Origin of the sequence: Sorangium sp. So ce367, from assembly GCF_051520455.1 — a bacterium.
Taxonomy (GTDB): Bacteria; Myxococcota_A; Polyangia; order Polyangiales; family Polyangiaceae; genus Sorangium; species Sorangium cellulosum_B.
Genome location: NZ_CP150334.1, coordinates 7,326,306 through 7,383,976 on the forward strand (window position 1 = coordinate 7,326,306; position 57,671 = coordinate 7,383,976).

General features: G+C 70.7%; 41 protein-coding genes (2 of these 41 cut by a window edge). 17 read left to right on the forward strand and 24 right to left on the reverse strand.

All coding sequences use genetic code 11. The features are described 5' to 3' along the window. The 3 genes from alaS to WME97_RS27805 all read right to left on the reverse strand — a co-directional run. A protein-coding gene (gene alaS / locus WME97_RS27795) for an alanine--tRNA ligase (protein ID WP_437541676.1) crosses the window boundary here: on the reverse strand, positions 1–1,951 show its 5' portion. Its footprint begins 806 nt before the window's first position; 1,951 of the gene's 2,757 nt are visible here — the first part of the coding sequence; it begins with the start codon at positions 1,949–1,951; the stop codon falls past the left edge of the window. A 179-nt stretch (positions 1,952–2,130) separates the two neighbouring features. Next, positions 2,131–2,970, reverse strand: coding sequence for a HEAT repeat domain-containing protein (locus tag WME97_RS27800; protein WP_437541678.1), 840 nt, complete (start codon positions 2,968–2,970; stop codon positions 2,131–2,133). 264 nt (positions 2,971–3,234) lie between these two features. Beyond that, positions 3,235–5,340, reverse strand: coding sequence for a TIGR04551 family protein (locus WME97_RS27805; RefSeq protein WP_437541680.1), 2,106 nt, complete (start codon positions 5,338–5,340; stop codon positions 3,235–3,237). Between the two features lie 689 nt (positions 5,341–6,029). Here WME97_RS27805 and WME97_RS27810 point away from each other — a divergent pair. Further along, a complete protein-coding gene (locus WME97_RS27810; RefSeq protein ID WP_012237759.1) occupies positions 6,030–6,821 on the forward strand; it encodes an OmpA family protein in 792 nt (263 codons plus the stop codon). A 96-nt stretch (positions 6,822–6,917) separates the two neighbouring features. On the opposite strand, the gene WME97_RS27815 is transcribed toward WME97_RS27810, so the two are convergent. Both WME97_RS27815 and WME97_RS27820 read right to left on the reverse strand, forming a co-directional pair. Beyond that, positions 6,918–10,793 carry a protein kinase domain-containing protein gene (locus WME97_RS27815; RefSeq protein ID WP_437541682.1) on the reverse strand — a complete coding sequence of 1,292 codons (3,876 nt, stop codon included), beginning with the start codon at positions 10,791–10,793 and terminating at the stop codon, positions 6,918–6,920. 254 nt (positions 10,794–11,047) lie between these two features. Continuing rightward, entirely contained in the window at positions 11,048–12,949 is a 1,902-nt protein-coding gene (locus tag WME97_RS27820) for a WD40 repeat domain-containing protein (protein ID WP_437541685.1), read from the reverse strand. A 160-nt stretch (positions 12,950–13,109) separates the two neighbouring features. On the opposite strand from WME97_RS27820, the gene WME97_RS27825 reads away from it, so the two are divergent. Beyond that, the gene (locus WME97_RS27825; protein WP_437541687.1) at positions 13,110–14,660 is read left to right on the forward strand and encodes an ATP-binding protein; all 1,551 of its coding nucleotides are present in this window, start codon (positions 13,110–13,112) and stop codon (positions 14,658–14,660) included. A gap of 210 nt (positions 14,661–14,870) precedes the next feature. On the opposite strand, the gene valS is transcribed toward WME97_RS27825, so the two are convergent. The 5 genes from valS to WME97_RS27850 all read right to left on the reverse strand — a co-directional run bounded on the left by valS (position 14,871) and on the right by WME97_RS27850 (position 22,017). Further along, on the reverse strand, positions 14,871–17,576 hold the full coding sequence (valS, locus tag WME97_RS27830) for a valine--tRNA ligase (RefSeq protein ID WP_437541689.1): 2,706 nt from the start codon (positions 17,574–17,576) through the stop codon (positions 14,871–14,873). Positions 17,577–17,779: 203 nt separating this feature from the next. Continuing rightward, positions 17,780–18,514: a ferredoxin--NADP reductase gene (locus tag WME97_RS27835; protein WP_437541691.1), complete on the reverse strand. Its 735-nt coding sequence runs from the start codon at positions 18,512–18,514 to the stop codon at positions 17,780–17,782. Positions 18,515–18,728: 214 nt separating this feature from the next. Beyond that, complete coding sequence (locus WME97_RS27840; protein ID WP_437541693.1) at positions 18,729–18,938, reverse strand: hypothetical protein; 210 nt, start codon at positions 18,936–18,938, stop codon at positions 18,729–18,731. 902 nt (positions 18,939–19,840) lie between these two features. Beyond that, positions 19,841–20,533, reverse strand: a complete 693-nt coding sequence (locus WME97_RS27845; protein WP_437541695.1) for a hypothetical protein — start codon at positions 20,531–20,533, stop codon at positions 19,841–19,843. A gap of 158 nt (positions 20,534–20,691) precedes the next feature. Next, entirely contained in the window at positions 20,692–22,017 is a 1,326-nt protein-coding gene (locus WME97_RS27850) for a flavohemoglobin expression-modulating QEGLA motif protein (RefSeq protein ID WP_437541698.1), read from the reverse strand. A 357-nt stretch (positions 22,018–22,374) separates the two neighbouring features. On the opposite strand from WME97_RS27850, the gene WME97_RS27855 reads away from it, so the two are divergent. Then, a complete protein-coding gene (locus tag WME97_RS27855) occupies positions 22,375–23,844 on the forward strand; it encodes a serine/threonine protein kinase (RefSeq protein ID WP_437541700.1) in 1,470 nt (489 codons plus the stop codon). Between the two features lie 559 nt (positions 23,845–24,403). Beyond that, entirely contained in the window at positions 24,404–25,444 is a 1,041-nt protein-coding gene (locus WME97_RS27860) for a serine/threonine-protein kinase (RefSeq protein WP_437541702.1), read from the forward strand. A 135-nt stretch (positions 25,445–25,579) separates the two neighbouring features. Here WME97_RS27860 and WME97_RS27865 read toward each other — a convergent pair whose 3' ends face one another. Together WME97_RS27865 and WME97_RS27870 are read right to left on the reverse strand one after the other, a co-directional pair. Further along, entirely contained in the window at positions 25,580–26,563 is a 984-nt protein-coding gene (locus tag WME97_RS27865) for a serine/threonine-protein kinase (RefSeq protein ID WP_437541704.1), read from the reverse strand. 238 nt (positions 26,564–26,801) lie between these two features. After that, positions 26,802–27,686 (reverse strand): hypothetical protein, encoded by an 885-nt coding sequence (locus WME97_RS27870; protein WP_437541707.1) that lies wholly within the window; start codon positions 27,684–27,686, stop codon positions 26,802–26,804. Positions 27,687–28,391: 705 nt separating this feature from the next. On the opposite strand from WME97_RS27870, the gene WME97_RS27875 reads away from it, so the two are divergent. From WME97_RS27875 to WME97_RS27900, 6 genes are all read left to right on the forward strand, one after another. Then, positions 28,392–29,105: a hypothetical protein gene (locus WME97_RS27875; protein ID WP_437541709.1), complete on the forward strand. Its 714-nt coding sequence runs from the start codon at positions 28,392–28,394 to the stop codon at positions 29,103–29,105. Further along, positions 29,102–30,169 carry a hypothetical protein gene (locus tag WME97_RS27880; RefSeq protein ID WP_437541711.1) on the forward strand — a complete coding sequence of 356 codons (1,068 nt, stop codon included), beginning with the start codon at positions 29,102–29,104 and terminating at the stop codon, positions 30,167–30,169. The genes WME97_RS27875 and WME97_RS27880 overlap by 4 nt, the downstream gene beginning before the upstream one ends. Before the next feature lie 38 nt (positions 30,170–30,207). After that, positions 30,208–31,191 (forward strand): hypothetical protein, encoded by a 984-nt coding sequence (locus tag WME97_RS27885; RefSeq protein WP_437541713.1) that lies wholly within the window; start codon positions 30,208–30,210, stop codon positions 31,189–31,191. Positions 31,192–31,284: 93 nt separating this feature from the next. After that, complete coding sequence (locus WME97_RS27890; protein ID WP_437541715.1) at positions 31,285–32,196, forward strand: hypothetical protein; 912 nt, start codon at positions 31,285–31,287, stop codon at positions 32,194–32,196. Positions 32,197–32,354: 158 nt separating this feature from the next. Beyond that, the gene (locus tag WME97_RS27895; protein ID WP_437541716.1) at positions 32,355–32,603 is read left to right on the forward strand and encodes a hypothetical protein; all 249 of its coding nucleotides are present in this window, start codon (positions 32,355–32,357) and stop codon (positions 32,601–32,603) included. Positions 32,604–32,741: 138 nt separating this feature from the next. Continuing rightward, positions 32,742–33,185, forward strand: coding sequence for a hypothetical protein (locus tag WME97_RS27900; RefSeq protein WP_437541719.1), 444 nt, complete (start codon positions 32,742–32,744; stop codon positions 33,183–33,185). A gap of 26 nt (positions 33,186–33,211) precedes the next feature. Here WME97_RS27900 and WME97_RS27905 read toward each other — a convergent pair whose 3' ends face one another. Both WME97_RS27905 and WME97_RS27910 read right to left on the reverse strand, forming a co-directional pair. Further along, entirely contained in the window at positions 33,212–35,446 is a 2,235-nt protein-coding gene (locus WME97_RS27905) for a penicillin-binding protein 1A (protein ID WP_437541721.1), read from the reverse strand. 531 nt (positions 35,447–35,977) lie between these two features. After that, complete coding sequence (locus WME97_RS27910; RefSeq protein WP_437541723.1) at positions 35,978–37,717, reverse strand: serine/threonine protein kinase; 1,740 nt, start codon at positions 37,715–37,717, stop codon at positions 35,978–35,980. A gap of 334 nt (positions 37,718–38,051) precedes the next feature. Here WME97_RS27910 and WME97_RS27915 point away from each other — a divergent pair, with 334 nt between their 5' ends. From WME97_RS27915 to WME97_RS27925, 3 genes are all read left to right on the forward strand, one after another. Beyond that, entirely contained in the window at positions 38,052–39,002 is a 951-nt protein-coding gene (locus WME97_RS27915; RefSeq protein ID WP_437541725.1) for a sigma-70 family RNA polymerase sigma factor, read from the forward strand. Positions 39,003–39,167: 165 nt separating this feature from the next. Beyond that, positions 39,168–39,584: a VOC family protein gene (locus tag WME97_RS27920; protein ID WP_437541726.1), complete on the forward strand. Its 417-nt coding sequence runs from the start codon at positions 39,168–39,170 to the stop codon at positions 39,582–39,584. 41 nt (positions 39,585–39,625) lie between these two features. Next, positions 39,626–40,129 (forward strand): SRPBCC family protein, encoded by a 504-nt coding sequence (locus tag WME97_RS27925; RefSeq protein ID WP_437541728.1) that lies wholly within the window; start codon positions 39,626–39,628, stop codon positions 40,127–40,129. Between the two features lie 55 nt (positions 40,130–40,184). On the opposite strand, the gene WME97_RS27930 is transcribed toward WME97_RS27925, so the two are convergent. Next, on the reverse strand, positions 40,185–44,120 hold the full coding sequence (locus WME97_RS27930; protein ID WP_437541730.1) for an ATP-binding protein: 3,936 nt from the start codon (positions 44,118–44,120) through the stop codon (positions 40,185–40,187). Between the two features lie 366 nt (positions 44,121–44,486). Here WME97_RS27930 and WME97_RS27935 point away from each other — a divergent pair, with 366 nt between their 5' ends. Further along, positions 44,487–44,753: a DUF6289 family protein gene (locus tag WME97_RS27935; protein ID WP_437293048.1), complete on the forward strand. Its 267-nt coding sequence runs from the start codon at positions 44,487–44,489 to the stop codon at positions 44,751–44,753. A 198-nt stretch (positions 44,754–44,951) separates the two neighbouring features. On the opposite strand, the gene WME97_RS27940 is transcribed toward WME97_RS27935, so the two are convergent. Next, complete coding sequence (locus tag WME97_RS27940) at positions 44,952–45,884, reverse strand: DUF2935 domain-containing protein (RefSeq protein WP_437541732.1); 933 nt, start codon at positions 45,882–45,884, stop codon at positions 44,952–44,954. Between the two features lie 511 nt (positions 45,885–46,395). Between WME97_RS27940 and WME97_RS27945 the strand changes: the two genes are divergently transcribed. Together WME97_RS27945 and WME97_RS27950 are read left to right on the forward strand one after the other, a co-directional pair. Next, positions 46,396–46,788: a YciI family protein gene (locus WME97_RS27945; RefSeq protein WP_437541734.1), complete on the forward strand. Its 393-nt coding sequence runs from the start codon at positions 46,396–46,398 to the stop codon at positions 46,786–46,788. Then, entirely contained in the window at positions 46,788–48,050 is a 1,263-nt protein-coding gene (locus WME97_RS27950; RefSeq protein ID WP_437541736.1) for an RNA polymerase sigma factor, read from the forward strand. The genes WME97_RS27945 and WME97_RS27950 overlap by 1 nt, the downstream gene beginning before the upstream one ends. Before the next feature lie 79 nt (positions 48,051–48,129). On the opposite strand, the gene dauA is transcribed toward WME97_RS27950, so the two are convergent. After that, positions 48,130–49,923, reverse strand: a complete 1,794-nt coding sequence (dauA, locus tag WME97_RS27955; protein WP_437541738.1) for a C4-dicarboxylic acid transporter DauA — start codon at positions 49,921–49,923, stop codon at positions 48,130–48,132. 308 nt (positions 49,924–50,231) lie between these two features. Here dauA and WME97_RS27960 point away from each other — a divergent pair, with 308 nt between their 5' ends. Next, on the forward strand, positions 50,232–51,314 hold the full coding sequence (locus tag WME97_RS27960; RefSeq protein WP_437541741.1) for an AraC family transcriptional regulator: 1,083 nt from the start codon (positions 50,232–50,234) through the stop codon (positions 51,312–51,314). A 63-nt stretch (positions 51,315–51,377) separates the two neighbouring features. Here the strand turns inward: WME97_RS27960 and WME97_RS27965 are convergent, their stop codons facing one another. The 7 genes from WME97_RS27965 to WME97_RS27995 all read right to left on the reverse strand — a co-directional run. Then, positions 51,378–51,965, reverse strand: a complete 588-nt coding sequence (locus WME97_RS27965; protein WP_437541744.1) for a hypothetical protein — start codon at positions 51,963–51,965, stop codon at positions 51,378–51,380. A 45-nt stretch (positions 51,966–52,010) separates the two neighbouring features. Then, positions 52,011–52,460 (reverse strand): hypothetical protein, encoded by a 450-nt coding sequence (locus WME97_RS27970; RefSeq protein WP_437541746.1) that lies wholly within the window; start codon positions 52,458–52,460, stop codon positions 52,011–52,013. Between the two features lie 446 nt (positions 52,461–52,906). Further along, positions 52,907–54,226, reverse strand: a complete 1,320-nt coding sequence (locus WME97_RS27975) for a cytochrome P450 (RefSeq protein WP_437541748.1) — start codon at positions 54,224–54,226, stop codon at positions 52,907–52,909. 126 nt (positions 54,227–54,352) lie between these two features. Further along, on the reverse strand, positions 54,353–55,207 hold the full coding sequence (locus WME97_RS27980) for a hypothetical protein (protein ID WP_437541750.1): 855 nt from the start codon (positions 55,205–55,207) through the stop codon (positions 54,353–54,355). 119 nt (positions 55,208–55,326) lie between these two features. Beyond that, positions 55,327–56,256: a type I pantothenate kinase gene (gene coaA / locus WME97_RS27985; protein WP_437541752.1), complete on the reverse strand. Its 930-nt coding sequence runs from the start codon at positions 56,254–56,256 to the stop codon at positions 55,327–55,329. A gap of 81 nt (positions 56,257–56,337) precedes the next feature. Next, positions 56,338–57,114 (reverse strand): mobilization protein, encoded by a 777-nt coding sequence (locus WME97_RS27990; RefSeq protein ID WP_437541755.1) that lies wholly within the window; start codon positions 57,112–57,114, stop codon positions 56,338–56,340. 223 nt (positions 57,115–57,337) lie between these two features. Next, positions 57,338–57,671, reverse strand: the final stretch of a protein-coding gene (locus WME97_RS27995; protein ID WP_437541756.1) for a hypothetical protein. It continues 1,079 nt past the right edge of the window; only the last 334 of its 1,413 coding nucleotides appear in the window; the start codon falls outside the window, past its right edge; its stop codon occupies positions 57,338–57,340.

The following is a 57,671-nucleotide window of genomic DNA, read 5'->3' on the forward strand; positions in this document are numbered from 1 at the left end:
TCGTCAGGACCTTCTCGTTCACCAGATCCTCGATCCGCGAGATCTCCTCGCGGGTGAGGGGCCGGTTGTGCGTGAAGTCGAAGCGGAGGACGTCCGGGCCGACCCGCGAGCCCTTCTGCTGCGCGTGCTCGCCGAGCACCTTGCGCAGCGCCCAGTGCAGGACGTGCGTGGCCGAGTGGTTGCGCCGCGTCGCCGACCGCGCCGCGTGGTCCACCGCCAGGTGGACGCGCTGCCCCACGGCGAGCGCCCCCTCGCTGACCACGCCCTCGTGCACGACCAGCCCGGCGAGCGGCTTCTGCGTGTCCTTCACCTCGACGCGCGCCCCGTCCGCCGTCGCCTCGCCGACGTCGCCGACCTGACCGCCCGACTCGGCGTAGAACGGCGTCTCGCGCACGACGATCTCGACCGTCGCCCCCGCCTCCGCGCGCTCGACCAGCGCACGGACCTTGCGCGCCCGGTCGCCTTCGCCCTGGACCTCGACCCGGACGATCGCGACGATCTCGCTGTCGCCCTCCTCGTGCTCGTAGCCCGTGAACACCACCGGCTGCGCGAGCTTGGCGCGGGCCTCGCGGTGCGCGGGGTCCACCGCGGCGGTCGGATCGATCGGGCCGTCCGCCTCGCCGGCGCCCTTGATGATCGCGTCGGCCCCCTGGACGTCGACGCCAAAGTTCGACTCGGCGCAGATGACCTGGGTCAGATCGAGCGGGAAGCCATAGGTGGTGTAGAGATCGGCCGCGGCGGCGGCCGGGAGCGTCCGCTCGCCGGACGAGCGCATCTCGTCGAAGCGCTCGTCGAGGATCTTCATCCCGCGCTTCAGCGTGGAGCGGAAGCGGACCTCCTCGTCCTCGGTGACGCGGGCGATGAGCTCTCGCCGGTCGCGGAGCTCCGGGTACGTCTCGCCCATCCGGCGGACCACCTCGAGCGCGACCTCGTGCAGGAACGGCCGCTCGATCCCGAGCCGGTGCCCGTGGCGGATCGCGCGGCGCATCACCCGGCGGAGCACGTACTCGCGCCGCTGCTTCTCGGGCATCACCCCCTCGGCCATCAGGAACGCGGCTGTCCGCGCGTGATCCGCGATGACCCGCATCGACACGTCGTCGTCGGCGCTGCCCCCCGTGTACGGCTTGCCGCTGAGCTCGGCGGCCTTGTCGACGAGCCCGCGGAGCAGGTCCGTGTCGTAGTTCGACGTCACGCCCTGGAGCACGCTCGCGAGCCGCTCCAGGCCCATGCCGGTGTCGATGCTCGGCGCCGGCAGGGGCACGAGCGGGCCGTCCTTCTCGGCGCGCTCGTACTGCATGAACACGTTGTTCCAGATCTCGGTCCAGCCGGTGCCATCGATGCGCGGCTCCTCGCCGAAGCGCGCGACGTCGGGCTCCTTCCCGTGGAAGAAGTGGATCTCCGAGCAGGGGCCGCACGGGCCGACGTCACCCATCGTCCAGAAGTTGTCGGCCAGGCCGAGCCGGAGGATCCGGTCGTCGCCGAAGCCCGTGACCTTGCGCCAGATCGCCGCGGCCTCGTCGTCGGCCGGGAAGCCCCCCTCGCCGTTGTAGATGGTGACAACGAGCCGCGACGGCGAGATATCGTAGACCTTCGTCAGGAGCTCCCAGGCGAAGGCGATCGCGTCTTCCTTGAAGTAGTCGCCAAAGCTGAAATTGCCGAGCATCTCGAAGAACGTCTGGTGGCGCGCGGTGACGCCGACGTTCTCGAGATCGTTGTGCTTGCCGCTGATCCGGATGCACTTCTGGCTCGAGGCGGCGCGCTGGTACGGGCGCCTGTCCTTGCCCGTGAAGACGTCCTTGAACTGCACCATGCCCGCGTTCACGAACATCAGCGTCGGATCGTTCTGGGGCACGAGCGGCGCGCTCGGGACGATCTCGTGACCGCGCTGGGCGAAGAACTCGAGGAATGTGCGGCGGAGCAGGTCGGAGCTGGCAGGCGTTGCGATGGACATAGGAGGACGCGCGGTCTAGCACGACCGGAGAGCGGCTTCCGCCTGCTCGACGCGCGCCCGCCGCGGAAGACGCGCGCGCCGGGCCGGTTTGCGCCGGGCCGGTGTCCGATCCCGCTCGCGCCGGGCCGGTGCGCGAGCCGGCGCGCGCCGGCCCACGCCGGCGAGGCCGGAGCGCCGGGTCAGCGGCCGGAGGCGACGACGCTGCTGCCGGAGGCGGCCTCGAGGGCGAGCGGCGCCCTCTGGAGCGCGCTCTCGATCGCGCCCGCGACAGCGTCGCTCTGCAGCTGGGCGAGCTCCCTCAAGCCCTGGGCGCGCTTCGCCTCGCCGAGCGCCTGGGCCGAGCCGGTCATCGAGCCCTTCAGCGTCTGGCTCGGCATCTCGCGGATCACGTACTCGACCTTGGCGGCAAAGCCGACCCCGTCCGCCCCATGGCGCTTGCTCAGGTGCGTGACCGAGCCGTCCAGCGTGAAGGCCGGCAGCTTGCGGCTCTTGCCTTCCGCAGCCAGGTCCGTGCCGTCGGCCACGATCTCGATGTCGGCGAACTGCGCCACGCGGTTGCGCGTCTGCTGCTTGAGCTGCGGTCCGAGCTTCGCGTCCTTCACGCCGGAGCGGTTCTCGAACTTGCCCAGGCTGACCAGGAAGCGCGCCTTGGACGACGAGCGCGACAGCTTCTCGATGGCGGCTTCGATCGGGCGCTTCAGGTTGGGGGCAGGCTCGAGGTTGAGCGCCGCCCTGAGCGCCGGGACCGCCGCGGGGTTGCCCAGCGCGCCGAGCGCCGCCGCGGCCGACGCGCGCACCGCCGGGTGCGGATCCCTGAGCGCCTTCTCGAGGGCAGGCCGCGCGCCGGGGCTCTTCGACCTGCTGAGCGACAGCGCCGCCGCGACACGGAGCCGATAGTCCTTGCCGACCGCGATGTCGCGGAAAGCGGACGTGTCTGCGTCCTGGGCGACGGACAGGGCGGTCGACCCGAGCACCATCGACGCCGCCAAGAACATCGCAATGAAGAGACGACGAACCATCACGTCCCTCCGGAGAACGGCGGCTCGCGCCACCCGCTCTCCTCGGTGAACCAGGGAAGTATCGCGACGCGCCTGGCGTCCAGACAATCCTATCCTTGGCCAGGACGGTCGCGAGATCAAGGGCTGTTTGGCCCCGGATGGCTCATGCAGGACTCATGACGAGAGCGACGACGTCGCCGTTTCGCGCCGCTTCGCCGCCCCGAGCGCTCATTTCCAGACACACGGCGGCGCGCGAGGCTGGCTGAGCGCCGGGCGGGTTCGGGCTCAGAAGAGGATACCGAGATACCAGCGCACCGTCTGTGCGGTCTCGAGATCGATCTTCTGGACCGCGTCATCACCCCTGAGCTGGCCGAGCCCGCCGAGAGGAAACAGCACGCCGTACTGCACCGCCGTGTAGAAGCCGCCCATCTTGTCGGGGTCGTCGTTGAGCGTCCCGTCCTTGGACTGGAAGTACAGCTGCGCGTTCAGCTCGATGCCGAGATCCCGGGAGTTGCCGGGAGCCTGGAGGAACTCGGAGGCGCGGCTCCAGATGGCCGCGGCGCCGAGGCCGGCGCGCTGGCCGTTCTTGTCGCGGGCGAAGTCCCAGTCGACGCCAGGGCGGAAATAATAGGCGCCCTGGACCCGAGAGAGAATGTTCCTGAAGAGGATCTGGTCGACCCGGTAATCGGGGTGGAAGCGGAATGTCGAGTACGTGCGATCGGTCGAGTTCTGGGGATCCATGGCCCCGAACTCCGTCCCCCGCGGCTCGAGGGCGGGCGCGTCGTCGTCGCCGGTCGCGTACCCGAAGCCGAAGTGGACGCGCAGCCGGCCCTCCATCTCGGTGAGCTCGGCCTGCGTGGCGAGCCCGAACTGCCGGACACCCCAGCCGGTGTCCTTCGGCGAGAGGACGTTCGCATAATCGCTCTCGTCCTGCCCGCGCAGATCGAGGGATCCGTAGATCATCGCCGCCTCGAGCTCGAAGCGGAACTTCTTGTAAAGGAGCTGGAACCACACGTCGGGGATGATCATCTCCGCACCCCGATGCACGTACCCCGCAGCGACGTTGTCGGCGCTCTGGCCGAGCGCCGCGGACGGGGCGGTGGTGGTGGTGTCGCCGGCGGTGACGTCGTTCGCCAGCGTCTGCTGCCGGTAAGCGAAGTAGACACCGCCGTTCATGACCATGTTGCCGCGGGCGAGCTCGAGCTTCTGGAGCTCGGGATTCTTGCGGCGGACGGCGACGAACACGTACTGATCGACGTCATCGGACTGGGCGAGGTCGTACGGCTGGCCCTCGAGGTCCTGGATCGACGCGCTCGTCGCGCCCTCGTTGGCCCAGTCCCACGCGCCGGCGAAGTAGATGTCGTATTTCTTGATGCCCGTGACGAACATCAGCCGGTCGACGGTCGACTGGTAGTCTGAGTCGTACCCGTCACCGCTGTTCGCCACCATCCCGAGGCCCCAGTGGTTCGGCATGCGGCCGAAGCGGAGGAGACCGACGGGGGTCATGTACTCTCCCCAGATCCGCTTGACGGAGATGGAGTCCTTCGTCGAGTTGACGCCGGCGCTGGGCGCCCACTGGGTGCTGGAGAAGGCCCCGAGCGGCGAGTAGCCGCCCCGGCGGGCGACCTGGTAGCCGCCGCCCGCCGCCGGCTGGTTGGCGTAGCCGTCCGGGGTCGAGCCGAGCACCACGTTGTCGAGGAGATCGACCTGAGTGAGGATGCGCAGGTTGTCGCTGATGTGCAGCTCGGGATTGAGGCGGAACCGCATGTTCGCGCCGGCCTGGGTGTCGTTCTTGCACGAGTCGAACGAGCGGGTGCCGCCGCTCGTGGTCTCGCTCGGGTTGCAGAGCGAGACCACGTTCCCCTTGTAGGAGTTGTCGGCCGGCTGCGGCCAGAGCGCCTGATTGCGGGGGTCGATGCGGCCGAGGGCGAAGCTGTTGAAGAGCTCCCAGCGGAGCCGGTAGTAGCCGTGGAACTCGAACGTCGGTCGCGCGTGAGACCACCAGTCCTCGGCGTAGACCTCGCTGGGCCGGGCGCCGATCTCCGCCTGGATCGCCTGTCGCTCGGGCTGCTCGGCCGCCGCAGCGGCTGCGGGCGCCTCCGAGGCCGCCGGCGTGGCCGGCTGCGGCGCGGAGGGAGCGGCCGTGTCGGCCGGCGGCAGGAGCAGCTGGCGCGCCGCCGGGGGTTCGGGCGTCTCGGCGCCGGCCGGCGCGGCGCCGGGCTGCGCAGGCGTCGCGCCGGGCTGGGCCGGCGCGGCGGGCGGCGCTGCGGCGGGCTGGGCCGGTGCGGCGGGCTGCGCTGCGCCGGACTGCGCTGCGCCGGGCTGGGCCGGCGCGGCGGGCTGGGCCGGCCGGCGTGCCGGCTGGGCGGACGCGGAAGACGCGCCCAGCACGAGCGCGAGCGCGAGGCCCGATCGGAGGCGACGGCGAGGGGTGCCAGGGCGGCACGACGTACCCGGAGACCGCGACGAGATGGGCATCTGCTTGGTTTCGTTCGCGCGTTTTCGCCCCGCGCGCAGGAAGAGGTTGAAGATCCGAGCTCTCGGTGGCCCGGAGGCCGGGGGCCGATGTCTCACGCCCGGCCTGTGTGGTCAAGGCACCGCTCGGCCCCAGGCCCTGGAACCCGGTCACGGATGCACACCCGGGACGCATCGGAGCAGGGGCCCCCGGCCACCTCAACCCCGGTCGGCTGGCAGGGACGGCTGGCGGGGCCACCTCAACCTCAGTCAGGGTGGCGGGGCCGGCCCAACCTCGGTCGGGGCCGGCCCAACCTCGGTCGGGTCCGCCAGGTCCGCCTCAACCTCGGTCGGGGTGGGCAACGCGCTGACGAAGCCAAGACGCGCCAGCAACGCCCGCGGCTGCGCCGCCGCCGGCGTCCCCGCTCGCGCCAGCGCCGTCGCCGGCCGCGCCGCCGCCGCTCTCACCTGCGCCGCCGGAGCCCCGATCCCGCCTCACCTGCAGCGCACCGCCGCGCGGACGGGCGGATCTCGCCGTCCTCCCCTCTGGATCTCTCGCCCGAGCTGAGCGACGCTCTCGCCCGCAGCATCCCGCTCCCGTCGACGGAGCCATGGAGAAAGCGCTCATGAACCGGACACTCATTGCACTACCCCTCGCGCTGTCGTCGCTGCTCGCCGCGGGCTGCGGCCACTCCGAGCAGGAGTGGAAATCGCAGCTCGACAAGTACAACCAGCTCCAGAACCGGAGCCAGAAGAGGGAGGCCGAGCTCGAGAAGGAGCTCGCCGACGCGAAGCAGCGCGTCGAGGAGCTCGAGAAGAAGCTCGCGGACCAGGGCGCCGACATCTCGAAGATGAGCTCGACGCTGGAGGACCGCGAGAAGGCGCTGGCCGAGTACAAGGCGCGCGCGAAGCAGCTCGAGGCGATCCAGGCGCGGTTCGACCTGCTCCGGAAGAAGCTCGAGGAGCTCGTCAAGCTCGGCCTGGAGGTCCAGGTCCGCAGGAACCGGATGGTCATCTCGCTGCCCGGAGACGTCCTGTTCGACTCGGGCAAGGACACGCTGAGCAAGGACGGCCAGCAGATCCTGAAGAAGATCTCGGACGTCATCCGGGGCGACAAGTCGCTCGTGGACCGCGACTACCAGGTCGCCGGGCACACCGACAGCCAGCCCTACAAGAGCGGCCCGTTCCAGGACAACTGGGGGCTGTCGCTGATGCGCGCCCGGGCCGTGCTGCTGTTCCTGATCGGCAAGGAGGGCCAGCTGCCGACGAGGCACTGGAGCGCGGCCGGGTTCGCGGACACGGACCCCATCGCGAGCAACAACACGCCGGCCGGCAAGCAGAAGAACCGCCGGTGCGACCTGATCGTCCTGCCGGACGTCGACGAAATGCTCGACCTGACGAAGCTGGCCACGAAGTAAGCGCCGGCAGAGGGGCCCGGGGCGCCGACAGCGGGGCGCCGCTTCGTGCGCCACGGGCTCACCAGCCTCGTTCGATCCGCGAGCCGCGCGAGGGGCTCAGCCGCCGAGCCACTGCCGCGCGAGCTCGAGCGTGCGGGCGTTGTCCGGCACGTCGCGGAGGAAGCGCTCGCGCCAGGCCGGATCGCTGAGCTGCTCGGCGCGCGCGAGCAGCGCCGTCCTGGCCGACGCGATCGCTGCCTCGGCCTCGGCGCGCCTCCCGCTCGCGGCGAGCGCCTCTGCATAGGTCAAGCGGACGAGCGACTCGCCCTCTTCCAGCGTGCCAAACTCTGCCAACCGCGCGCTCGCCTCGGCGGCAGCCCGGATCGCCTCGTCGATGCGCCCGAGCTCGAGCAGCACGCGAGCGAGGATGGAGAAGGCCTGCACGCAGAGCGTCGGCGCGCTCTCGAAGAGCGCGATGGCGGCGCGCGCCTCGCGCTCGGCGGCCTCGTGGTCGCCCATGGCGAGGGCGATCTTCGCCAGGTAGCAGCGAGCGAAGAGCTCCGTGCGCACCATGCCCGCTCCCTGGCTCGACGTGACCGCCTCCTCGGCGAGCGCCCGCCCTTCGGCGAGCTGACCACGGTACCCGAGGACCTGCGCGAGGTTGGCCTGTGCAGCGACCTTCAGCTCGTCCAGGTGCATCCGGTCGGCCGCCACCACGGCTGTCCGCAGCATCGACTGCGCCGTCTCGAAGTCGCCGAGCTCCATGCACACGGCGCCCAGGCTCGCCCGGGCGCTGAGCGCATTGCGATGATCGCCAGCCTGCTCGAAGGCGAGCAACGCGGCTTCCTGGCTGCCGGCACAGGAGCCCAGGTCACCTCTGCACATTTCGTAGGCCGCGCGCGCGTCGTTGAGGTGCGCGACCACATCGAGATCCCGCGCTGCCATGTCCGCGAGGGCGCGCTGCACCACGTCGAGCAACGCGGCGCCTTCGGCGTACCGCCCCCCCAGCGCCAGCGCGCTCGCGCCCGCGGACAGGCAGCGGAGCTTCGCGCTCTGCGCGTCGCCGGAGGCGGCCACGCCCACCGCCTCGGTCGTCCAGCGTTCGACCTCGTCCAGCCGACCCAGCTTGGACGTGGCCCATACAAGGGGGATGATGGCCGAGAACCACGCGGCCGAGCCGCGCTCCACCAGGCCCAGCGCCTCGCTCCCCCGCTCCGCGGAGAGCGCGAGATCGCCGCGCCACACATGAGCATCCGCCTGGACCCAGCGGAGCCTGCCGGCGGCGTCCCCGGCCGCGCCGCAGCCGAGCCCCCGGTCGGCCCGCGCGATCGCCGCGTCGAGATCGCCGCCGCGGAGCGCCTCCTCCGCCGCGCGCAGGTACGCCTCCGCCGCCCGCGCCGGCGCGCCGCCGAGCTCGAAGTGCTCCGCCAGCACCGTCGCGTCCGCACCGCCACCGCGGGCCAGCCAGTCGCCCGCAAGGCCGTGCCCGACGCGGCGGTCGCGCTCGGTCAGCATGCCGTAGGCCGCCTCCCGCACCAGCGCGTGCCGGAACTCGTATTCCACCTCGCCCGCGATCCGCGCCTCGCGCCGCCGCACCAACAGCTCCCGCCGCCCCAGCTCCGCGAGCGGCTGCGCCACCGGCACCCCGCCCACCAGGGCCGCGATGGCACCTTCCCACGACGTCTCGCCGAACACGCTCGCCGCGCGCAGAACCCGCCGCTCCTCCACGCCGAGCGCCTCCAGCCGCGCCTGCACCATCGCCAGCGCCGTCTCCGGCATCCCCTCGCCCCGCCCCTCGGCCACCGCGCGGATCTGCTCCTCCAGCACGAACGCGTTGCCCTCGGCCCGCGCCAGCAGCTCGTCCACCTGCGCCGCGCTCACGCCGTCGCCCAGCACCTCCCGCACCAGCCGCTCGCTCGCGCGCCGGGGCAGCGCCGCGAGCCGCAGCCGGAGCCCGACCCGCTGGCGCCAGAGCTCCGGAAACAGCTCCTCCACCTCGGGGCGCGCCAGCGCCAGCACCAGCAGCGGCAGGTCCCTCGCGTGCTGGAGCGCCGCGTCGATCAGCCGCACCGTCGGCAGGTCGCCCCAGTGCAGATCCTCCAGCACCAGCAGCACCGGCTGCCGCTCGCACTCGGCCCGAACGAAGTCCTCGAACGCCTGGCGGATGCGGTCGCCCATCAGCACCGGGCTCTGGCGCGCCGCCTGCAGCTGCACATCGCCCTCGTCGGGGAACGGCGCCCCCACCAGCTCGCCGAGGAACGCCGCCACGTGCGGCCCCTTGCTCCCGAGCCCGTCGAGCCGTTCTACCCGCGCCAGCACCTTGCTCCGCCGCACCTCCAGCGCCTCGCCGTCGAGCAGCCCCATGGCGCGGCGGAGCGCCTGGGCGAGCAAGCCGAACGCCGAGCCGGCCGCCATCGGATCGGCCCTGCCGATCCAGACCTCGGCGGCCGCGCGCTGCTCCTCGATGACGCGCAGGAACTCCCAGGCTAGGCGCGACTTGCCCATGCCCGCGGCCCCCACGACGACCACCGCGCTCGCGGCGGGCTCGTCCACGCAATGGCGCCACTCGGCCGCGAGCTGCGAGAGCTCTCGCTCGCGCCCCACGCACGGCGTCGGCTTCCCGAGCAGCCTCGGCACCGTGTCCGGCTCCTCTTTCCGGCCGCGCAGCCAGCATCCTTCGGGCCCCCGCGCCGTATCGAAGCGGCTCGCGAGCAGGCTCGCCGTCGCGCTGTCGAGCCGGATACCCCCGGACGGCGGGCCGTCGCGCCCCACGATCAGCTGGGCCACCCGATCGACCAGCTCACCGACAGGCAGCCTCCCCTCGATCTCCGCCAGCCCCGTCGCGACCGACATGGGCGCGCCGCCAACCACCGTCCGCAGCGCGAGCGCGCAATGGGCCGCTCGCACCGCGAGGTCCGTCGGAGACTCGGCCCCCGACAGCGCGACGAGCAGCCACTTCGACTGCAGGAAATCGAGCCTCCCGCCGTGGCGCGCCGCGATGTCCCGCAGCGCCTGGGCCTGCGCGACCCCGTCGGCCTCCGCCAGCGTCGCGTCGGTCTCCTCGCTGCCATGGGCGGCCAGGATGACGCACATGACCCGCCGCTCCGACGTCGTGATCTCCTCGCCGGGCGCGCGCGGCGCCGCGACCGCGCTCCCTCCCGCGGTGAGCCCCTCGCCAGCGAAGGCGGCCAGCTCCGCCGCGACGGCGGCGCCGTCGCGCGGCCGGTGCTCCGCCGACTTCGACAGCATCCGGGCCACGAGGCGCTCGAGCGGCTCGGGGATGCCGTCGCGCAGCTCCCCGAGCCGCGGCGCCTCCTCCAGCACGACCTTCACGAGGAGCGACAGCAGGTTGTCGCCCAGGAACGGCCGGCGCCCCGCGAGGCACTCGAACAGGATGCACCCGAGCGCGAACACATCCGCCCGGGCGTCCACCGGCGCCTCGCCGCTCGCCTGCTCGGGGGCCATGTACCCGGCCGTCCCGAGGATCGCTCCGGGCGCCGTCAGGCTCTGCGTGAGCCAGAGCTCGCGCGCGATGCCGAAGTCGAGCAGCGTCGCTCGCTCGACCGCGCCGCCCACCAGCATCAGGTTGCTCGGCTTCAGGTCGCGGTGGACGATGCCCTGCTGGTGGACCGCGCCCAGCGTCGTCGCCACCTGCGCCGCCAGCGTCACGCTCTCCGCCATCGAGAGCGGTCCTTGAGCGAGCCTCTGCTCCAGCGTCACGCCCTCCAGCCACTCCATCGCCAGGTACGGCTGTCCTGCGCCCGTCGTCCCGTGCGCCACGTACCGCACGACCCCTGGCAGCCGGAGCGTGACGAGCGCCTTCGCCTCCCGCGCGAACCGGCGCAGATCGCCCGCGCTCGCGCCTTGGAGCACCTTCAGCGCGACCGCCTCCCCCGACCGCCGGTCCCGCGCGCGATAGACGTCCCCCATCCCGCCGGATCCGGCGAACCGCTCGATCTCGAACCGATCCTCGACCACGTCCAAATCGCGCATTGCGTCTGCGATGTCGTTCACACGGGCCTCCAGCGACGGCCCTCACCCGCAGGATCACGGTGCCCTGTCGGGAGCTAAATGTAATTTACACCACGATCGCCCCGGCGTGTGGCCGATCTCGGGCGCCTGGATCGCAGAGCGACCCCAACGCGCTCTGGTGCTCGGGCGCCCGGGGACATTCGCGACGACAGCGCGTTCCGGTGCCCGGGCACCGAGCACCTGGCCCGCCGCGCAGGGCAGCGCGCGGCGAGATCTCAACCGCCGAGTCGGATCCGGAATGTCGAGGCAGGCTCGTGTCCGCACGCCGTTCCCGGCCGGCAAGGCTCGACCTCGACGCGGTACTCGCCGGGCTCGTGATCCTCGAGCGGCACACGGAGGCGCTGGACCTGGCCGCCCTTCCATGGCCCCGGCGCGAACACCTCGGGCCGCGCCGCCGGAGGCGCCTTGTCGACAGCGTACACGCCGATGCGCACGGACTCCGTGCCGAGCGGGAGGAGGTGGGCGACGAGGTCCCCCGACGGGAGCGCGCGGACCGAGGCGCGGCCGTCGCCGAGGGCGGCGATGAGGTGCTTGCCGTCGGGCGTGGCGGCGAGGGAGTGGATGGGCGCGTGCTCCTCGATGCGGAGCGGCGCTGCGGCGGCATCGGCGTGAATCGACCAGCGGGCGAGCGCTTCGTCGGCACCGCCGGCCCAGAGGTGCTCGGGCGTGAGGACCACGGAGGAGACCTGGCCCTTCAGCCCTTCGAAGCGGCGGGGCAGGACGTCGCCGGTCTCGGCGTCACGAAGCGCCACGGTGCCGTCGGTGCCAGCTTCGCCGAGCCAGCGGCCGTCGGGGCTGTAGGCCAGCGCGTTCACGCTTTCTCGAGGCTTTACCGCCTCTGGCCAGGATGCGCTCCGGTCTTCCGATGGGACGAGGCTCACCCTGCGCACACCTCCGATCCTGCCGGCGACAACCACCTCGGGGCGCACGGGAGCCACGGCGACGGCATAAAGCTCCTGCTCCCCGGAGAGGAGCGTGGACCGCTCGCCTTTGCCCAGCGGCAAGCGCGTCAGATCCCCCGCGCCGTCGGCCGACAGGACGGACATGCCATCAGGGCTCGGGCGGATCGCCCAGGGAAAATTGCGCAGCTCGCCGATCCGCCGAGGGGAAGCGCTGGAGACGCCGGACATCGCGACGATTGCGTTGTCGAGGCCTCCCGAGGCCCAGCCGCCATCGGTCAGCGCGGCCAGCGCGGTCACCTCGCCCGCGTGTGCGGTCCACCGGTTCAAGAGCGACCATGTGGCCGTCGACCACGCGCTGACGTTGCCGGCGCCGTCGCCGACGAGCACCGTTTGCCCCGCCGCCACGCTGCGCATCCGCCGCTGCGGGCTCCCCAGCTGCCGCACGGCGAGCTGGCGAGCCGCGCCCGTGCAGTCCGCGATCCGGGCCAGCGCGACCGAGCCATCGTCGCCGGCCACCGCGAACCACGTCCCCGTGGGGTCGAACGCAGCGGCGAAGAGGCTTCCCGACCGTTTCAGCTCGCACCGGAGCGACCTGTCGGCGAGCCGGAAGAGGCGAGCGTTGCCCGCATCGTCTCCGGCGAGGAGCAGATCGCGCCGCGGGCCGAGGGCGAGCGCGTACACCCAGCGTTCCAGCGCGCCGAGGCGCTCGAGCGCGCCGCCGGGCTGAAACAGCATGACCTCGCCTTCACCGCCGAGCGCAAGGAGGCGGCCGGGCAACGCCACCGCGCTCGCGGCGTCGTACCGGGCGGTCACGGCCTGTGGCCCCTTCCAGACCACGACACCGTCGTTCCCGCCCGCGAAGGCGCGCCCGTCGTCGAGGTAGCCCGTGGCCCACACGGCGCTGCTCTCGCCACGGCGTGCCAGCGCGTCCTGTTCGAGGGTGGCTGCGCCCGAGCCCAGCTCCCAGGCCCTCACCCCTCCGGAGAGCGTACCGACGAGGAGCTCGCCTCCATCCGGTCGCACGCTGAGCGAATTGACGGCATCGGCCGGGCGCAGGGCTCCGAGCCGCCGCCGCTCGCCGCTCTTGCGGTCCCAGACGAAGACCTCGCCGCCCCAGCCGCCGCTCACCACCCCGCGCCCGTCCGGCAGGAACGCACAGCCACGAACCCATCCCCCGTGCCCCTCCAGCCGCTGGCTGTCCAGGGATGCAGGCACGCCGCCACAGCAGCGATTCCCCCTGGCTCCGTCGCGCCGCTCCACGCTCGCGGGACGACATCATCACGACGCCTTCATCCACGTTCGCGTCCGGCGAGCGAACACCGCTGCCAGCGGCACGCTGGCCATCCCGCGCGCTGCTCTCTAGACTCGCGCCGCGATGCACCGCTGGTTCAACACCGCAGGCCCCTGCAACCCGGCCGACCACTACATGCTCCCGCCCGAGGAGCGCCTGCCCGGGGTGCGCGACCTCATCGACCGCAAAGCCTACTTCGTCCTGCACGCGCCGCGGCAGATCGGAAAGACGACGTCGCTGCTGACGCTCGCCCAGGCCCTCACGCGGGAAGGGCGCTATGTGGCGGTGCTCGTCTCGATGGAGGTCGGCGCCCCCTTTCCGGACGACCCCGGCGCGGCCGAGCTCGCGATGCTGAGCGAGTGGCGAGGTAACGCGAGCTCGCAGCTCCCCGAGGATCTGCAGCCGCCGCCTTTCCCGGACGTGCCCCCTGGCCAGCGCATCGGGGCCGCCCTGCGCGCCTGGGCCCAGGCCGCACCGCGGCCCCTCGTCATCTTCCTCGACGAGATCGACGCCTTGCGAGATACGACGCTGATCTCCGTGCTACGTCAGCTCCGGAGCGGCTATCCGGGTCGCCCACATGGCTTCCCGCACGCGCTCGCCCTCATCGGTCTGCGCGATGTGCGCGATTACAAGGTCGCATCCGGCAACAGCGACCGCCTCGGCACGTCGAGCCCGTTCAATATCAAGGTCGAGTCGCTCACGCTGCGCAACTTCACCCGAGATGAGATCGCCGCCCTCTACGCCCAGCACACGGCCGAGACGGGCCAGAGCTTTCAAGCGAGCGCCGTGGATCGGGCCTTCGAGCTCACCCAGGGTCAGCCGTGGCTCGTCAACGCGCTCGCCCGTCAGCTCGTCGACGTCCTGGTCAAGGATCGCGCGCAGCCGATCACGGCCGCGGACGTCGATCGCGCCAGGGACATCTTGATCGAGCGGCAGGACACGCACCTCGATAGCCTGGTAGAGCGCCTGCGCGAGCCGCGCGTTCGTGCCGTGATCGAGCCCATGCTCGCCGGCAGCACCCTGGGCGACGTCCCTGAAGACGACCGGCGCTTCGCCGTCGACCTGGGACTCGTGCGCCGCACGGCGGAAGGCGGTCTCGCCATCGCCAATCCGATCTACCGCGAGATCATCGTCCGTGAGCTCGCGAGCGGCGTGCGCGACACGCTGCCGCGGATCCCGGCCACCTGGCTCACGCCCGACGGCCGCCTCGACGCCGACCGCCTGCTCGACGCCTTCCTCTCCTTCTGGCGCCAGCACGGTGAGCCGCTGCTCAGGGCGGCGCCCTACCACGAGATCGCCCCGCACCTCGTGGTCATGGCCTTCCTCCACCGCGTCGTGAACGGCGGCGGCACCATCGAGCGCGAGTACGCTATCGGCCGGGGCAGGATGGATCTCTGCGTCCGTTATGCGGGCGAAACGCTCGCGATCGAGCTCAAGGTCTGGCGCGACGGCCGCCCGGATCCCCTTGCCGAGGGGCTTGCCCAGCTGGATGAGTACCTCGCCGGGCTGGGGCTCCAGCGCGGATGGCTCATCCTCTTCGACCAGCGCGCGGGACAGCCCCCCATCGCCGAGCGCACGCGCCGCGAGCTCGCGTTGACCCCTGCCGGACGCGAGGTTGTCGTGATCCGCGCCTGAGCGCGCACGTCTTTCAGTGCCTGTCCCGGGACGCTCTCGACGTGCCTTCCGACCCGACGCCGGCCGCGCGGGACCGGATGACGCGCGCGGCACGCGCCGGTCACCTCGCGGGAGCCCCTCCCCCTTCAGCAAAGCCGTAGGCCCTCGTGGAGGGCGCGCGCCGCGCGGCACGCTCCCTCCACGAGGGTCGGGCTACCCCCTCGATCCGGGCTACTCCGTGGCCGCCGCAGCCTCCCCCGTGCCGGCCGCCGCCGCAGCCGTCACCTCCAGCTCGCAGCGCACCACCTGGACCTCACCGTCCGCCAGCTCCGCCAGCTCCACGAGCTCGTGCGCCCCCCCCGCCCGCACCGCCGCGAGCACGTCCCCCAGCGCCGGCTTCAGACGCGCCAGCGTCGCCGCGTTCGCCCCCAGCGCCAGATCCGTCACAACGCGCCCCACGCTCGCGCCGAGCTCGCTCTTCCGCTTGTTGACCGCCGCCATCGCCGCAGCCGCCAGCTCCAGGAGCCCCGGGTCCGCCGGCGCCGCGACCTCCGCGAAGTCCCCCGCCGCCGGCCACTTCGCCCGGTGGATCGACCGCTGCCCCGTCTCTTCCGCGTACACCCAGGCCCAGACCTCGTCCGTGATGTACGGGAGCACCGGCGCGAACAGCCGCAGCAGCACCGAGAGCCCGAGCCGCAGCGCAGCCACAGCCGAGCCCCGCGCTGCATCACCGGCGCCGCCCTCGCCGCGCGCCCGCGCCTTGGCCAGCTCCAGGTAAGCGTCGGTGAACCAGCGCCAGAAGAAATCCTCCGTCCGCTCGAGCGCCGCCGCGAACTCCTGCGCCTCGAACGAGCGCGTCGCGTCCGCCACCACCGCCGACAGCTTGTGCAAGAACGCCCGATCCAGCTCCTCGGAGATCGGATGGACCTCCGCCGACTGGCTGAGCACGTACTTGCCCGCATTCCAGATCTTCGTGACGAGGCGCTTGCCGATCTTCAGCACCTTCTCGTCAAAGGCCGTGTCCGTGCCGAGCCGCGCGCTCGCCGACCAGTAGCGGACCGCGTCCGACGAGTAGTTGTCCAAGAGGTGCATCGGCGTGACGACATTGCCCTTGCTCTTCGACATCTTCTTGCGATCGGGGTCGAGGATCCACCCGGAGATCGCGATATGACGCCACGGCACCGACGCCTCGTGCAGCATCGCCTTCGCGATCGTGTAGAACGCCCACGTCCGGATGATGTCGTGCGCCTGCGGGCGCAGATCGGCCGGGAACAGCCGCGCGTGGCGCCCCTCGTCGAGCCCCCAGTGCGAGCTGATCTGCGGCGTGAGCGAGCTCGTGAACCACGTGTCGAACACGTCGGACTCCGCCGTGAAGCCGCCCGGCTTGTCCCGCTGAGACGCGTCGTACCCGGGCGGCACGTCGACCGTCGGATCGACCGGGAGCACCTCGCGCGTCGCGAGCAGCGGCCTACCGTGATCCGGGTTGCCCTCGGCGTCGAGCGGATACCAGACCGGGAACTGCACGCCGAAATACCGCTGGCGGCTGATGCACCAGTCGCCCTGGAGCCCCTCGGTCCAGTTGCGGTACCTGAGGCGCATGAAATCCGGGTGCCACTCGATCTTGTCGCCGAACTCGAGGAGCTTTTCCTTCTTGTCGGCGAGCCGGACGAACCACTGCCGCGTGGGCACGAACTCGAGCGGCTGATCGCCCTTCTCGAAGAACTTCACCGCCCGCTCGATCGGCTTCGGCTCGCCCCGCAGCGCCGGGCCCGTGCCGGGCGCCGCCGCGTGCTCCTCGCGGCGGAGGAGCTCGACGACGGCCGTGCGCGCCTGCTTCACCCCCTTGCCCTGGAGCGGGGCATACGCGGCGTTCGCGGCGGCCGGGTCGCGGCTCTGAAAGTCGCCCTCCCCGAACGTCACCGGGAGGAGTCGGCCGTTCTTGCCGAGCATCTGCCGGAGAGGGAGCTTCTGCTCCCGCCACCAGATCACGTCCGTCGCGTCGCCGAAGGTGCAGACCATCAGGATGCCCGTGCCCTTCTCGCGATCCACGAGCGTGCTCGGGAAGATGGGCACCGGCGCGCGGAAGATCGGCGTGAGCGCCGTCTTGCCGAAGAGGTGCTGATACCGCGGATCCTCGGGGTGCGCCGTCACGCCGACGCAGGCCGCCAAGAGCTCCGGGCGCGTCGTGGCGATCACGAGCTGCTCGCCCGTGCCCTCCACGGCGAACGCGATGTCGTGGAACGCGCCGGACTGCGGGCGATCCTCGACCTCCGCCTGGGCGACCGCGGTCTGGAAATCGACGTCCCACATCGTGGGCGCGAAGACCGAGTAGAGGTGGCCCTTCTCGTGCAGATCCAGGAACGACAGCTGCGCCGTCCTGCGGCAGTGATCATCGATGGTGGCATACTCGTACTGCCAGTCGACCGAGAGGCCCACCCGGCGGAAGAGCGCCTTGAAGACCTGCTCGTCCTCGCGCGTGACCTTGTGGCAGAGCTCGATGAAGTTCGGCCGCGACACGATGCGCGGCTGCTCCTTCTTGAGCGCCTCCGGCGCCGCCTGCGGCAGCGAGAGGCCGCGCTCGTACGGCGTGCGCACGTCCGTGCGGACGTGGAAATAGTTCTGCACGCGCCGCTCGGTGGGCAGGCCGTTGTCGTCCCAGCCCATGGGATAGAAGATGTTGAAGCCGAGCATCCGGCGCTGCCGGACGATGACGTCCGTGTGCGTGTAGCTGAAGACGTGGCCGATGTGCAGCGAGCCCGAGGCGGTCGGCGGAGGCGTGTCGACCACGAAGGTCTCCTCGCGGGGGCGCGAGGGGTCATAACGGTACGTCCCGTCGGCCTCCCACGCGTCGGCCAGGCGCTGCTCGGCGACGGGCGAGTCGAAATGCTTCGGGAGCGTCGCTGGATCGATGGTGCGGAACGTCTTCTTGGTCGTCACGTGATCACCTGCAGAACTGACCCCGCAGGTACCGCCCGCGGGGGCGCGCATCCTACGTCGTACCCAGGGTAACGCTCAAGGCGCGCCGCGTCACCGGAGGGCGATCGGCGCTCGCGTCCGCCCGAGATCGGCGGCTCCGTCCTGGAGAGGCCGGCGGCTCCATCGCGGCGCTCCACATGGACGTGGCCGCCGGGTACGGCGGCTCAGTCGTAGCGCTCGACGTGGACGTGCTTGCGGGGGACGCCGAGCTCGCCGCGGGCGAGCTCGCGCACGGACGAGACCATCCGATCGAGGCCGCAGATGAAGACATGCGGGGCCGGATCTCCGCTCGCCCCGGCCAGCTCCCTGTAGAGCTCGGGCACGTGCGCCTGCACGTAGCCGCGGCGGCCCGACCAGGACGGGCCGCCGCGCGAGAGCGTGATCTCGTAGCGGATCCGGTCCGAGCCGCGCGCGAGCGCCTCGAGCTCGTCGCGGTAGATGATGTCCTCCTCGAAGCGCGCGCCGAACAGGATCCACAGGTGCGCGGCCGCCCCGGCGCGCAGCGACGCGTGCAGCATGCTCCGGAGCGGCGTGACGCCGGTGCCGGTGGCGACGAACAGCGAGGGCGCAGGGCTCCCGGGATCGCGCGTGAAGAGCCCGTGCGGGCCGACGGCGCGGAGCGTCGCGCCGGGCTCCAGCCGGTGCAGGTACTCCGAGCCGGCCCCGCCCTCCACCCGGGTGACCGCCAGATCGAAGCGAGGGGAGCCGTCGGGGGCAGAGGCGATCGAGTAGGCGCGCTTCACCTCACCCCCCGGGAGCGGGAGGATGAGGTTGACCCATTGCCCGGCCTCGAACAGGAACGCCCTGCCGTCAGCGCGCTCGAACGAGAGCTCTCGCACGAAGGGGCTGAGAGGCCGGACGGCGACGAGGCGGGCTTCGAACGGTTCGGCTTGGATCATGATCGGGCCTCTGCGCGGCCTCAGGCTGCCGGGCCGCGCGGGTGGCGAGGTCTTACCGCAGCCCTCGCCCTGGCCCAATCACGATCGGAGCCGTCATGGCGCAGCCGGACGGCGTGGAGTCGCGGAAGTCTAGGCCTTCCGGCTCCACGCCGCCGGCGCGCACGGCCGGGCCGCCGCCCGTTCGCGGCGCTCCGGCGCCGGAGCGGCAGCGGATCTACCGCTGCACGCCCATGCGGCGGCGCTGCGGGATGTTCAGCGCCGGCCGGGAGCGATCCTGGTTCGGGAGCTTGCTCGGCGGGCGGGGCTCCCGGTGCGCGGGCTTCGGCGCGGGGACATGCCCCGTCTGCGGCGGGCGCCGCTCGGGCGTCTTGGCCGAGCCGAGCTCCAGCGCGCGCTCGGGGAGATGGACGGGTCGCTCGGTCATGGAATCCTCCATTCGATCACTCATCACCACGACAGAAAGAGCACCAAGGCTGAACGAACCCTTCGAAGAACCAGCTCTCATACACCCTCCATTCATCGTACGACCCCGGATTGCAGGCACACCGATGCCGCGACGGACGCTGGCCCCGGACGCCGCCCAAAGGCCGCTCGACTGGCGCTCTCGCGCGATGGACGCACCTCCACGCATCGCCGGGGCAGGGCGGTCCGCATCACCACACGCCCCCTGGCAAGGCGCCTCAGCGCCTCGCCGTCAGGAGAGATGGCGAGTCGGCCCGCCGCGCCACGAACCATCCGGCTCGGTGCTTCGCGCGAGCGGCCAGCGAGCGAGGGCCTGCGACCGCGAGGTCAACGACCTCCAGCGCATCGGACTCGTTCGCAGCTTGGCCACGCTCCGTCCCCACGAGCACACGACCACGCTCGCGCGGGGTTCCGCGGGCGGCTGTCGTGGCTGCTCACGCGCGGCAACAGAAGGGCGCCGTGCCTACCTGGGCAACAGGCGCTTCCCCTTCGGGGCCGCGTGACGGAGCGGTGGTATCAGACGAAAGTGTCCATGATTGACGCGGGCGACGCGTCGAAGGCAACGCTAGCACCGGAGCCAGAGATCGCCCAGCACTTTCTGGTGGTGGGGTGCTCCGGCCGAAATGGGGTCTTTTGAACCGCCAAAGGACGCCAAAAACACGCCAAAAGACGCCAAATTTTTGTGTTTTCTTGGCGTCTTTGTGGCGTCTTGGCGGTCATTCAGGGTTGGGGGATTCCCCCACCACCCACGTTCTGTGTCTGTGGAGGAGCGCTATCCTCGCGGAGCGTTCCTCTCATTGAACTTCAGCTTCTCCCCCCGGTCCACGAGCGGCAGGAGCTCGCACGGGCGCGCCGAGCCACCGCTCAGAACGCGATGCGCAGCCCCACGCCAAGGGGGACCGCTCCAGGCGACGCGGCGACGGCGCCCGGGCCGACGAGGAGGCGCGCAGCGGCGAGCCCGCGCATATCGAGCCCTCTCCGCAGCACCCGCTTCTTGCCGATCACGTAGAGCGGCAGGCCGACGCCAACCGCGGCCGCGCCCCCGACCGCCGTCGCCACGGCCACCGTGTACGTGTCACGGTGCTTCGCGGCGGCCTCGTCGTGGTTCGCGGTGATCAGCACGGCGCCGGTGACGAGGGCGGCTGCTCCGAGGCTCGCGAGGACGATCCCCGAGACCATCATGACTGTGCTGTTCCGCTCGGTCGTCCGCTCCATGAAGTTGCGGAGCTCTCTCTTCGTCGCCTCGATCTCCAGCTCGATCTGGCGCCCGTGGGCGTCTCGCATGTCTTCGTCTTCAACAAAATCGTGGATGGTGTCCGCCTCGTACTTGAGCGCCTTGATCCTCGCTTCGTACGCAGCGACCGTCGCCTCCCACATGGCCTGCGGCGGGAGCTCCTCCGCGGCCGGCGCGGCAGGGGGCGCGGCAGGGGGCGCGGAGGGCGCGAGCTGCGGGGGCGGCGTGCGCTCCGCGCCCTCCGCCGGCGCCTGCGCGGCCGCGCTCGACGCGAGCACCGCGCCGGCAAGCGCGAGCGCCCACGCGACGAGGCGGCGGCGCACCGCGGCCGCGGAAGTGGAAGACGCGCGCGCCGGGGGCGCGGGGGGATGCGCGAAACGGGAATGGACTCGTCCCATCGACGAGCGGCATACCTCAACCGTGGCGCAGAGACATCCGCCACGTCCCGCTCGCCCGGCCTGCGCCCGCGATCGCGGCGCGCTCACCCCTCCCGCGGCCGGCCGCGGCGCTTGCTCCCCTCCCCGGCCCCGACCGGCCGCGCCTCGGCGGCCACGCGGAGCAGCTCCTGGAAGTGCCGCTCCACCGGGCCGAGGTCGATGCCATCCATGAACGAGGTGAACGCGAAGTAGGGCAGCAGCGTCTGCCAGGCGCGCAGCCAGCCCGGCAGGTAGCGCGGCCGCTCCAGCACGCCGGCCGCGCGCAGCTCCGCCAGCACGGCGATGTCGTCGAGCGCGATCCGGCCGCAGACGAGCAGCTCCACCTCGTCGCGCAGGCCGCCGCGCAGGACCGCGGCCAGGAAGGCGTAGACCTCGAGGAGGCCGGCCAGGTAACAGGCGTCCTTCGTGAAGGGCGCGCCGCCCTCGACGAGCCCGCCGCGGCAGACGCGCTGGGCGTCGAAATAGGCGTCGCGGCGCCCGGCGCCGCGCTCGCGCAGGTACCGGTAGAGATCGAGGAAGCTCGCGCCCTGCTCGGCCATGTCCACGAGCCGCACCCGCTCGGCGAGCCGGGTGAGGCGGCCGATGGAGAGCGAGCGGCTGTACAGCTCGGCGAAGATGGCGAGCCCCTCCTGCGTGCGCGTGGTGCGCGGGCCGCCCGACCGCAGGAACGCGCACCGCGGCTGCGCCGCGCCGTTGTGCGCGGTGAGCGCGTGCGTCTCCACCTCGTGGTGCCACAGCCCCTCGGCCTCCCAGGACGCGAACGTGGCCTCCGGGCGGATGCGGACGCGGCTCATGCCGGCCACCACCTTGGCCGTGATCCGCGGGTCGAGCACGATCTCGATGTCGAGCGGCGGCGTCCGCGCGGCGACGCGGGCGGCGAGCAGCTCCCGGAGCGCGCCGGCGTCGAGCGGCTCCTCGTCGGGATCGCTGGCCTCGTCCCAGCCGTGGACGCGCAGGCGCGCGGTGAGGTGCTCGGCGAGGTCGATGTTGCGGACCTCGCCGCCGAAGAACCGCGAGCGCGCGCCGCCGTAGAGCGCCCGCGACCGCTCGGCGAACTCGCGGGTCCCCGCCGCCTCGAGCAGCTCCGCGGCCTGGATCTGCGCGCGGACGTTGTCCCGCAGCCAGTCGAGCACGGGCGCGTCGCCGTCGATCGATCCGAGGAGCTCACGCAGCTCGGCGATGCGCCGCGCGAGCCCGTCACGATCGACGCGCTGCTCGACCTCGGGGAGGCGATCCTCGCCGCCGGCGAAGAAGCGCTCCTCGACCTCGCGAGGCCAGGCGATGTCGTCGAGCAGCCGGAGCGCCTTGCCCTCGGAGAGGCGGACGCCGACCCGATCGAGCTGCTCCAGCACGGCGCGGTCGATGCTCATGCCCGCATGTTCGCGCGAACCGCGGAGCGCGGAAAGCCGCCGGCGCGGCGCTTGCGGCTCGGGCGCGGACCCGGGGCTGGATCGCAAGCGCGCCTGGCTCCGCGCGCCAGCGCTCCCTGGCGGGACGATATCGCGGGGGCGAACCGCCGCGATCCCGCCCGCGGGCTCCGCTGAGATCGCCCGTGCGCAGCGGTTGAGTGCCGAAGCGCCCCGGAGGCCTCCGGCAACGTGTTGTCGGCAACCAGCAGGCCTGCGCCGAGGAGGCAAGCGCGAGGGCGTGCACCTGCGCTCCCCGTGGCCACGCCGAGCATGTTGTTCAGCTCCTCGCATCCGGGGTACATTGGAGCCTGAACCTCGATGAATGATGACCCCCAGCTAGCACACTGTACAGCACGAATCGGGACGGTCCTCCGGGGCAAATGGCGCGTCGATTCGCTCATCGGCGTCGGCGGGATGGCTGCGGTTTACGAGGCGACACACAGGATCGGCCGGCGCTGCGCGATCAAGATCCTCCATCCGGAAATCGCGATCTCGAAGGAGCTTCGAGCCAGGTTCGAGCAAGAGGCGCTCGCAGTGAACCAGCTCGGTCACCCCGCAGCCGTCAATGTCCTCGACATCGATACGAGCGAAGATGGCTCGCCGTTCCTGGTGATGGAGCTGCTCGATGGTGAATCGCTCGGCAGGCGCGCCCACGGCTCCGGCGGCATCGAGGAGCGCGAGCTGCTCCGCATCGTCTCGACCGTGCTCGAAGTGCTCGACGTCGCGCACGGGCTCGGCATCGTCCATCGAGACATCAAGCCTGACAATCTGTTCTTGACCTCTTCAGGCGGCGTCAAGGTCCTCGACTTCGGGATCGCTCAAATGAAACAGGGCGGCTCCAATATTCATACACGCACCGGCGCGGTGCTCGGGACTACACCTTACATGTCGCCCGAACAGATCACCGGTGGCCAGATCGACGGACGGGCCGACGTCTTCGCCGTTGGCGCGACGATGTTTCGAATCCTGGCAAAACGCCATGTACACGAGGGCTCCACGGAAAGCGATCTCCTCATCAAAATGGCGACGCAGCCTGCGCCGGCCCTGCGCACCGTTGCCCCCTCTGTCAGCCCAGAGGTCGGCGCCATCGTCGATCGCGCGCTCGCCTTCGATCCATCGCGCCGCTATCCAACGGCCCGCGCCATGCGCGAAGACATCGAGCGAGCTCTGGGCACCCATGCTGCCCCTCACGCGCCAGCCCCAGTGTCGATCCGAGCCGACGTGTCGTCTCCGATCAGCGTCGATGCCCCGACGATGGCTGCTCCTGCCCCCGGCCAAGCGATGCAGGCACCGATGGTCGTACCCGTGCCGCCTCAATCCGCTGCGACCAGCCCACGAGCGAGCTCGAATTCGCCACTCTTGATGATCGCAGTGATCGGCTCGTTTGCTGTCGCCGTTTGCCTCGCCGCTGTCTTCTTCGTTGTTCGTTCGCAAGCCCCCGCCGAAGACACTCGTGAGAGCGCGGACGATGAGACATCGCAAGAGGACAAGGCGAGCGCCAGCTCTCCCATGATGGCCACGTCTTCCACTACCAGCACGCCATCCACGCCATCCACGCCATCCTCGACCGCTGCCCCCCCATCGACGCGCCCGCCCGCCCCCAATGGCAAGTATCGCCTCCTCATCAAAGACGGCAAATATCCATTTTGCGTCACGTCGAAACTGAAACATGCCTATCCAGTACGCACGAACGACGAAGGCGTCAAAGTGTGCAGCGGCACCCCCGATGGGCCCATTCCGATTGAAGGACTCAAAGCCTACCACCCCTCCGAGCTTCAATGGAAATAGCTCTGTGAGGTGCGGCGGCCCTGTCTTGTACCGTGCCGGCGTGCCGAAGAGCACGCCGCCGCCCAGCTCTTCGATCGCTGGCCCCCGATGTCTTCATCGCGCCTTCGGGGCGGGGCTGGATCGCGCCTTCGGGGCGGGGCTGGAGGTTCCGGCGACGCGGGCGGCGACCAGCGAGCTACGGTTCGATGCACTGTGGACATCCTTGTAGGCCGATGTCGGCACACGGAACCAGATCCACGAACATCGCGGAACTGCACAGCTTTTCCGTACGGAGGGTGGATTGAGCAGGATGTCCACTCGGACGGCGGTGCGGTTCCTCCGCTCTCAACGCCTTTGTGCGTGTACAGTCCTCGGCATGCCGGGGACAATCCCACCCAAGGGGCGCTCGAGCACCGACGACGTCACGGTGCCGATGCTCGGGAAACAACGCGACGCATCCGTCGTTGAGCTCACAAGCTCGGCGCTGGTGGAAGAAATCGAGACTGCGGCGCGGCCGTGGTCGGACGACGCACCCACGGTTGTGCGCTCAGACAACAGAGCGCCAGGGCTGATCGGGAGCTTGATCTCGGAGCGGTACCGCGTCCACGAGCTCATCGGGGAGGGCGGCATGGGAGCCGTGTACCGCGGCGAGCAGGTGCACCTCCGCAAGCAGGTCGCGATCAAAGTCCTCCAGCCGGGCGCCCGGAACCTCCCCCAGATCGTGGCGCGGTTCGAGCGCGAGGCGATCGCGGGGGCGCATATCCAGCATCCGAACGTGGTCTCGGCAAGCGACTTCGGTCAGCTCGCGGATCGGTCGCATTTTCTCGTCCTCGAGTATGTCGAGGGCACCCCGCTCCAGGACGTGATCGCCTCGGCGCCGCTCCCCGCGCGGCGCGCGCTCCACATCGCGCGGCAGATCGCGTCTGCTCTGGAGGCGGTGCACGCGAAGGGGATCGTGCACCGCGATGTGAAGCCGCAGAACATCCTTCTCGACGCCCGTGATCAGGTGAAGCTCATCGATTTCGGCCTCGCCAAGGTGAACGTGGAGCTCCTGTCCACGGAGAGCCGCGAGGCCGCGCGCAAAGGCCAGGACCTCACCGCCGCCGACCAGGTCCTCGGCACGCTCAGTTATCTCGCGCCGGAGGCCGTGCGCGGCATGGATGCCGTCGATGCTCGCGCAGATCTTTATGCGCTTGGAATCATCTTGTACGAAATGCTGTCCGGGAAAAGCCCGTTCGACGCGAGCGACGGCCAATCTTCCTTCCGGCGGCGGCTCCTCGAGGATGCGCCCCCGCTCCGCCAGCGTGCTCCGGGATCAGAGTTCCGTCCCGAGGTGGAGGCGCTCGTGATGCGGCTCGTCCAGCGAGACCCAATCCAGCGCTATCCGACGGCTACCAACGTGATCGCGGCCATCGACGGGGCCATTGCGGCGATGGAGAACGCGCCGAGGCAGCTCGAGCCGACCGTTGCGATGCAGCCCGGTGCTCCGGGGCACCAGACGAGCGCGCCATCGCTCGCGTCCAGGTGGAACTCGCCGGCGATGCGGCCGTGGCTCATTGCGTCCATCGTCGTATCGCTCTTGCTCAGCGTCGCGCTCTTGATCGCCATCCTGCTCAGCTGACAGAGACTCAAAATGGCCACATCGACGGAGCAGGCTCGTCGCTCGACGGCAGATCCACGAGCTCCGTCGGCTCGGTCCCCCCGCCGCTGACGCGCGCCACGGCCGCGCAGGGCGCCCTTCGCGAGGTGGGCTCCCTCAGCGACGAGGAAGCGGGGCCCCCGCCGGGATCCGCCCTTCCTCAACGGCCACGACGTAGGGCGGCAGGCGGCCCGCCCGCACCGCGCGGACGTCGGCGCGCATCGTCGCCGCGTCCGGGTAACGCTCGACCTTGTCGAACGCGAGGGCACGATCCACGACGTCGCACACCTCCGAGGGCACGTCCGGCGCGCACTGCGCGAGCGACGGCGCCCGCGCCGTCGCCGCGGCGATGAGCAGGCGCGCCTCGGCCACGTGGCCGTGGATCCCGCGACCGGAGAGCAGCCGAAACATCGTGGCGCCCAGGCCGAAGACGTCGGTCCGGCCGTCGATCTCGCGGACCATCCCCCTCGCCTGCTCTGGCGCCATGTACTCGCACGTGCCGAGCGCCACGCCCGTCTTCGTGGCCGTCTTCTCCGGCAGCTCCCCCATCCCGAAAGGAAGCGGATCGAGCACGCGGGCGATCCCGAAATCGAGCACCTTCACCCGCCCATCGCTCCCGATATGCAGGTTCTCGGGCTTGATGTCCCGGTGAACGACGCCGTGCGCGTGCGCCACGACCAGCACATCGAGGACCCGCTCGGCGAGCGCCAGCACATAGCCCACCGCGAGCGTCCCCACGCGGGCCATGTGGTCGAAGACCGTCTCGCCCTCGAGCACCTCCATCGCAAGGTAAGCGGCGCCGTCGTCGGCGATGCCCGACTCCAGCACGAGCGGCAGCCCCTCGCAGAGCGGGCCGACGGCCGCCAGGGCGCTGCCGATCGGGCCCTCGCGCAGGAAGCGCTTCCGGAGCTCCTCGATCTGGCTCAGCGACGGGTGCAGGACCTTCAGCGCCGCGACCTGGCCGTCAGCGCGCCGGCCAAGGAAGACGCTCGCCATCCCGCCGCCACCGAGCACGCGCTCCACCGTCCAGGTCCCGATCTGGGTGCCGATACGCCGCGCCGCGAGCTCCTCGTCGTCCATCGAGCGGGCGGATGGTACCATCCCGTTCACCAGGAGCGATCGCGAAAGGCTACCAGCGCGACAAACGGGTTGAAACCCCAGAAAAGAGCGGGAATTTGAACCGCCAAGCGCGCCAAGGACGCCAAGAGTGTGTCTTGTTCTTGGCGTCCTTGGCGCCTTGGCGGCTCATTTCTCGCTCGATCAACGTGCTCGGTGTCCTGGTACTAGCCTCGAGTTGGACACAGCTGCCTGACATCGGGCAGCTGTGTCCAAGTTGAGACTAGAGCGAGCAGGCCCCGTCCGTGCACGACATCCCCGAGCAGCACTCGCCGGAGTCCGCGCAACGCCCGCCGATTGACTTGCAGGGCGAAGACAGGCAGGCCGCGATCTCACCACCGCTGCACAGCCCCGAGCAGCACTCGGCGTTGCTGAAACACCCGAACCCGACCTCCACGCACTGCGGAGCGCCTCCGGCTCCGCCGCCCGTGCCGTCACCGGCTCCGCCATCGCCGCCGGCACCGCCGCCAGATCCATCGCCGCCGCCACCGCCATCGCTGCCGCCACCGCCATCGCCGCCGCCGCTGCTCGGGTTGCACCTGAGCTCGCCGCCGCTGCTCGGATCGGGCGCGCAGACGCCGCCGCAGCAGTCGTCGGGCGTCCGGCACGCCTCGCCGTCGTCGCGGCACGCGCAGTCCGCGCACTTGCCGGACGAGCACATGCCGCTGCAGCAATCCGCGTCCGCCTGGCAGTCCTCGCTGTGGACCTTGCAGGCGAACCCGTTCTCGCACCGGCCCGTGCCGACGTTGCAGCTCCGCGAACAGCAGTCGTCGTCGGAGTCACAGGCGGCCTCCGCGAGCGCGCAGCACGGGTCCTGGCAGCGGAGCACGCCGAACGAGCCCGCAAAGCAGAGCAGCTTGCCCTGCGGCACGCCGGGGCAGCACTCCCCGAACGACGAATCGCATATCTCACCGGCCGGACGGCAGTTCGGCGGCTGCCCGCACTTCTTCACGCCGTTCGGCTCCGTCTGGCAGTTCTCGGTGCAGCACTGCGCGTCGTCCGTGCAGAGCTCGCCGATCGGCTTGCAGCCGCCGATGGACTGGCAGAACGAGGCCCCGGGCGCGATCTCGATGCACGCCTTCGAACAGCACTGCGATCGCTGCATCACACGCCGCGCCGGCAGGCGCACACGTGACGCCGCCTCCTGGACCGCTATCGCCGCCCGCGGCCCCGTCGAGACCGCCCGTACCGTCGCTGCCTCCTGCGCCCGGTAGTCCCGCGCCCCCGCCCCCCGTGCCTGGCCCCGCTCCAGCGTTCGACCCGCCGCTTCCCGTTCCCGCGTCGCCGCCGCATCCGGCGTGTAAAGCGAGGCCGAGCACACCTGCGAGTACTGACGGCGCGAGCCAATGAGCAAGACGCATCACACTCCCCTTTCGTGCTGAGACCAGCGATAAGCCGTCGCACGAGCGCGCATCTGCGGCTCACGAAAGAGACCTGCGACACCGCAGGCGGGCGGCCGAGCTGCCGATTGTTGAGCCGTCGGCTAGCGGCGATGCGACTGCTCCTTCAGACAATCCCTGGTTGGGGGGCGATGTGTGCTCATGTGCCTGCGATCTGCGTTGCCGCCAGCGTGCCTGACGTTGTGCTTTGCGCCCGTATAAGTGGCCACGATGGCGTCAGCACGACGGGGGTAGCGGCTACCGTGAGGACGAACAACGGTGTCACTCTTGCGCAAGCGGTGTTGTGCCGTTGATGACCTCGCGAAGGCGTGCGAGCGCGCTTGAGCTCGTTCGCCATGGGCGCACCTGCGCTGCAACACCGGTGCTAGGCACATTGACCGCGACTCACGCAGTCGTGTAACTGTTCCTTGTCGATGCAGATCACCCTCGCCAGAGCCAGGCTGCAGGTCGCGCTGTTCGCCTTGTTGGCGGCCGTCGCGAGCGCCGGGCTCGCCGTCGAGGTGCTCAAGCCGATCCTCAATTTGAAGAGCCGCAGCGGCGTCGTCCCGCTGCTCTCGCTGAGCTACGAGCAGAACGTGCCCACGTGGTACACATCGTGTCTGCTGTTCACGTGCGCTCTCACCCTCGCGGCGATCGCCACCGGTGCCCGCCGCGAGGGCCGGTTCGTGAAGCACTGGTGGGGGCTCGCCGCCGCGTTCCTCTACATCTCGTTCGACGAGGTCGTGCAGATCCATGAAGCGGCGAGCTCCTGGTTCGATCTGGGCGGGGTCCTCTACTTCAGCTGGGTGATCCCGGCGGCCGTCGTGGTGGCGGCGTTCGCGGTCGCGTACCTCAGGTTCCTCGCGCATCTCCCGCGCGGCACGAGGAACCGGTTCTTGCTCTCGGGCGGCATCTATGTCACCGGCGCGCTCGTCCTCGAGCTGCCGCTCGGGTACTGGACCGAACAGGCCGGGAGCAACAACGTCGTCTATGGGCTCATCGATTTCGTCGAGGAGTCGATGGAGATGCTCGGCGTGAATCTCTTCCTGCTCTCGCTCGTCGACTATCTCGGCGTGCAGGGGTGGACGATCGGCTTCTCGCTGGCAGCTCCGGAGCCGCGGCCCGCGGCGGACGAGCGTGCGGCATGAGCGCCCGAGCCGAGCCCGCGTCTCCTGCGCTCCTCGCCTTACCGGGCAGCGAAGCGTACATCGTCAGCCGCTGGTATGACTGGGCGTTCTTCCTGCTCCCGCCGCTCGTCGCGCTCGCCGTCGGCGCCCTGATCGCCGGAACGCCGCTCACCGACTCGAGGTTCAGGCTCCACGGGGAGAAGGTCACGTGGGCGGGGCTCTTCATCGGCACGCTCATCCATGGCCACCTCGCCGCGGTGCTCCTCCGGAGCCACGGCAACGCGGACATCTTCCGGCGGTACCGGCTCCGCTTCCTCGTGGCGCCGGTCGCCCTGTTCGCCGCGATGATGCTGTCCATGTGGGCCGTCGTGTGCGTGACCGTCCTCGTGGTGTTCTGGGACGTCTACCACTCGGCGCTCCAGACGTTCGGCCTCGGGCGCATCTACGATGCGCGCGCGGGGAACGCGCCGGCGCTCGGCCGCCGGCTGGATCTCGGGCTCAACCTGCTCCTCTACGTCGGCCCCATTCTGGGCGGCGCGACTATGCTCCTCCACTTCGAGAGCTTCGACGCGTTCAAGGACGTGGGCGCCGCCCTCTTCACGGCTGTCCCGGCGCTGATGGAGTCGCACCACCGTGTCATCAGCTGGACCGTCATCGCCGCAGGGACGTTGTTCCTGGTCTATTACGCGCTCGCCTACCGCTCCCTGTACAGGCGGGGTTATCAGGTGTCGTTCCCCAAGGTGTGGCTGTTCGTGAGCACGGGGCTCTGCTCCATCTACACGTGGGGGTTCAACCCGTGGGGACAGGCCTTCTTCATCATGAACCTGTTCCACGCCGTGCAGTACCTCGCGCTCGTCTGGTGGTCGGAGGGCGGCCGCCTCCGCCGCCGGCTGCGCCTCGACGCGCTCCGGGCTGGCAAGCCGATCGCGGTGGCCGTCTTCCTCGGGGGCGTCCTCGTCTACGGGGCCTGGGCCGAGCTCGCGCCGGCGGACGACCGCGCGCTGTGGTCGATCACGCAGACCGTCGCCTTGCTGCACTTCTGGTACGACGGTTTCATCTGGTCCGTGACGCGCAAGCAGGTGTGAGGCGATCAAGCCTTCAAGGTGTCGCCAGAGAGGGTTGTATGCGAATCCAACGTTGTCTCCGCTCCGTGCTCTTCTCGCTCGCGGTCGCCTCCATGGCGCTCGCCTCGCCTGCCTGCAGCAAGTCGCCGCAGATCACGGCGGAGAGCATCGAGGACAACTGGGCGCTGACGGAGCAGCACGAGCCCGGCTCCGTCGTCATGACGGTAGCCCCGGATGGGAAGGTGACGGCGCTCGTCAAGAACCGCGATGGCAAGCCCATCGAGGAGGGCGTGTCGGGCAACCTCACGGTCAAGGTGCCTGGCAAGGAGGGAGCCCCCGCGACGGCAGAGCTCGTGCCGGAGCCCAAGGCGGGGGGAGTCCTGGTCGCCAAGATCCCGCCGCTCGAGGACGAGCTCACGGAGGTCGGCTACGAGCTCAAGGTCAAGGGTGAGCCGTTCAAGGGGGCGCTGCACGTGCCGCGCGGCGGAACCCGGGAGCTCCAGGAGAGCGCGAAGGAGAGCCAGGCGATCAAGGTCGAGGGGAAGAAGGGCCCCAACGGGGGCGTGCTCCAGCCCGTCGGGGACGACATCGTGGAGATCGTCGCGGACAAGGCGACGGGCGACGTGCGCGTGTATGTGCTGGATCTCGACCTCAAGCCGGTCCCGATCGGCCAGCGCGAGATCAAGCTCGCGATCCAGACGCCGTCGGGCCCGGACGTGCTCGTGCTCGCGCCCGGCCCCGATCGGCTCTACTTCACGGGCAAGCTGAAGGTGAAGGTCAACCCGACCAAGATCACGGTGGTGCTCAAGGACGGCGGGCACACGCACGTGGTCCTCTGCAACTACCACCCAGGCGCGGTGATCGTGGTCGGCGCGAGCGCGCCCGTGATCGGCATCCTGGTGGCCACCACGTGGGCCGTGAAGGTCAACGTCAAGCCGACCGTGGTGGTGCACGACGACGATGACGACGACGGCCGCCGGGTCATCGTCGTCCACAAGGGAAAGGGAAAGGGCAAGTGGAAGGGCAAGGGCAGATGGCGCTGAACGTGATGAAAGCGCGCCGCGCCGCGGCCCGCTTCGCGATCCACGTTCGCGCGATCACGCAGTGAAGGTCTTCACCCGGAGGGACATCTCGCCATGACTGGACAAAACGACGCATGTGAGGAGAACGCTGGCTTCGGCGGCACGATCCCGTCGCGCGCCCTCGCTGCACGACGAGCCCTGTTCGCGCTCGCGTGCATCGGCTCCGTCAGCTGCGGCGGTGATGACGCGACGGGAACGCCGGATGATGTCGACGTCACGGCCGGCACGACCGCGATCGTGGCGATCGTCAACCCGGTGGTGAACACGCCCCACACCACGGGAGTTCCCGACGAGCTCGGGGACGCGCGCGATGGGCTCACGGTGACCGCCACGCCGGGCGACAGCGACGTCACAGCGGATGGCGTCGCGGTCGTCGGCGTGCCGCCCGGCGGGATCGAGCTCGATGTCTCCGGAGCCAGCCTCGCGCATACGGTCCAGGCGGAGGGCGATGTCGTGGATGCGCCTGTCGCGTTCTCCGGCTCGGCTGCGGCCTTCTTCGACAACACGCCCATCCGCTACGCTGTCAGCGAGGCATCGGGCGCCATCTTCCTCGATCCGTCGGTGCCCCTGGCAGACATCGAGGGCCACCTGGCCGAGGACGATCGGGTCGTCGTGCTGCGCCCGGGTACGTACGTCGGCAGCATCACGATCACCGGGAAGGGCACGCTCCTGTACGGCGAGGATTTCCTCGATCGCGCGGTGGTCATCGACGGCAGCATCACGGCGGCAGGCGAGGAGGTACGGCTGCGAGGCCTGACGATCACGGGCGATCTCACCTCGAGAGGCAACAATTTCGGGATCAGCTTCTCGCTCGTCCGGGGCAATGTCAGCATCACGGGCAACGCGGGGGCGTTCGTACGAAACGTATTCTGCGCTGAGACGGTGGTGCCCTCGAGCAACGCGACGCTGCTCGACAACTACGGTGTCGCGCCGCTGGAAGCTCTGCCGCCCGTCGTGTGCGACTGACCGCGGCTGCGGGAGCTCTGAGATCGAGAGCCTCTCATCAGCCGGAGCTGATCGAGAGCACCAGCACCTCTACGCCGGCCTGGTCGGGTACGCGGCCACTGCCCATCCTCGAAGCCGCTAGCCGCGCAGTTGGCGCAACCGTCAAGTGAAGGCACGTCATGTCAAGCACACGCATCAAGATCATTGGTTGGGTCGCCGCGGCGCTCGTACCGTTCGTCCTCGCCTACATCGGCGCGCATCTTGGCTATATCGCCATTACCACCCTCACGTTCGCGATCTTCTGGGCGACCCTCTCGCTTGGACGGATGTCGGCGCGAGCGCCCCAGCAAGACTGCTCCGCGTACGTTATCAACGTTGGAGAGAACGGCGCGAGCACACCCGAGCCAGCCCTCGAGCAGCGCGAATGATCGCGCGACGCGGCCCGCGGCCGCGAGTAGACCAAGACTCCAGAGGACCACACGACGCGACGAGCTCGCCGCTCCACCGAAGCTCGGCGGACGCCGTCGGTTCCGCCCCTGCACTCATCCACGTCGATCGGAGGATCCATGCGCCAGCACATTCGTAGCCACCACGTCGTCGCTCTGTCGCTCCTCGCCCTGCTCTGGGGCGGAATTGCCGCATGCGGCGATGACCCGGCCGACGACTGCACGGTCGGCGATCCCCACGAGGGCCCGACGTGCGAGTGCAACGGCGCCGAGTGCATTTGCCCCTCGTCCGGCGACTGCGCGATCTTCTGCACCGCCGATTGCGGTCTCCAGTGCGCCGGCTCCGGAAGCTGCGACTTCGACTGTGGCCCTGACTGCGACATCGCCTGCACCGGCTCGGGTAACTGTACGCTCACGGTCGGCCATGGCTCGACGGTGGACTGCACCGGGTCGGGCGACTGTGATGTGGTCTGCAAGGGCGACTGCGACGTGCGGTGCCCCGGCTCGGGAGACTGCGTGGTCCACTGCGAGCCCGGCGCGGTGTGCACGACAGACGGGGTGTAGCAGGCAGCCCCCGAGCTGACCGAGGCTCAAAATGGCCACATGATGCGAGGTACCTCGCCGCTCGACGGAAGCTCGGCGTATGCCGTCGGCTCCGTGCCTGCAAGGAACACCTCCTCGATCGCCGCGGCGGCGCCCGGCAGCGCGAGTTGACCGGTCGTCGCGTCGATCAGGACGCGCACGAGCCCGTCCGGAGGCACGGCGAAGTCGGTGCGCGGTCTCGCCTTGTGCGCTTCCTGCATGAACGCGATGAAGGCCGGCAGGGAGGTCGCGCCGCCCGTCTCGCCGGCGCCGAGCGGAGAGGCGTCATCGAAGCCCGTCCAGACGGCGCACGCGATGTCGGTCGAGTAGCCCACGAACCACGCGTCCTTCGCGGCATTCGAGGTGCCCGTCTTGCCCGCGACCGGCGTGCTCATGGATCGCGCGCGCTTGGCTGTCCCCGAGTCGACGACGGAACGCAGGAGGCTCGTCATGATGTACGCCTCGGCTTCGCCCATCACCCGGCGCGCTGGCGCCGCGCCGGGGAGCGGCAGCGGCTGGCCGCCCGGGCCGATGATGCTGCGAATGAGCGCTGGATCACGGTACGTGCCGCCCGCGGCGAACACGTTGAACGCACCGACCATCTCGAACGGCGTCACCTCGTATGCGCCGAGCGCCAACGACAGGTCCGCGCCGAGCTTCGACGTGACTCCGAGCGATTGCGCCCACTCGGCGACCTTGGCCGGCCCGAGCCGATCGAGGACCCATACCGCGGCGACATTGACGCTCTGGGCGAGCGCTTCGCGCAGCCGGCGCGGCGCCTGTCCGTCGCTCTCGTCGTAGTTGTCAGGCCTGTATTTCCCTCCGAGCGCGGACGGATGGGTCTCGAGGATGGACGCCGCGGTGAATGCCCGCGTCTGGATCCCGTAGCTGTACACGATCGGCTTGAACGTCGACGCAGGCTGGCGGCGCGCCGACCTCGCCCGGTTGAGGGCGCCGCGCGCCGCGTCGTAGCCGCCGACGATCGCGAGCACTTCGGCCGTCCGGACGTCGAGGGCGACGAGCGCGCCCTGGGGCCCGAGCGCGAGCTCCAGCCGTCCGCTGCGCGGGTCGCCGCCGGCAAAGGTGACGCGCACGACCTTGCCGATCTCGGCGAACTGGCTCGCGGGCAGGTTGCGTGGATTGTAGCGCGCCGCTCTCTCCAGCTTCACGACGCCTTGCGCCGTGCCCACGCGCACGGTGAGCGTGCCTGCCGCGTCGTCGGCCTTCGTGACCACGCCGTGGTAGACGCGCTCGCTGCCCTGCGTGGGCGTTCCTTCGAAGGGGGCAGGATCTCCCTTGCCACGCTTCAGCGGAGCGATGAGCCCGCGGCGCGCGGCGTACGCATCGAGGTTGCTGCGCACCGCCGCTCTCGCGGCCCTCTGCAGCGCCGGATCGATCGTGGTCGTCACCGTGTACCCGCCGCGGTTGGCCTGCGGGCCGACCGCGGCGACCAGCGCGCGCTCGACCTCGGCGACGACCTCGGGCGCCAGCTCGGAAGCGTGTTCCGGCGGGGGGGCCAGGGCGATCTTCTGGCGAGCGGCGGCGTCCACGTCGGCGCGTGGTACGAACTTTTTGTCGCCCAGCTGCTGGAGCACGTAGCTGCGCCGCTCCTCGGCGCGGGCGAGGTCCACGCGCGGTGAGTAGACGCTGGGCCCCTTGACCAGACCTGCGAGCAGGGCCGCTTCGGCGAGCTGCACGTCTCGAACGCTCTTCCCGAAGTAGTACCGCGCGGCTTCCTCGACGCCGTAGCGCCCGTGCCCGAAATAGATGTCGTTGAGATAAAGCTCGAGGATCTCGTCCTTCGTGAGCTCCTGTTCGATGCGGCGCGCGAGGATGAGCTCACGGATCTTGCGCGCGAAGGTGCGCTCCGGCGTGAGGAGCACGTTCTTGATCACCTGCTGGGTGATCGTGCTGCCTCCCTGGCGGGCCTGCGCGGACCGCAGGTTCACAAGGAGCGCCCGCAGGATGCCGAGGTAGTTCAGCCCCTCGTGCTTGTAGAAGTTCGCGTCCTCCGCGGCCAACACGGCGAGCTTCATGCTCGTCGGCACCGCCGAGATCGGGACGACGGTGCGTCGCTCGACGAAGAGCTCCGCGAGCGGTGTCCCGTCCCGCGCGAGGATGCGCGTGACCTCCGGCGGATGATAGCTCCTCAGCTCCGAGGTCCGCGGCAGGTCGTGGCCATAGTACCAGAGGAGCCCCGCAAACATCAGCAGACCGAGGCCCAGCAGCGTCGAAGCGGCCATCACGATGCCCCACGCCCATCGCCGCAAGCGCCGCTTCCACTGGACCTTTCGCGGGCGCGGATGCCCCTGCTCCCGCGCCCGGCGGACCGCCACGGCGCGCTCGAGCGCGCTCGACAGAGCACCTAGCGCCGATGCGATCCGACCAGCGGCCCTCGCGAGCCGTCGCGCCGGCAGCGCGCGTTGTGCGGTCGGCTGGGCGGGGGCATCGGCCGGCGACGACCGTGCGGGGTCGCCCCCGGGCGGCGGCGACCACGGCAGCGTCTGTCGCTCCGGGGCGGCCTGGCCAGCCCTCGCTTCGGGGATCGCCGGGGCGGCCTGCGGCGAGCGCACCCAGAGCTGTGTCGCGGGCTCCCCCACCCCCGCATCGTCACGGCGGGGATCCTCGCCGCGCGGCGAGGGGGACGCGAGGTCGTCACGACGGCCGAACCGGTCCATATCCATCCAACTCCTCCGCGGTGCGGGCTGAGTGCGCGTGCCGCGGCGCCCTCCTCGCAGACGCCATGAGAGCAGCGCATGAGCGCGATGCGACGATCAGTCGGGGCATGGGGCTCCGCACGCCATGACGTTGCCAGGACAGGCTTCTATCTGCCCGAGACACGTGCCGATGACGCAATCGGAGCCAGGCGTGCAGTACACCAGACAGGGAGCGCTCGTCATGCAATTGACCGAGCAATCGCCTTCGCACCAGATCTTGTGCATCCCCGATCCCATGCAGTTCACCAGCGCGTCTCGCCGCGCCCCGATGTCGCAGACGCTCCCGTCCTGACAAGCAATCTGGCACGGTTCATCGCAGACGTGATCGCAGTCGTTTGTCAGCATACAGCTGGCCCGCTGCGACGCGCCGCGCCCTTCCTCGGGGCCGCGGCTCGGTGGGTCAGGGAGGCGAGCTCTCGTGTCGCCCTTCCTCTCGGGGCCGGGCTCCGGAGCCTTCGCCAGGACGCGATCCGCCGCCGGGCCGCCGGGAACCTTGGCAAGCGGTGAGGCCGCCGGTCGCTGCGCGCCGGTCGCCCCCGGCGATCTCGCGTCGGGCTCGACGTTCACCGCACGGAGATACACGGCGGCGAGCACGCCTGCGGCGAGCAGCGGGAACGCCAGCACGGCCCATCGCAGCCTCCTTCCACGTACCGTGGTCGCCGTCCACTGCGTCGCCTGGGTGAACGCCGATGCCGCCGGTGCGGGGGCACGAGCCGGAGCGACGGCCGATCCGCCGCCCGGGGCGCCCTGCGCGCTCGACGCATTCGGGACGCCGGCGATGGAGACATCGCGGATGACGCTCCCCATGCCACCCGCCGGCGGCGGGGCGGGATGCAGGCCACCGGCGCCCGAGGCGCGCACCGAGACGGCCGAGGAAGGGGCGAGCCCCTGGGGTATCCACACCGTCGAGGCGGTGCTGAGCGGATCCGCCGCGGGGGCGGGAAGCCCGGCCGCGCCGAACCGCAGAGCAAAAGCGGGCGGCTGACCGGCCAGGATGGCGCGCACGTCCTGCTGCATGACCGTCGCGCTCGGGTAGCGCTCGCCTCGATCGAACGCGAGCGCGCGATCGACCACGGCACACACCCACTGCGGGGTCTCCGGAGCGACGCTCGCGAGCGGCGGCGCGGGCAGCGTGGCCATCCTGACGACCAGATCGGTGTCAGAGCTCGCGTCATGGATGCGCCGCTTCGTGATCAGACGGAACATCGTCGCTCCGACCGCGAACAGGTCGGCACGCGCATCGATCTCGTCGCCTCTGACCTGCTCCGGCGGCATGTAGGCGACCGTGCCGAGCGTCGTTCCCGTGCGCGTCCGAACGTAGTCGGCCGCGGCCTGCCTGACGCGGGCGACGCCGAAATCGAGCACTTTCAGGCGCCCGTCGCGGAGGCGGAACAGGTTGTCTGGCTTGATGTCGCGGTGGATGATGCCGTGCGCATGGGCAGCTGCCAGCACGTCCAGCAGCCCGTCCACCATGGCCAGCAGCTCCGCCATGTCCATCCTGCCCTGGCGCCTGGCGTACCCGGCGAGCGACTCACCATCGAGCAGCTCCATGACGAGGAACGGGCAGCCGTCCGCTGTCGTGTCGATATCGCGTATTTCCACCGCGCCGGGGTGGACGAATCGATTGACGGCTTGCGCTTCCTGATCGAACCGCGCACGCAGCTCGGGCATGCGCGCGATCTCGGGGTGGAGGATCTTGATGGCATCTCGCCGCCCGATCTTGTGCACGCCGACGTAGACAGCGGCCATGCCGCCCGAGCCCAACAGCCGCTCGATCGTCCACTTCCCGCACAACACGGTGCCGACTCTGCGCTGCAGTTCCTGGTCGTCCATATCCGGTATAAGGTTTGCTAATTTGCCGAACGGAGTCCTCGCGGCGCCCCAGCACCGCCCTGACGGTCGCCCATCCTAGCCGACTTGGCCGTGGCGTCGTGACCGCGCGACGTCGTCGTGACCGCGCGACACGCGGCATGCCGTCCCGGGTGTGTCGACGACCGAGCGCGGCAGCAGGCCGACCAGGCCGACAAAAAGTGCCCGCGTCGAGACCAGCGCCCTGCCCTCGGCGCGCGTGTCGCGCGGCCAGGGAGCGTGACCGTGGATCTGCCGGGAGGCCGATGGTACCGTCGCCGCGATGTCGGGGAGCGTGGACCAGCTCGAGGAACACCGCGCGGCGCTCACCGGGCACTGCTACAGGATGCTCGGTTCCGTGGTCGACGCCGACGACGCCGTCCAGGAGACGATGGTGCGCGCCTGGCGGAGCCTCGACAAGTTCGACGGGCGGTCGTCGCTGCGCACCTGGCTGTACCGCATCGCGACGAACGTCTGCCTCGACGCGCGGGCCGATCGCGCGCGCCGGGCGCGCCCGCTCGAGGAAGGCCCTGTCGGCACCGTGGACGACGAGCTCCAGACGCGCCCGCGCACGCACTGGCTGGAGCCCGTCCCCGACGCGCACGCCCTCCCGGCGGACATCGACGCCGCGGAGCGGGTGGTGCTCCGCCAGAGCATCCGCCTCGCCTTCGTCGCGGCGCTCCAGCACCTGCCGCCGAAGCAGCGCGCCGCGCTGCTGCTCACCGAGGTGCTCGGGTGGTCCGCCGCGGAGGTCGCCGACAGCCTCAGCACCTCGGTCGCCTCGATCAACAGCGCCCTCCAGCGCGCGCGGGCGACGCTCGCGAGCCGCGATCTCGGCGACGTGCGCGCCACGCTGCCGGAGCCGCAGTCCGCCTTGCTCGACCGCTACGTCACCGCCTTCGAGCAGTACGACGTGGACCGGCTCGCGGCGCTGCTGCACGAGGACGCTACCCTGTCGATGCCGCCGTTCACCCTCTGGCTCCGCGGCCCCGACGCCATCCGCGCGTGGCTGCTGGGCCGGGGCGCGGGCTGCCGCGGGTCACGGCTCGTGCCGACGGCCGCCTGCGGCTCGCCGGCGTTCGCCCAGTACCGCCCGGCGCCGGAGGGCGGCCACCGGGCCTGGGCGCTCATCGTGCTGGATCTCGCGGGGGACCGCATCGCCAGCATGACGTCCTTCCTCGACACCGAGACGCTCTTCCCGCGGTTCGGACTGCCGCTCGAGCTCCCCGCGTAGCCCCCGCGCCCGGCCGGCTCGGGGCGGCGATCTTTTTTTCCGGTCGACCGATGAGTCCCGGCGCAGGCGGGGGTCTATGGGGGTGAACTCCGGCACGACGGCCCTCATGGCCGCGATCGTGGCCGGCATCACCCGGCGTCCATGCTCGAACAGGAGAAGAGGACCATGACAACGAACAGCGCCCGCAAGATCTTCGTCAACCTGGCCGTCAGCGACCTGAAGCGGTCGATGGAGTTCTTCGCGAAGCTCGGCTTCGAGTTCAACCCGCAGTTCACGGACAACAACGCCGCCTGCATGATCGTCAGCCAGGAAGCCTTCGTGATGCTCCTCACGGAGCCGTTCTTCAAGGGCTTCACGAAGAGGGAGATCTGCAACACGAGCACGCACACGGAGGGGATGTTCGCGCTCTCGTGCAGCAGCCGGGCCGAGGTCGACGAGATCGTGAAGAAGGCGATCGCGGCGGGCGGGTCGCACGCCATGGATCCGCAGGATCACGGCTTCATGTACGGCTGGAGCTTCTACGACATCGATGGTCACCACTGGGAGGTCGTCTGGATGGCCCCCGAGGCGATCCAGTCGTAGCCGGCGCCTCGACGAAGGAACGAAGGAGAAGGAGGAGAGCCATGGTCGAGAGCCAAACAGCGAACAGCGATAGCTTCCAGGTCACGACGCCGTCGGCGGACGAGGTCCGCATGACGCGCCTGTTCGACGCGCCGAGGCACCTCGTGTTCGAGGCGATGACGAGGCCCGAGCACATCAAGCGGTGGTGGGGCTGTCTGGGCGAGGGCTACTCGGTGCCCGTCTGCGAGATGGACCTCCGGCCGGGCGGCAAGTGGCGCTTCGTGAACCGCCACCCGGGCGGCGAGGCCGCCTTCCACGGCGAGAACCAGGAGATCACGGCGCCGAGCCGGCTCGTGTTCACGGAGATCTTCGAGCAGTTCCCGGACACCGTCTCGGTGGTGACGGCGACCTACACCGAAGAGGGCACGAAGACGCGGCTCACGGCCACGGTGCGTTATCCGTCGACGGAAGTGCGCGACATGGTCCTCGCGTCCGGGATGCCCAGGGGCGCGGGCATCAGCTACGACCGCCTCGAAGCGCTGGTCGCGCAGCTGCAGCAGCGATGAGCCGACCGGCCGGCGGTGAGCGGGCGCGGCGCTGCCAGCCCGCGCGCGCGCTCGCTCACGCGCGCCGCTCGGCGAGCACCTGCCGCAGCGTCGCGCCGCCCACGGGCTTCGTGAGGTGCAGGTCGAAGCCGGCCTGCCTCGACCTGGCCTGGTCCTCGGGTCCGCCGTAGCCCGAGATCGCCACAAGGTAGAGCGCGCCGCCCCCGGGCGCGGCCCGCGCCCGGCGGGCGACCTCGTGGCCATCGATGCCCGGCAAGCCGATGTCGATGAAGGCCACCTCGGGGCGCAGCTCCAGGAGCTTCGTCACCCCCTCCAGGCCGTCCACCGCCACCGTCACCTCGTGCCCCAGCGCCTCGATGAACTCGCTCATCACCCGGCGCACGTCCTCCACGTCCTCCACGACGAGCACCCGGTGCCGCTCGGCGGTCTCCCCCGGCTGCGGAGCGGCGGGCGGCTCGGCGCCGGGCGCGAGCGGCGGCGCCGCGCCCGGCGCGAGCGGCGGCTCGGCGCCGGGCGCGAGCGGCGGCGCCGCGCCCCGGCCGAGCGGAAGGCGCACGACGAACTCGCTGCCCTGGCCCGGTCCGGCGCTCTCCGCAACGACGCTGCCGCCGTGCATCTCCACCAGCCGCCGCACCAGCGTGAGCCCGAGGCCCAGCCCGCCCGTGCCGCGGTCGATGGTCTGCTCGACCTGCGTGAAGAGCTCGAACACCCTCTCGAGCATCACCGCCGGGATGCCGCGGCCCGTGTCGCGCACCCGCAGCACGGCCTCGGGCGCGGCGCCCGCCGCCTCGCGGGTCAGCCGCACCGAGATGGCGCCCTCCGGCGGCGTGTACTTCGCGGCGTTCGTCAGGAGGTTCGTGACCACCTGCTCCAGCCGCGTGGCGTCGGCCCGCATGCCGAAGTCCCCCGGACCGACCTCGACCGAGAGCGCGTGGCGCCGCGCCTCCACGGCCGCGCGCACCGCGGCGGCGGCGTTCCGCACCGCCGCCGCGAGATCGACGTCCTCCAGGCGCAGCTCCACCGTGCCGCGCGTGATGCGCGACACGTCGAGCAGATCGTCCACCAGGCGCACCAGGTTGCCCACCTGCCGCCGGGCGATCTCGCGGTAGCGCTCCGATCTGGGCGCCTCGCCCGTCAGATCGCCGAGCAGCGTGAGCGACAGGCTGATGGCGGCCAGGGGGTTGCGGAGCTCGTGCGCGAGCATCGCGAGGAACTCGTCCTTGCGCTGATCGGCGAGCCTCAGCGCCTCGACGAGCGCCTCGACGCGCCGGCGGGCGCTCACCTGGTCGGTCACCTCGAAGGCGAACACGAAGATGCCCTCGATCGCCCCGTCGCGGTCGCGCATCGGCTGGAAGACGAAGTTGAAGAAGCGCTCCTCCGTCGTGCCAGTGCCCTGGCGGTCGAGCCGCACGGCGAGCTCCTTTCCCACGAAGGGCTCGCCGGTGCGGAACACGGTGTCCAGGAGATCCGGGATGGATTGCCCCTCGAGCTCGGGCAGGGCGTCCAGGATGGGCATGCCCACGCGCGCTCGTCCGCCGACGAGCTGCTGGTAGAGCGGATTGACCACCTCGAAGACGTGCTCCGGCCCGCGGAGGATCGCGATGGGCCCCGGGGCCTGCATGAAGAGGTCGTTCAGGTACTGGCGCTGCCCCTCGGCTTCCCGCCGCCGGCGCGCGAGCTCGACGTGGATGCGGACCCGCGCGAGGAGCTCCCGCGCGGAGAACGGCTTCACGAGGAAGTCGTCGGCGCCGGCCCCGAGGCTGTCGACGCGCACCTCCTCGCCCGCGCGCGCGGAGAGCATCATCACGGCGACGCCGCGGGTGCGCTCGTCGGCGCGCAGCGCCTTGAGCAGGCCGAAGCCGTCGAGCCGCGGCATCATCACGTCGGTGAGCACGAGGTCCGGGACGTGGGCGCGGGCGCTCTCCAGCGCGGCCTGACCGTCGGCCACGGCCTCCACCGTCCACCGCTCGGCGAGGAGCAGCCGCTGCACATAGTCGCGCATGTCCGCGTTGTCGTCCGCGACGAGGATGTGCCCCGGCCGCTTCGGGGCCGGGCGCTCCTCCGCCGGCACGGCGTCCGGCGCCGGCGCGTCGCGTTCCCACTGCGCGGCCTCGTCGAGGAAGGGCGCAGCGCCGCGCCCCTCTGCGGCCGGCGCGGGGGCGAGGTCGATGCGATCCGCGGGCAGGTGCGCCTTCCCGAGCGGGATCGCGACCGAGAAGCGGCTGCCCGTGCCGAGGCGGCTCTCCACGGCCACGCTGCCGCCGTGGAGCTTCGCGAGCTCTCGCACGAGCGCGAGGCCGATGCCGCTGCCCTCGTAGCTGCGGCCCCTGGCCCCCTCGACGCGGTAGAACCGATCGAACACGCGCGGCAGCTCCTCCTCCGGAATGCCGGTGCCCGTGTCCTCGACCGACAGGACGATCCGCCCCCCGGTCTCCTCCAGCGTCACCCGGACGCCCCCCGAGAAGGTGAACTTGAAGGCGTTCGAGATGAGGTTGAGCACGATCTTCTCCCAGAGCTCGCGGTCGACGTAGGCCGGCTCGGAGAGGGGCGCGCACTCCACCGTGAGGGCGAGGCCGGCCCGATCCATGAGCGAGCGGAACGAGCTCGCGAGCTCCGCGGTGAAGGAGCCGAGCTCGGTGGGCTGGTAGCTGGCCTGGATGCGGCCCGCCTCGATGCGCGAGAAGTCGAGCAGCGTGTTGACGAGCCGGAGGAGCCGGAGGCTGTTGCGGTAGATGATCGCGAGGCGGTCGCGCTGCGGCGCGGGCAAGGGGTGCTCGGCGTCCGAGAGGCCGTCCTCGACGGGGCCCAGGATCAGGGTGAGCGGCGTGCGGAACTCGTGGCTGATGTTGCTGAAGAACACCGTCTTGGCGCGGTCGAGCTCGGCGAGCGCGTCCAGCCTGCGCCGCTCCTCCTCGCTGGCCCGGGCGTTCTGCAGGGCAGCCGCGCCGTGGCCGGCCAGGAGCCGCAGGAAGCGGCGGTAGTCGTCGTCCAGCACCAGCCGGGGGCTGGCGCCCGCGACGAGGAAGCCGCCCGGGCGGCCTCCTGCGCCGGCGCGGGGGAGCGGCAGCACCACCGCCTGGCGAGCGGCGTCCGGCCACGGGCCTCCCGGAAGGGGGCCGACGCGCGCGGGCAGCTCCGACAGATCCACCTCCACGTCCCCGCGCAGCGCGCGGTGCAGCGGCCACACCGCGCCGGCCGCCGCGCCGAGCTCCACCGCCGCCGGCGCCGCCGCGTGGCTCGGGTCGAGCCCGACGGTCCCTGCGAGTCGGGCGGGCGCGCCGTCGCCATCCACGAGATAGAGCAAGGCAAAGGGCACGTCGCGCCCGGCCTCTGCCAGGGTCTCCATCATCACCCGACAGACGTCCTGAACGCTCCTTGCGTCAGCCGCCCTCGCCGCCAGCGCCCCGAGGACCTGCAGCCGTCGCTGTCCAAGGATGTACCCTGTGCTCTCGGAGCAGGCGACGAGGATACCCGCGATAACGCCCCTCTCGTCCCGGATGGGGGTCTGACCGTAGCTGAAGTAGCACTCCTCCATGAAGCCGTGCCGATCGAGGACGAGCAGGCCATCGCGGACGTAGGTGGCCCCTCCCACGAAGGCCTTGTCGATCATCGGCTCGAGGATCTCCCAGATCTCCTTCCAGCACTCGCGGCCCGCCTGGCCCATGGCGGCCGGGTGCTTCGTGGATCCGAGCATCGGGCGGTAGGCGTCGTTGTAAAACTGAATGAGCTCCCGACCCCACCAGAGGAACATGGGGTGTTCGGACGAGAGCAGGATGGACAGCGCCGTCCGCAGCGACTGGGGCCATGCCTCGAGCGGGCCCAGCGTCGTCTGCGACCAGTCGATCGAGCGTATCAGCGCCCCCATCTCGCCGCCGCCCGAGAGGGCGCCGCACGCCGGATCCGGTCCAGCCCCGGCGCTCGCTTCCTCGCCGCGACCCGCGCCGGTTCGCTCCTCGACGCTGTCGCGCTGGCCGGTGCGCTGTCTCGTCATGGGGGACACCTGCTTTTCTACCACGGCCGAGTCCAGCCATCCTCGGCGCTGCACCTTGGGTACGATCGCCTGCTCGTCTCAACGCCGTTCTCGATGCGTACCGCGTCGATATGCCGGCCTAGCCCCATCGGGGCGACTGAATTTCCTTGACACCACAATCACTCCACGGGCCTCGGGGCGGGATGCCTCTTTTGCCTTCGTGAACCGCGCTCACGAGCTCGCCGCCTCCCACCGCCGAATGAAACTTTGCAGAACTCCGCAAAGGCCGCTCCGGCTGGACCGCTTGCTCGAGCCGAGCAAGCGGTCTAAGCTGCCTCGCATAACTTCGGAGGCCAAAACTGGCCTCCCATTGCAAGAGGAGCGTCCATGCGTCGTCTCAGCCCTGCTGCCCGCGTTCGTTATTTCTTCGCTGCCCTGACGGCAGGCACCGCGATGTTGGGTACCACTGCCCTCCTGGTCCCCTCGAGCGAGGCGGCGCCCGGGGGGAATTGCACCTATTACAGCGACGAGAGCTACACCACCGTCGTCGGTCAGTACGGCCGCGACTGCTGCAACAACCGGATCGCGTGGGGCACCACGACGCAGCACTACGAGTGCGGCGGGTGCTTCACCTGCACCCCGCCTCCTCGCTGAGAGAAGCGCGCCGGTGACGGACGGCCGGCTCGATGGCGATCGCCGGCCACGCTCGTTCAGCTTGCGAGAGGAATTGAACAGGGAGACGGGGAGACGGGGAGGCGACCAGGGGTATCCCGGCCAGCGGCCGCTGTACAGGCATCGCGGGGCGAGCAGGAGGAGGGGGCAGGCCCGCCCCGCCGCGCGGCGCCCAGGGCGTCACTGGGCGCGCCTGACCTCGTCGGAGAACCTCACCGCCTCGCGGAGCACGTGATCGGCGAGCGCCGGATCGATGATGCTCTTGATCTGCCCCGTCTCGATGCCCTGCTCGGCGGCCGACTTGAAGTCGATGACCTCGTCGGCCATCGTCGCGAGCTGCCCGCTGTCGACGCGGAACGCGTGCGCCTGGTACAGCTGCCCGGCGCGCGCGGTCGCCTGGTCGATGAGCGCGCGCTCCTGCGGGTCGAGCAGGTGCGCGATGAACTCGAGGTGATCCGCCATGATCGTCGTCCAGAACGCCGAGACCTCGTCGCTCTGGAGCGAGATGTCGCCGTACGCGAGCCGATCGAGCCGGGCGACGAAGCGCTCGGCCTCCCGCGCGATGTGGTCGAAGAAGAGCGGCCAGACGAGGCTCCGGAGCGCGCCGCTCTCCTGCGCGCGCTGCATGCGGCGCTTGTACTCGATGAAGCGCTGGACGCTCGACCGCGTCGAGGCGAGGAGCGAGGAGATCCCGTAATCGCCATACCCCCGGTCGCGCGCCGCGAGGAAGTGCCTGGCGAAGAGGTTCTGGTACTGCCGCGCCTCGTCCCGGGGCCCGCGGAGGTGATCGCCGGGCATGAGCAGCGTGATGAACAACGCATGTTCCATCAGCTGGTCCGTCCAGAAGAGGACCTCCGAGACGGCGTGCGCTGCATAGCCGGCGCCCGGCCCGGGCAGGAAGACCGGCTTCCTCGAGCGCTGGTCCACGGAGATGCCGGGCGTATAGGCGGCCCCTGCCGGGAGGGCGAGGGGCCCGATCGACTCGCAGACCGCGTAGCTCTTGTCGGGCAGCGCGAGGCTCGGTGTGGCGAGCAGCGAGACACCCGCGGTGGCCATCGCGCCGCCGGCGAATTGCCGGCGTCCAAGTTTCCCTTGCGGAACACGCTTCTCCATCGACGCTCCTCCAGGTTCATGCATCCGTGAGAATCGGAGCGCGAGGGTGCATGTCCCGCGCCTGAGCCAAGGAGTCGACTCGCAGGGCGGTCCGCCTGCGCGCGCCTCACCGATCACGACGGCCGGCGACGCGCGGAATCACCACGCCCGAGCGCTTCGTCAGCAGAGAGGTCGCGTGGGGGCGCGCCGGACGTCATCCGCGGAATCCGCCCGTGATGGGCCGCCCTGCGATCGGCGGCCTGCGAAGACGACACACATTCCCCCTTCTCTACCGACCACCTGCGACCACGGAGCACATCACACCGCGGAGGACACACGCTCGCGACGACAGACCTGCACACCTCCCACGGGCGCCGCAGACGCACCTGCACCTGCACGCGACCGTCCGTCGTGTCGGGGTTCGGATTTCTTCGCTATCGTCGCCCGGGATGTCGAGGACCCGCCCTCGGCTCCGACAACCCCACGAACGCGCGCCCGAACCCGGGGCGAGAGCGAAGAGAAGGAGCCGATCATGAAGTACATCCTGATGATGAACACCCCGAGCGGGGGGCCGTACCAGGTCGCCAACTGGCAGCAGAAGGACTTCCAGGCGCACATCGCGTTCATGAAGAGCTTCCACAGGAAGCTCAGCGCGTCGGGCGAGCTCGTGGCGGCCGAGGGCCTGGCGGGCCCCGACCAGGCCAAGCTCGTGCGCGCCGGCAAGGACGGCCAGCCGATCACCGACGGGGTGTTCCCGGAGACCAAGGAGTTCCTCGCCGGGTACTGGATCGTGGACGTCGAGAGCCCCGAGCGCGCGTACGAGATCGCCGCGCAGGCGTCCGCCGCGCCCGGCCCCGGCGGCGCGCCGCTCAACATGGGGATCGAGGTGCGCGAGGTGATGAGCGCGCCGCCCAGCGATCTCTAGTGACCTCTCCGTCCCAGGGCGCCACGGCCGAGCGCCTGCTGCGCGATCTCGCGCCGCAGGTGCTCGGCGCCGTCATGCGGCGATTCCGAGATTTCGGCGCCGCCGAGGACGCGGTCCAGGAGGCGCTGATCGCGGCGGCCACGCAGTGGCCCCGCGAGGGCGTGCCCGACGAGCCGCGCGCCTGGCTGATCCACGTGGCGTCGCGGCGCATCGCCGATCACGTCCGGAGCGAGGCGGCGCGCCGCCGCCGCGAGGCGATCGTGGTCAGCCTCGTGCCGCCCGAGCTGCAGATCGCCCTCGCCGCCGACAGCGACGAGGCGGCGCTCGAGGACGACACGCTCACCTTGCTGTTCATGTGCTGCCACCCCGCGCTCTCCACGCCGTCCGCGATCGCGCTGACCCTGCGCGCCGTGGGCGGCCTGACGACGGCCGAGATCGCAAGGGCGTTCCTGGTCCCGGAGGCGACCATGGCGCAGCGGATCAGCCGGGCGAAGCAGAGCATCAAGGCGTCCGGCGTGCCCTTCGAGCGGCCGACGCCCGAGGCGCGCGCGGAGCGCCTCGGCGCCGTCCTGCACGTGCTCTACCTGATCTTCAACGAGGGCTACACCTCGAGCTCCGGCCCCGCGCTGCACCGCGACGATCTGTCGGGCGAGGCGATCCGCCTGACGCGCGCCGTGCACGCGCTCCTCCCGGACGACGGCGAGGTCGCGGGCCTCCTCGCGCTCATGCTCCTGACCGACGCGCGGCGCGCGGCGCGGACCGGGCCTCTGGGCGAGCTGATCCCGCTCGCGGAGCAGGATCGGGGCCTGTGGGATCAGCGCGCCATCGCCGAGGGCGTCGCGCTCGTCACGGCGGCGCTGTCCAGGGGCTCGATCGGCGCCTACCAGCTGCAAGCCGCGATCGCGGCGGTGCACGACGAGGCAGCGCGGGCCGAGGACACGGACTGGCCGCAGATCCTGGCGCTGTACGGCGTGCTGATGCGGATGTCCGACAACCCGATGGTGGCGCTGAGCCACGCGATCGCGACCGCCATGGTGCACGGCCCTCGCGCGGGGCTCGATCTGCTGGACGCGCTCGACGCCGACGCGCGCCTCTCGGGTCACCACCGCCTCGACGCCGCCCGCGCGCACCTGCTGGAGCGGGCCGGCGATCACGAGGCGGCGATCGCGCACTACAGGCGCGCGGCCAGCCGCACGACGAGCATCCCGGAGCAGAGCTACCTGGCGACCCAGGCGGCCCGGCTGAGCGACACGCTGAAGTAGCGAGCCGCGCGGCGCGCAGAGGCCGCAGAGGTGTCCGGCGAGAGAGGAGCGATGCCGCGGACCTGCCGGCAGCGAGCGCTCAGCCGTTCACCAGCTCGCCGGCGAGGCGGAGCGCCGCCGCCCGATCCTCCGCGAGGTACACGCGCTGCGACCGCTCCTGGAGGCGCGCCTTGTCGAAGATCTCGCGCGGCCTGGGCAACGGACCGGCCAGGATCACCGCCTTCTGGCGCCGCGCGAGCCCGTCGAGCGCGTTCTCGAGGGCGACGAACCCCGTGCTGTCGATGAACGGCACCTTGCCGAGGTCGAGGATCATCACCTCGTAGCTGTCCCCGCGGATGGCGTGCAGCGCCGCCATCGCCTTCTGGGCGGCGCCGAAGAACAGCGGGCCGTTGATCTCGTAGAGGGCGACCCGCCTCGGGAGCTCGACTTCGCTGGAACCGCCGGCGGCGTCCAGCACCGTCCGGCTCCCCGTCAGCTCGGCCATCCGGCGCATGAAGAGGATGGCGGCGAGGATCACGCCGGCCGACACCGCGATCACCATGTCCAGGATGACGGTGAGCCCATAACAGGTCAGGAGTACGAACACATCGCTCCTCGGCGCGAGCCTCACGATACGGATGAAATGGTGGAGCTCGGACATGTTCCACGCGACGAGCAGCAGCAGCGCCGCCAGCGACGCCATGGGGACGTAGGCCACGAGCGGGGCGAAGACGAGGATCGACAGGAGGACGACCACGGCGTGGGTCACGGACGCGATCGGAGAGCGCGCGCCAGCCCGGATGTTCGTGGCCGTCCGCGCGAGCGCTCCTGTCGCCGCGATGCCGCCGAAGATCGGCGCAACGATGTTCCCGATACCGAGGCCGATGAGCTCCGAGTCCGGATCGTGCTTGGTCCCTGTCATGCCGTCGGCGATGACCGCCGACAGCAGCGATTCGATGGCGCCGAGCATGGCGATCGCGAAGGCGGCGGGGAGCAGCTCCCTCACGAGCTCGAGCGAGAGCCCATCGCCCCACGGCAGCGAGGGCGTCGGGAGGATCGACGGGATGCCGGCGATCTCCACGCCGCCGACGGTGACGCGAAAGCGGCTGCCGATCGTCGCCACGGAGAACGCGGGGTAGACCGCATCGACGACGACCGCGGCGAGCGACACGACGGTGATGGCGATGAGGGGCGCCGGCACCTTCTTGATGACGCGGGGGACGAGCAAGAGCAGGGCGAGCGTCGCGGCGGCGACCGCCAGCTCGAAGAGGTCGGCCGTCCCGCGCGCGGCCCACAAGGCCGCCACCTTGGCGGTGTAGTGCTCCGGGAGCGGCCCGGCCTGGAGGCCCAGGACGTCCTTCACCTGGAGCGTCGCGATCACGGTGGCGATCCCGGCGGTGAAGCCCGTGGTCACCGGGTACGGGATGTATTCGATGAGCCGGCCGAGCCGCACGAGCCCCATGATCACGAGCAGCACGCCGGCCAGGAGCCCCGCCGTCATCAGCCCGGACAGCCCGTGCTCCGCCACGATGGGCGCGAGGATCACCACGAAGGCCGCCGTCGGGCCGGTGACCTGGAACTTGCAGCCGCCCAGCAGCGCCACCAGCGCGCCGGCCACGATCGCCGTGTAGAGCCCGTGCTGAGGAGGAGCCCCCACCGCGATGGCGAGGGCCATGGAGAGAGGGAGCGCCACGACGCCGACCACAGTGCCCGCCAGGAGGTCGGCCTGGAGATCCCCGAGGCCGTACCCGTTGCCAAGGCAGCGCCGGAGCGCCGACGCCACCGGGATCCGACGCCGCGCCGGAGCAGGCTGCGAGGTGGGCGGCCCGGGCGCTTCGCCGCCCTGGCCCGGCCGATCAATCGCTGCAGCGACGCGCTCGGACCTCAACGTCATCGTCACACCTCCATCGAAGCTCGTGGATGTCGAGCAACATCGGATGTGTTGAGCAACATCGGTGCCACGCGACGATGTCCTCTGTTGGTCGCTCGATGCGCGCCGTTTGATGGCGGACCGCGGGCTCGAACCGTGTTGACGACAGATTGTCGCCATGAACTCATTGCGTCATGGCCATAACGACAACTTGACGCGGTCGTCGAGCCCGTCGCCGTCGTGCCGTATCACGGGCGCTCGGCGAGCGCTGTGCTCACCCAGCTCACCCCGCTCGTCTCGCGGTCCACGGCGGATGATAGGCTCGCTCGGGCATGCCGTCTTCCCCGTCGCGGCCCACGGTGTCCATGGCCATCGTCGGCCGGCTGATCTCGTATGCCGCCTCTCGCGGCCTCCGCCACGGCGATCTTCTCGAGGTCGCCGGCGTCTCCGCCGAGTCGCTGACCGACGCGGACAGCCGCATACCGGTGACGTCGCTCGACGCCCTGTGGGCGCACATGGTACGCGCGCTCGACGATCCCGGGGCGCCCATCCGCCTCGCCGCGCGGACGCGCATGGAGGAGATGCACGTCATGGGCTTCGCGGTCATGACGAGCGCGAGCGCCCGTGAGTCGCTCGACCGTGTCGACCGCTACATGGTGCTCCTGCAGGATACACCGCGCTGGGTGACCGATACCACGACGGACCGGGACGCTCCGTTCGCGGAGATGCACCGCTCGCCCCGCTTCACGCTGGGCGCGCGCGTCGCGACCGAGCACAGCCTGGCGGTGTACATCCGTTGCTTCCGCCAGTGCGCCGGCGTCGAGTTCTCGCCGCTCCGGGTCAGCTTCCGCCACCCCGCGCCGCGCGATCTCGCCGCGCACCGGGACTTCTTCCGCTGCCCTGTCGAGTTCGACGCGCCCCGCGACGGCTTTGCCTTCCCACCGTCGTTGCTGGACCTCGTGCCTCGCGACGCGAACCCGGCCCTGAGCGCGTTCTTCCACCAGCACGCGGAGGAGCTGCGCCGCCGTCGCGTCGCCGACGCGTCGCCCAAGTCCGATCGGGTGCGTGACGTCATCGCGCACCTCCTCGCCTCGGGCGAGCCGTCGGCGACCGCCATCGCGCGGCGGCTCGGGACGAGCGAGCGCACGCTGCGGCGGCACCTCGAGGACGAGGGGACGACGCTGCGGCAGATCGTCGGCGACGTGCGCCGTCAGACCGCCGAGGAGCTGCTCCGTGAGAGCGACACGTCGATGTCGGAGATCGCCTTTCTGCTGGGGTTCTCGGAGGTGACGGCCTTCGCGCGGGCCTTCAAGCGCTGGTCCGGGAGGACGCCCGGCCGGTTCCGTGAGGAGGCGCGCGGCGCCCCGGGGCGCCGCGCCGCAGCGGGCGTGGACCGCGCAGCGGACGACGGCTGACCGCCGGGGCGATGGCCCGCCTGGCCCGAGGCCTCGGGCCGCGGCCGTCCAGCGCGCCCGGCCTCAGTACGATATCTCGGCGGCGGCGACCTTCGCTCTCGCCGCTTCCCACGACATCGGGAGATCACCCGCGCCGACGGTCCACTGGGTCACGACGCCGTGGACGCTGACCGCGCTCGCCGCGCTCATCGCCGAGAGGTGGGCGTCCGACATCACGAACTTCCCCATCGCCTCTTCGTCCTTCCACACCGTGATCGTCCTCGCATAGCCGCACTTCGCCGAGGTTCCGAGCGTGAAGCCGATCAGCCCTTCCTGCGTAGGCAGCTGGGCGAGGATGGGCCCCATCAGCTCGCCGAACCTCTGCTGCGCCGCCGCGTCGGGCTTCATCCAGAGCAGGGTCGACGAGGCAACATAGGAGTCCTGCGCGGCGCCCGTGAGCGCGCCGTCCGCGAACCCGGGTCCACCGAACGGCGAGCTCTGCAGATCGTCATCTGTGCACGTGAACTCGGAGGCGGCGGTCTGCGTGCCCGAGCCGCCGCCCGTGTTGCTCGGTGTCCCGTCGTCCGCGCCGCACGCCGGGACGAAGGCGGCGACCGCGACGAGGAGCGGGACAAGCGCGACGCGAGAGAGGGAAAAGTCAATTCGAACCATGATGAACCTCATGACAGGAAAGAAGGTGATGTTGTCGGGTGCGAATCAGCGTTCGTCCGCGCGCACGGGCGAGACCACGCCGAAGACGAGAACGGGGAAGGTCCGCTGCAGGCGGCGAGACGCGAACTCCGTGCGCCGGCCGAAGCTCCTGACCGAGACGCGCGCGCCCACCGGCTGTCCGCTGCCCAGGGTCACGGCCCACATCGGGCTGCCGCCGTCCGGCCGCACGGCGAGGTAGGTGTAACTCCCTGCCGCGAGCCGCTCCTCGACGACGCCGACCACGGGCGCCAGGTCGCCGAGGGATCTCGATAGGCCGCCGAGCGGACTGCCGGGCGGCGCGTCTCCGGCGACGTTCCGGTCAGCGTGCGTCCCAGGATGCGCAGCGGCGTGGACTGCGAGCGAGCCGCCGGCGGCCACGAGCCCGACCAGCAGGGCAGCGGCCACGAGGGCGCGGGTCTGGAGGAAGCGCGAGGTGCGATGCGCGGCGAGCAGCATGCCGGGAAGCTACGCGCCGCGGCCGGCGCCGGCCTTTGCCCGTACGGCCAAGTTGTTGGCCCGCTCGGCCACGCCGCCGGCCGCCGATCCGACCCAGGTTGGCCGACCCTAGCCGACCCGACCCAGGTTGGCCGACCCGACCCAGGTTGGCCGACCCGACCCAGGTTGCCCAGCCCGACCCAGGTTGGCCGGCCCGACCCAGGTTGCCCAGCCCGACCCAGGTTGCCCAGCCCGACCCAGGTTGCCCAGCCCGACCCAGGTTGGCCGGCCCGACCCAGGTTGGCAGCCGACCCGACCCAGGTTGGGGCCGAGCCGCCGACCCCAGGTTGGGGCCGAGCCGCAGGTTGGCCGACCCGACCCAGGTTGGGGCCGAGCCGCCGACCCAGGTTGGGGCCGAGCCGGCCCGACCCAGGTTGGGGCCGACCCCCCCGGTCCACTCCGGGGACCTACGCCAGCCGCTCCTCGACGATCATCCTCACACCGTGCGCCGGCCCGACGTTGGCCGCGCGCACCTTCCCTGTGTCGGGTCGCAGCGACGCGAGCCGCAGCCGGAAGCGCCGCAGGATCGTGCCAAGCACCAGCCGCATCTCATACCCGGCCAGCGCCGCGCCAAGACAGCGCCTCGCCCCCCCGCCGAACGGCATGAACTCGAAGGGCGTGAACTTGCGCTCGAGAAAACGCTCTGGACGGAAGCGCAGTGGCTCCGGGTAGAGGTCCTCGCGGAAGTGCGCGACGCCGATGGCCACGCTCACCCCCACGCCAGCTGGCAATGTGTAACCCATCAGCTCCAGCGGACGCAGCAGCCTTCGCGGGCTCGGCGCCGGCGCAAGCGGAAAACGCCGCAGCGTCTCGTGGCATACGGCCTCGAGGTACGGCTGCTTGTCGAGCTTCTCTGCCTCCGGGCCGGGCCCGAGCGCCCACAGCTCGGCGCGAAGCCGCTCGAGGGCGGCGGCGTTCTCGGGCCGGTGCAACGCATAGAGGGCCCACGCGATCGAGATCGCCGTTGTCTCGTGCCCGGCGATCACCAGCAAGATCAGCTGATCCATGACCTCCTCGTCGGTCATGGGCTGGCCGTCTTCGTCGCGCGCCTCGACCAGCAGGCTCAGGATGTCCTCGCGTGGCCCGGCCGCGCGCGCCGCCGCGATGAGCGTGCGGAGCTGCTCGTGCAGGAGGCGCTGCCGCCGCAGGAACGCCGCGAAGGGACCGACCCCACCGAGCTCGCGCCGCAACGACGGGAGGAGCACGATGAGCGGAGAGAACCCGTTGATGAGCTCCAGCAGCAGGCCTGCGAGCGCTGCCTTGCGCGCCGGCTCGCTCACGCCGAAGACGGCCTGCAGAATCACGTCGAGCGAGATCTGCTGCGCGACCTCGTACGCCATGACCTGCTGGTCCGGCTTCCAGCCCGCTGTGTGCCGCTCGGCCAGCTGGCATATCGCCTCGCCGTAGGCGCGCATGCGCGCGCCATGGAACGGCGGCATCATGAGCTTGCGCAGCCGGCGGTGCTCGGCGCCGTCGATCAGGAGAAGCGAGGTGCGGCCGAGGAACACCGCCATGTCCTTCGACAAAGGGGCGAACGAGTCCGTCTCCGCCGTGTAGATGGCCTTGATGCCCGCGGGATCCCCGGTGCACACCATCGGGGGTTTGCCAGGAAACGAGAAGGGATCGCCGTACTTCCGCGCGAGTGGCACCATGCAGCCGATGGGGTCCCGGAGATAGCCGATCAGGCTCCATAACTGGCTGCGCGGCCCCGGCGGTAAGGTGAGCATGGGCGGAGGATACCAGTCTCCCTGTCTCCCGCCTCTCTGTTCAATTTTCTGCTGAAACGACAAAGCAATGAGGGGATTTCTCAGCTCGGCGGGCCCACGTCGAGCCAGCCAGACCGGTTCCGCCGCTCAATCCAGGGGGAATTGTTCCGCGATCCAGGCCTCCCAGCCCGGCGGTACTCGGGTGGCTTCAAGGTAGCGACGCAGCTGGTGGGCGTCGTCGAAGGCGGACATTCCCCACAAGCGAAACGCGTCGACATAACCCATGTCGTCCTCGAACGAATCGGCGAAGTCGGCGAGCTCCAGGCCGAGCTGCCAGGGCGCCTTGACGTCCCCGGCGCAGAGCAGTCGCGCCAGCGAAAGGAGCCCGTCGCGAGGCGCGATCGGACCTGCGTCACCGCTCACGAGCGCGGTCGCGCACGCTCGCCAACCCTCCGGTACGGCGGGAGGCGTCCACCCGTCGCGTCTCCGGAGCTCGGCGACCTGGCGCGACCAGAACCAGAGCTCGCGGGTGTTGTAGCGGGCCGCCTTCTCGGGCGTCTCGTACGATTCCCACGGCCAACGCACGCCATTCTGCTGGCTGAGCCAGATGGTGAAGGAGACGTCGACCGCGATGAGCCCCTGCTCCAGGAGCGCCGATCGACGCGAGGCCGCCGCGATCGGGTCCTCCTCGTCGCCGTCCTCCTCGTCGCCGTCCTCGCCATCTGCCCGTTCATCCGTCGGGTGCAACACCTTGTGAACGGCCTCTGCCCAGGTGATCGGCGCGGGAGGGTGGCGTCGCAGGTAGGCGACGCGTGTTTCGCGGTCCGGCGCGAGCTGTTCGAGAAAGACGCCCCACATCCCCAGCCAGTCTTCACCGGAGCCCATTCGCCAGCCGATCGTGTAGCGCTCGTAGTCGGGGAAGCGCTCCCATGGAGGAGCGATGTCGCCGTGCTGATCGACGTGCTCACGGAGACGGGAGCGACAGCTCTCTTTCCAGTCCATGACAGCAGCATACAACAGTTCACGGCCGTCGTCGTCGACAGCGGTGTCAGGACACCACCGACGGAAAGCGCGTGGACCTGGACACGACAGACGCTCTGCGCCGGCCGTGAACCTCTACATCAGAGCCGGCGGAGCCACACGGCGCGCACGGCGTGGTCGGGTCCCTTCTCCAGCACGACGTCGGCGCGTGCCCGCGTCGGCAGGATGTTCTCGGTCAGGTTGGGGCCGTTGATCGTGCGCCAGACCTGCAACGCGAAGGCGCGCGCCTCGTCGTCCCCCATCGCCGCATAACGGTGGAAATACGAGGAGGGGTCACGAAAGGCCGTGGCCCGCAGCGCGAAGAAGCGCTCGATGTACCATCGCTCGATGTCGGCCTCGTCCGCGTGGACATAGATCCCGATGTCGAAGAAGTCGCTGACGGCGATCGCCGCGGCACGGTCGGGGCCCTGCAGCACGTTCAGGCCCTCGAGGATCACGACGTCGGGCTGCCTCACGGTCTGCACCTTCCCGTCGATCACGTCGTAGGTGGCGTGCGAGTAGACCGGCACGTCGATCGCTTCGACGCCCGCCTCGAGGTCGGCGAGGAACTTCACCAGCCGCACGAGATCGTAGCTCTCGGGAAACCCCTTGCGGTGCAGGCCGCCGCGCGAGGCGAGCACCGCGTTGGGGTACAGGAAGCCGTCGGTGGTCACCAGGTCCACCCGCGGGTGGTCAGGCCATCGCGCCAGCAGCGCTTGCAGCACCCGCGCGGTCGTGCTCTTGCCCACCGCGACCGACCCGGCGATGCCGATCACGAAAGGCCGCCGCGCGATGGGGCGGCCAAGGAAGGTGTCCTTCACGCGGCGGAGCTCCTGCGCCGCGCCTACGTGCAGGTTGAGCAGCCGCGAGAGCGGCAAATAAATCGTCGCGACCTCGTCGAGCGAGAGCCGATCATTGAGGCCCCGCAAGACCACGAGGTCGGCCTCGGTGAGGGTGAGCGGCGTGGCCGCGCGCAGGCAACCCCACTGCGCAGCGGCGAAGACCTCGTACGTCGTGGAGGCGGCGTCCATGATGGGTCGGAGCCGAGTGTACGCTCCCGAGCGTGCGATCCGAAGCAATCTCGCGAGCGGGAGCGAGCCCCGGCGCCTTGGTCAGGTCGCGACCCGCTCGTTGCTCGCGGCCGATTCGAGCTGCTGTTGCGCCGACTCGGGATGTTGCGGCACGACCACGGCAGAAGCGTGTTCCGTCGCTGACCGCCAGTTGCCCGCTGCCTCCAGCGCAGCCTGCGCGCGTTCCAACCAGAGCTTGGCGCGGCGGCGCTCCAGGACGGACAGCGCTTGCGGCCCCTCGCTCGTGTTGATGGCGGCCCAGAAGCTCGAACCGAAACGGTCGATCTTGTACATCACCGACGAGTCGAGCTCGGGCAATGTCACGGTTTGCCCGCCGCGTTCGAGCAGGCGTTGGTACGCGGGTGACGCGTCGAGCTGGCTGAAGTCCCTCGAGCGACCTTGGTTCTTCACCACGATATGCTGCAGCCCGTCGCCCGGCGCCGCGAGGACCCGATCGAGGTGGGACACCGAATCGAAGCCGCCGTCGGTGACGTGCCAGGACACGAGCTGGACGCCCATTTCCCGCGCGTAGTTGAGGACGTCGGTCGACTCGATCCAGCGCTCGAGCGCCCGGTGGCTCTGCGCAGGCAGGTCGACGAGGACCACGCGATCGCCTCCGAGCGCACTGTCCAGGATCTGATCGGCGCTATCGAGCTGCTCGAGATCCACGCGCTGCGTGTAGTCCGCGTAGTAACGGCGGAGCGCGCCATGCGACAGATCCGCATCGAGCGCCACGAATGGAAGCGCTCGGTCGATGAATAGCTGCGCCAGCAGCCGAGCGACCACGCTCTTGCCGACGCCACCTTTCTCGCCGCCCACAAAATGTACAGTACTCATGCACCTCCCCCTTCGGCCACCATGTCGCGGAAGTCAAGCCATTCGTTGCAATGGCGCTCCGCCGTCGCTATGCGCCGGTGGCGCGACGTCGAGGCGACGCGATCGGGGTCGAGCGGCGCGAGCACCGCCTCCGCGACCTGGCTCGCGAAGGCGTCGCGCGAGAGCGTGCGGATCCAACGCGACCTGGGTCGCCCGCCGCCGTCGCTCAGAAGAAGCTGTAGAGGGACAGCTTGATGCGCTCGTTGGTCGCGGTCACGTCGTCCGCGAAGGTCTGCTCCGAGTACTGGAACGAGAGGCCCGCGCGGATGGCCGGCGTGATGTCGGCGAACAGGTTGCCATCGATGTAGCGCGACTCGTGGTAGGCCGTGCGGAGCGCGCCGTAGCCGTTCTCCTCGGTCACCCGGTCGTTCGAGCCCTGGGTGTAATTGCCGGAGACGGAGAAGCGCCCCGACGGCGGCAGATAGTACTGGAGCCCGACCATGAACCCCGTCCAGCCGATCGTCTTCAGCCTGTTGTTCGCGTCGTACACGACGAGGCCG

Bases quoted from the DNA above. Each gene is read 5' to 3' on its own strand.
- WME97_RS27875 (WP_437541709.1), top strand. From the start codon at position 28,392: ATGCAGATCACCCTCGCCAGAGCCAGGCTGCAGGTCGCGCTGTTCGCC.
- WME97_RS27815 (WP_437541682.1), bottom strand. From the start codon at position 10,793: ATGCGCGATTTGGACGTGGTCGAGGATCGGTTCGAGATCGAGCGGTTC.
- WME97_RS27895 (WP_437541716.1), top strand. From the start codon at position 32,355: ATGTCAAGCACACGCATCAAGATCATTGGTTGGGTCGCCGCGGCGCTC.
- WME97_RS27900 (WP_437541719.1), top strand. From the start codon at position 32,742: ATGCGCCAGCACATTCGTAGCCACCACGTCGTCGCTCTGTCGCTCCTC.
- WME97_RS27925 (WP_437541728.1), top strand. From the start codon at position 39,626: ATGGTCGAGAGCCAAACAGCGAACAGCGATAGCTTCCAGGTCACGACG.
- WME97_RS27935 (WP_437293048.1), top strand. From the start codon at position 44,487: ATGCGTCGTCTCAGCCCTGCTGCCCGCGTTCGTTATTTCTTCGCTGCC.
- WME97_RS27850 (WP_437541698.1), bottom strand. From the start codon at position 22,017: ATGAGCATCGACCGCGCCGTGCTGGAGCAGCTCGATCGGGTCGGCGTC.
- WME97_RS27905 (WP_437541721.1), bottom strand. From the start codon at position 35,446: ATGGCCGCTTCGACGCTGCTGGGCCTCGGTCTGCTGATGTTTGCGGGG.
- WME97_RS27835 (WP_437541691.1), bottom strand. From the start codon at position 18,514: ATGATCCAAGCCGAACCGTTCGAAGCCCGCCTCGTCGCCGTCCGGCCT.
- WME97_RS27800 (WP_437541678.1), bottom strand. From the start codon at position 2,970: ATGGTTCGTCGTCTCTTCATTGCGATGTTCTTGGCGGCGTCGATGGTG.
- WME97_RS27980 (WP_437541750.1), bottom strand. From the start codon at position 55,207: ATGGACTGGAAAGAGAGCTGTCGCTCCCGTCTCCGTGAGCACGTCGAT.
- WME97_RS27885 (WP_437541713.1), top strand. From the start codon at position 30,208: ATGCGAATCCAACGTTGTCTCCGCTCCGTGCTCTTCTCGCTCGCGGTC.
- WME97_RS27965 (WP_437541744.1), bottom strand. From the start codon at position 51,965: ATGGTTCGAATTGACTTTTCCCTCTCTCGCGTCGCGCTTGTCCCGCTC.
- WME97_RS27920 (WP_437541726.1), top strand. From the start codon at position 39,168: ATGACAACGAACAGCGCCCGCAAGATCTTCGTCAACCTGGCCGTCAGC.
- WME97_RS27975 (WP_437541748.1), bottom strand. From the start codon at position 54,226: ATGCTCACCTTACCGCCGGGGCCGCGCAGCCAGTTATGGAGCCTGATC.
- WME97_RS27880 (WP_437541711.1), top strand. From the start codon at position 29,102: ATGAGCGCCCGAGCCGAGCCCGCGTCTCCTGCGCTCCTCGCCTTACCG.
- WME97_RS27855 (WP_437541700.1), top strand. From the start codon at position 22,375: ATGAATGATGACCCCCAGCTAGCACACTGTACAGCACGAATCGGGACG.
- dauA (WP_437541738.1), bottom strand. From the start codon at position 49,923: ATGACGTTGAGGTCCGAGCGCGTCGCTGCAGCGATTGATCGGCCGGGC.
- WME97_RS27825 (WP_437541687.1), top strand. From the start codon at position 13,110: ATGCACCGCTGGTTCAACACCGCAGGCCCCTGCAACCCGGCCGACCAC.
- WME97_RS27940 (WP_437541732.1), bottom strand. From the start codon at position 45,884: ATGGAGAAGCGTGTTCCGCAAGGGAAACTTGGACGCCGGCAATTCGCC.
- WME97_RS27840 (WP_437541693.1), bottom strand. From the start codon at position 18,938: ATGACCGAGCGACCCGTCCATCTCCCCGAGCGCGCGCTGGAGCTCGGC.
- WME97_RS27930 (WP_437541730.1), bottom strand. From the start codon at position 44,120: ATGACGAGACAGCGCACCGGCCAGCGCGACAGCGTCGAGGAGCGAACC.
- WME97_RS27970 (WP_437541746.1), bottom strand. From the start codon at position 52,460: ATGCTGCTCGCCGCGCATCGCACCTCGCGCTTCCTCCAGACCCGCGCC.
- WME97_RS27890 (WP_437541715.1), top strand. From the start codon at position 31,285: ATGACTGGACAAAACGACGCATGTGAGGAGAACGCTGGCTTCGGCGGC.
- WME97_RS27945 (WP_437541734.1), top strand. From the start codon at position 46,396: ATGAAGTACATCCTGATGATGAACACCCCGAGCGGGGGGCCGTACCAG.
- WME97_RS27915 (WP_437541725.1), top strand. From the start codon at position 38,052: ATGTCGGGGAGCGTGGACCAGCTCGAGGAACACCGCGCGGCGCTCACC.
- WME97_RS27960 (WP_437541741.1), top strand. From the start codon at position 50,232: ATGCCGTCTTCCCCGTCGCGGCCCACGGTGTCCATGGCCATCGTCGGC.
- coaA (WP_437541752.1), bottom strand. From the start codon at position 56,256: ATGGACGCCGCCTCCACGACGTACGAGGTCTTCGCCGCTGCGCAGTGG.
- WME97_RS27810 (WP_012237759.1), top strand. From the start codon at position 6,030: ATGAACCGGACACTCATTGCACTACCCCTCGCGCTGTCGTCGCTGCTC.
- WME97_RS27865 (WP_437541704.1), bottom strand. From the start codon at position 26,563: ATGGTACCATCCGCCCGCTCGATGGACGACGAGGAGCTCGCGGCGCGG.